We start from the raw sequence: 57,194 nt of genomic DNA, 5'->3' as shown, positions 1-57,194 counted from the left end.
ATGGACGGCGCCAACATGATCCGGACCTTCTGGCATGTGGCGCTGCCCGCGGCCAGGCCGGCCATGGCCATCCTGAGCCTGTTCACCTTTATGTCCGCCTGGACGGACTTTCTATGGCCGATGCTGGTCCTCGACGCCGGTAATCCGACCCTCCAAACGGCACTCAGCCAGCTTCAGTCGTCCCGCTACGTGGACTACGCCGTTGTCCTGGCCGGTGCCGTGCTGGCCACCATTCCCCTGCTCATCCTCTTTGTGCTGGCAGGAAAACAACTTATATCCGGAATCATGCAGGGAGCAGTGAAGGGCTAATGACGAACAACACCCCCGAGTGGAACAACTTCCCGGCCGGATTCATCTGGGGATCGGCCACCGCGGCTGCCCAGGTGGAAGGTGCAGCGCACCAGGACGGGAAGGAAGACTCCGTCTGGGACGCATTTGCCGCAACGCCCGGCAACGTCAGGAACGGCGATACACCCGCCGTCGCCGTGGACCATTACCACCGGATGCCGCAGGACGTGGCCCTGATGAAGGATCTCGGGCTGGACTCCTACCGGTTCTCCACCAGCTGGGCACGGGTGCGTCCCGGCGGACGCAGCGTCAACCGGCAGGGGCTGGATTTCTATTCGCGCCTGGTGGATGAACTGCTCGAGGCCGGAATCCTGCCGTGGCTCACCCTCTACCACTGGGACCTCCCGCAGGCGCTGGAAGAAAGCGGCGGATGGACCAACCGGGACACCGCCTACCGTTTTGTTGAATATGCCCGGGACGTCTACGCGGAGTTGGGTGACAGGGTGGCGCACTGGACCACGTTCAACGAGCCCTTCTGCTCCTCGCTGCTGGGCTACGGATCCGGAGCACATGCACCCGGCAGGCAGGATCCGCGCGCCGCGGTGGCCGCGGTGCACCACCAACACCTTGCCCACGGCATGGCGGCTGCCGAGCTGCGCAGCCTGGGCGCCGAGCAGGTGGGCATCACCCTGAACCTCAGCAATTCGATACCCCGCGACCCGGCGGATCCGGTTGACCGGGAAGCAGCCCGGTTGTTCGACTCGCTGCAGAACCGGATCTTCCTGGACCCGATTCTCCGCGGCGCCTATCCCGAGGATTCACTCCGGGATCTGGAGCCCTTCGGGCTGCATGAGCTCATCCTTCCCGGCGACATGCAGATCATCGGGGCGCCCATCGATTTCCTGGGCGTCAACCACTACCACGACGACCAGATCAGCGGGCATCCCGACACCAGCGGGTCGGACGGACACGGCGGGGGTGCCGGCCGCCCCACGGCCTCACCCTGGATCGGTGCGGAGCACATCACGTTCCCCAGCCGGGGCCTGCCACGGACGGGAATGGACTGGGAGGTTAACCCGGACGGGCTGCGCCACCTGCTGGTGCGGCTGGGCGAGGAGTATCCGCAGCTGCCGCCGCTCTACATCACGGAGAACGGTGCGGCCTACGACGACGAGGTCAGCGGCGACGGCAGTGTCCACGACCCCGAACGGACGCAGTTCATCCTGGACCATATCCGGGCCGTGGGCGAAGCCATGGCAGCGGGAGCCGATGTCCGGGGCTACTTCGTGTGGTCGCTGCTGGATAACTTCGAATGGTCCTGGGGTTACAGCAAGCGCTTTGGCATTGTCTACGTGGACTACGAAACGCAGGTACGGACGGTAAAGGACAGCGGCCAGGCGTACAGCCGCCTGATCGCTTCCGGCCGAAGCGCCACAGCGGCAGCTTCAACGGTGTGATCTCCCGTAAGCTGGGCAGCAGCCGGCCGGTCCGGTTGCACACAACGGGGAAAGAAACACGGAGAGCACAGTGAACACCGATTCCGGCCAGGTCCGCCCGGCCCCGACCCTGGAAATGGTCGCGGCCCTGGCCGGGGTTTCCCGCGCCACTGTCTCGCGGGTGGTGAACGGATCACCGTCCGTCGACCCGCGCCTGGTGAGTGCGGTCCAGCGGGCCGTGAGCTCCCTCAACTACGTACCCAACCGTGCCGCCCGCACTCTGGCGAGCAGGCGCACGTACACAGTGACACTGCTGGTCCCGGAATCCACGTCGAAGGTATTCGCGGACCCGTTCTTCGCCGCCGTCGTCGAAGGCGTGGCCCGGTACCTGAACACCACCGAGTACATGCTGAACATGGTGACGTCCTCGGAATCGAACCCGGACAAAACCCGCCGGTACCTGCTGGGCGGTAACGTGGACGGCGTTCTGGTGGTCTCCCACCACACCGGCGACCACTCCTGGACGCACCTGAACGGGTCCCTGCCGCTTGTTTTTGCCGGGCGTCCCCTGACGGACTCCGCCGAAGCCTACTTCGTGGAAGTGGACAACGAGGAAGGCGCCGTTGCCGCCACCAACCGCCTGGTTGCCGGCGGCAGGCACCACATTGCCACCATCGCTGGACCGCAGGACATGCACCCCGGCGTGGACCGGCTCGCCGGTTGGCGCAAAGCGGTGCGCCAGGCGGGCCTCAGCGACGCACTGGTCGAGACCGGCGACTTCACTGTTGCCTCCGGCGCCGTCGCCATGCGGCGGCTGCTGGAGCGCGGGCGGCCGTTGGACGGAGTGTTCGCGGCCAATGACCAAATGGCTGCCGGGGCCTACTCGGTACTCAAGGAGCGCGGACTGCGGATTCCCGACGACGTCGCCGTCGTCGGCTTCGACGACGACTACTACGCCACGAGCGTCACCCCGGCCCTGACGACTATCCACCACCCGATCCCGCTGCTGGGCGAGAAGATGGCCGAGGTGCTGGTGGACCTGATCGAAGGCCGTCCTGCGGAGCGGATCACCCGCCTGCCCACCTCCCTTGTGGTCCGCGGATCGGCCTAGCCGGCACACGCAAAAGCGGGTCCCCACCAAGGTGGGGACCCGCTTTTGTCAGTTACGCGGTCCGGTTACCGAACCGTGGAACCGGAGGGAATTAGTTTCCCGTGAGCTTCTCGCGCAGTGCAGCCAGTGCTTCGTCGGAAGCCAGCGTGCCGGCACCCGTCTCGGCAACGGCCGGCTCGGAGGAGTAGCTGGTGGTGCCGGAATCGTGGGATTCCGATGCAGCAGCGATGTCCTCGGAGTTGTGCTGGGCGACCTGCTTCTTGTGGGCTTCCCAACGGGCCTGGGCGTCAGCGTACTGCTGCTCCCAAGCGGCACGCTGGGTCTCGTAGCCTTCGAGCCATTCGTTGGACTCGGGGTCGAAGCCCTCCGGGTACTTGTAGTTGCCGGCTTCGTCGTACTCTGCGGCCATGCCGTACAGAGCCGGATCGAACTCGGTGCCCTCGGGATCGACGCCCTCGTTGGCCTGCTTGAGGGACAGCGAGATACGGCGACGCTCGAGGTCGATGTCGATGACCTTGACGAACAGTTCATCTCCAACGGAGACAACCTGCTCTGCCAGCTCCACGTGGCGCACGGCCAGTTCGGAGATGTGGACCAGGCCTTCGATGCCGTCTTCGACGCGGACGAACGCACCGAACGGAACCAGCTTGGTGACCTTACCCGGAACAACCTGGCCGAGGGCGTGGGTGCGGGCGAAGGTCTGCCACGGATCTTCCTGCGTAGCCTTCAGCGACAGGGAGACACGCTCGCGGTCGAGGTCAACTTCCAGAACCTCAACGGTGACTTCCTGGCCAACTTCAACAACCTCGGAGGGGTGGTCGATGTGCTTCCAGGACAGCTCGGAGACGTGAACCAGACCATCGACGCCGCCCAGGTCCACGAAGGCACCGAAGTTGACGATGGAGGAAACAACGCCCGGACGAACCTGGCCCTTTTCCAGCTTGTTGAGGAACGTGGAGCGAACCTCGGACTGGGTCTGCTCGAGCCATGCACGGCGGGACAGGACCACGTTGTTGCGGTTCTTGTCCAGCTCGATGATCTTGGCTTCGATCTGCTGGCCGATGTACGGAGCCAGGTCGCGGACACGACGCATCTCCACGAGGGATGCAGGCAGGAAGCCGCGCAGCCCGATGTCGAGGATAAGACCACCCTTGACAACCTCGATGACGGTACCGGTAACGACGCCGTCTTCTTCCTTGACCTTCTCGATGTCGCCCCAGGCGCGCTCGTACTGTGCGCGCTTCTTGGACAGGATCAGACGGCCTTCTTTGTCTTCCTTGGTGAGCACCAGGGCTTCGACCTGATCGCCAACGGAGACAACGTCTCCGGGATCAACGTCATGCTTGATGGAAAGCTCGCGGGAAGGAATGACACCCTCGGTCTTGTAACCGATGTCGAGCAGGACCTCGTCGCGGTCGACCTTGACAACGGTACCTTCGACGAGATCGCCGTCGTTGAAGTACTTGATCGTTGCGTCAATCGCGGCGAGGAAGTCCTCGGCAGTACCGATGTCGTTGATGGCGACCTGCGGGGTACCGGACTTCTCGTTGGTGGTGATGGTCATGTAGTTGGGACTCCGATGTGGAAGTTGTTATGTATTCCGGACTGGCTTCCGCTTAACCCGCAACAGGCCCAGGGGCCCGCCGCAAGCAAGATACTTGCCCAAGTGCAGGCCCTAGGCACCAAAATGCCTCTGACACACAGCTTGTTTGTCCGGAGATGGACAGGATGGGTAATAACTTGCGCTATTACGCGCCCGATCAGTCTAGCCGGACCCGTCAACGCAGGTCAAAGGGGGCCGGCCCGGCCGGACCGCGAAACCACTCGGTTTTGGTCCGGACCGCGGTAAACCGACGGCGGGTGGCTAGAAATGCGTGCTGCAATAGGGCGCCGGTCCTGCCGTGAACAGTGAGTCCAGCAGGGACAGGGCCTCATCCGAAGCCCTCACTCCCCCGGCGGCTGCCAGGGTCCGCCCGCTGACGGCGCCCAGGTACAGGGAACCCAGGGCCGCTGCGTCGAGCTCCGCCCGGGGGACGTCCGCGTGTCCGGGTTCCGCCGCGCGGACTTGTCCGACCCCGCCGCGCACCTCCAGCAGCCAGGTTCCGGCGGCCAGCCCCAGGGGATCCGCCACTTCCAGCAGGACGCTCCCGTCCCCGAAATACCCGCGTGCCTCCAGGGCTGCCCGGGGATCCAGGATGCGGAGCCAGAGGACGTCCTCAACGTCCTTAACCTTGTACCGCCGCCGGTCTGCCAGCATCCAGGGCAGCGGATCCTCTACAGGGGCTTCGTTGAAGGTCAGCCGCTCCACCAGATCAATCGAGCCGAGGTAGCGCCACAATTCGCGGTAGGCTTCGTCGCTCGCCGCTACCAGGTCCGTGACGCGCACCGTGTGCGGTTCCGTCCGCCAGCCCAAGGACTTGTAGGCCGCATATCCGTCCGGCATGCCCTGGTCGTTGTAGCGGATGACACCGCGCAGAGCTTTGTCCGGCCGGCTGCTTTCCTCACCCCAGGCTCCGGAGGCACGCAGGGCATACGAATGCTGCCGTCCCAGTGCACCGAAGGTCCGGTCCAGGTGGCCCGAGAAGATCTCGGGTGCCAGGGACTGCAGTTTGCCGCTGTCGGCCACGGCAACCGTTCCCTCCGGCGGTGCGCTGAACTCCAGGCCGCCCCGGATATCCAGTTCGACACCGGCCGTGGAGCTGGCGGCACCGAAACCGAACCTCCCGTAGATGGTCGCTTCGGAGGCGGTGAGTGCCGCCAAGGCCATCCCGCCCTGTTTGGCGGCGGCCAGGTCCGAGGTAATCATCCGCCGCAGGATCCCCCTGCGCCGGTGGGTGGGCCGCACGGTGACCATGGTGATCAGATGCGCGGGCAGCAGCTCGGTGCCGCCGACGTTGAGCCGGTTGACCATGGATGCGTACGTAGCCACCGGCACGGCCGGATCCGACGCGTACTCCGGTGCTTCGTCGTCGTAGATCGCGGTGAGGGTACGCCCGTCCCGAAGGTACGCGTCCACCATTGCCGGCAGGTGCAGCGGATCGGCCCGTTCCTCATGGAAGCCCAGCTTAACGGCCTCGAACCAGTTCAGGGTCCGGGAATCCACGGCGTCGGGCCGGGCCGGGTCCAATCCGGGCGGAAACGACACCATCCGCAGTCCGTCCGCCGTTCCGACCGTCCCCATGCTTCCCCTTTGGTTGTGCCCTTTTTGGTTGCGCCCAGCCCTGCCCTGCTGCCCTGCCCGAGCGCCCGACGGCCCGATACTCCGCCTAGTGGCCGGCTTCGTGCCAGCTGACGCCCTGGCCCACCGAGACATCCAGCGGCACGGACAGATCCGCGGCCGAGCCCATCTGCGCCCGCACCAGCTTCTCCACCGCGTCCCGCTCGCCCGGGGCCACTTCGAGCACCAGTTCATCATGGACCTGCAGCAGCATCCGGGATTTCAGGCCCTGCGCCTTCAGTTCGGCGTCCACGCCCAGCATCGCCTTTTTGATGATGTCTGCAGCGGACCCCTGGATGGGCGCGTTCAGGGCGGCCCGCTCAGCCATTTCGCGCAGCTGCCGGTTGTCGCTGGACAGGTCCGGCAGGTACCGTCGGCGGCCCTCGATGGTGGAGGTGAAGCCGTCCTTGCGGGCCTGCTCGACGACGCCGCGCAGATAGTCGCGGACGGCGCCGAAGCGTTCGAAGTAGTCCCGGATCAGGGTCCGTGCTTCGTCCACCGGAATGGCCAGCTGCTTGGACAGGCCGAAGGAGCTCAACCCGTAGACCAGCCCGTAGGACATGGCCTTGACCTTGGAGCGCATGGCACTGGTGACTTCTTCGGGAGCCACGTTGAACACATGGGAGCCGACGAACCGGTGCAGGTCCTCGCCTGCCTGGAAAGCGGAAATCAGCCCTTCGTCGCCCGAGAGGTGCGCCATGATGCGCATTTCGATCTGCGAATAGTCTGCGGTGAGCAGCTCGTCGTAGCCCTCACCCACCACGAAGACTTCCCGGATGCGGCGTCCCTCCTCGGAACGGATCGGAATGTTCTGCAGGTTCGGGTTGACCGAGGAGAGCCGTCCCGTGGCCGCGACCGTCTGGGCGTACGTGGTGTGGATGCGGCCGTCGTCGGCCACCGCCTTGCGCAGCCCTTCCACGGTGGAGCGCAGCTTGGACGCGTCGCGGAAGGCCAGCAGCTGCTCCAGGAAGGGATGGCCGGTCTTGACGATCAGGTCGGTCAGCGCGTCCGCGTCGGTGGAGTAGCCCGTCTTGATCTTCTTGGTTTTCGGCAGTCCGAGTTCATCAAAGAGCACCGCCTGCAGCTGCTTCGGGGACCCGAGGTTGATTTCCTTGCCGATGATCCGGAAGGCTTCCTCGCTGGCGTGGGTGATCGTGGCGCTGAAGTCATCCAGCAGCCGGTCCAGCTTTTCGGAGCTGACGGCGATGCCGGCCAGTTCCATTTCGGCCAGCACCTCGGACAGGGGCAGTTCCAGGCCGCCCAGCAGCTGGTGCGCGCCGCGTTCGACCAGCTGGCCGGCAAAGTGCTCGCTCAGACGCAGTGCGGCGAATGCCTTGGACACGGCCGGAGTAGCGGCGTCTTCATCGCCCAGGGAGAGTTCCAACTGGTTGCTGGCTGCTGCAGCGGGAACAATGTTCATCCGCAGGTGGTACTGGGCGAGGTCCGCCAGCTCATAGCTGCGGCGGTCGGGCTGGATCAGGTAACCGGAGATGGCGGTGTCATCCACCTCCCCGGCCAGGTGCAGTCCGCGGGCGGCCAGGGCCTTGTAGGCCTCCTTGAAGTCGTGGACCACCTTAGGGGCGTCCAGGTCCGCCAGCCAGCCGGCCAGGACCTGCTCGGCCTCGGCGTCGAGTTCCGTGAGCGGAACGTAGGCAGCCGAGGCATCCGTGACCAGGGCGACGCCGGTGACGTCACGCGAGGCTGCGGCCCCTTCAGTCACCAGCTGGACCGCGGTCCGGGCCTGGTTCGTGGCGCGCAGCCAATCCCGGAGTGCGGCGGCGTCGGTGATGATGCTGTGTGCCGGGGCGGCCACTTCTGCGTGCGCGGTTCCGGCACCCTCTTCCTCGCCATAGACGTCAAAGAGCCGTTTGCGCAGGGCGTTGAACTGCAGGGCGTCGAAGAGTTCCTCCACGGCTTCCCGGTCCGGGCGCTGCGCTGCCATGGCGTCCAGGTCCACCGGCAGGTCCAGGTCCGTCAGCAGCCGGTTCAGCCGCCGGTTGCGCTTGACGTCCTCGATGTTCGCGCGCAGGGAGTCCCCCACCTTGCCCTTGATGGCGTCCAGGTTTTCCAGGATTCCCTCGAGGCCGCCGTACAGTCCGATCCACTTGGCGGCGGTCTTGGGTCCGACGCCCGGAACGCCGGGCAGGTTGTCGGCACTCTCGCCCACCAGGGCGGCGAGGTCGGAGTACTTGTCCGGCGGCACCAGGTATTTGGCTTCCACTGCGGCAGCATCCATGCGCGGCAGGTCGGAGACACCCTTCTTGGGGTAGAACACGGTGACGCGGTCGTTCACCAGCTGGAACGCGTCGCGGTCCCCGGAGACCACCATGACGTCCCAGTTCAGCGCGGAGGCCTTGGCGGCCAGCGTGGCCAAAATGTCGTCTGCTTCGTAGCCGTCCATCGAAAGCGTGGGAATGCGCATGGCTTCCATGACCTTGATGATCAGGTCCACCTGGCCGTGGAATTCCTCGGGGGTCTTGTTCCGCCCGCCCTTGTACTCCGAATACTCCTCGGAACGGAACGTGGGGGTGTCCAGGTCGAAGGCCACTGCCACATGGGTGGGCTTCTCCTCCTTGATCAGATTGATCAGCATGGAGGTGAAACCGTATACGGCATTGGTGTGCTGGCCGGTGTCGGTGGAGAAGTTTTCCGCCGGCAGGGCGTAAAAGGCCCGGAACGCCATTGAGTGACCGTCGATCACCAGGAGCCGGTTGTGTCCCCCGGCATTTACGGTGCCGAGCGAAACGGCTGCGGCGGCCGGAGCCCCGGTGCCGGTTATGCCGTTGTTGGCGCTGCCCTCTTCCGCAGTGCTGCTTTTTCCGCTGTCTTGAAGGGGGGTGCCGGCCAGTTTGGTAGTTTCACTCACAGATGCAAGCCTAGTTGCCATGAGCGAGATTTTCACGCCGGGCCCAGGCGGCCCCGAGGCCGACACCAACCCATACACGCAGGAACTCCTGGACGCCGGCGTCCCGGTCCAGATGCACAGTTGGCTGGCCTCGCACGGCGTCGGCCGGCTGGTTGTCAAGATGGGCATCAGGTTCCTCGAGATGACCCCGGAACGCCTGGTCGCCACCATGCCCGTGGAGGGCAACGAACAGGTGGCCGGGATCCTGCACGGCGGTGCGCACCTGGTCCTGGCCGAGACGCTTGGCTCCTTTGGGGCGGGCATGCATGCCGGACCGGGCCGGCACGCCGTCGGCATTGAGATCGGTGCCACGCACCACCGTTCGGTGTCCTCGGGATTGGTCACCGGCACCGCCACCGCCCTGCACCTGGGCAATACCCTGACCACCCACGAAGTGGTGATGACGGATGACCAGGGACGGCGGCTGTCCACCGCCCGGATCACCAACATGATCCGCGAGTCCCGCTAGGCATCCGTCCGGAAGGAGTAGTGCAGGCGGAGGCTGCCGTCCGCGGCGGGCTCGGAGCTAACCAGCTGCGCCTGCCGTAACTCCGCGCCCGGCAGCAGGGACTGTCCCCGGCCCAGCAGCATCGGATGCAGGGTCAGATGCAGGTCATCCAGCAGGCCCTCCTGCAGGTACTGGCCGGCAAGGCCGGTGCCGCGAAGCCACACGTCGGACCCGTTGGCGGAGTCGGCGATGTCGGGCGCGAACTCCGTGACGGGACCGCGGACGAACATCACATCCGCCCCCTCCATGCCCGGAAACTCGTGGTGGGTGTACACCCAGACGGGCGCCTGCGGGCAGTCCCAGGCCGACGGTCCGTGTTCCTCGACCTGCCGGGTCAACCGGGCATAGGTGCCTGCGCCCATCACCACCGCACCCACCGCCGACGGCACCTCCGTCCCGGCGGGCCGGCGGGTGGAAAAGGGATCCAGTCCCGCGGCAAGGATCTCTGCGGAGCTGAATCCTGCCGGGTTGAAGCCGGCGGCATCGAAGCCGTCCAGGGAGGCCGACGCATAGTAGACAGTCCGGACCATTCGGCAATGCTAGCCAGCGCAGGCAGCCCTTGGAAGACGGGGCCGGTGGAATAGGGCGGGCCGGATCCCGGTTGCCGCTTATGAACCAAACCTGCCGCTGCCGCCGTCCCCGGACGCTGCACCGGCGCCCTAGAGGAAGAGTCACCCTTGAACCTGTTCTCCCCCATGACTGCCGGCAGCCTTGAGCTGTCCAACCGACTCGTGATGGCCCCGCTGACCCGCCAGCGTGCCGGCCGGGACGGGGTCCCCGGCCCCATGATGGCCGAGCACTACAGCCAGCGCGCGTCGCTGGGCCTGATTGTCAGCGAAGGCACCTATCCCAGCCGTGAAGGCCAGGGATTTCCCGGGCAGCCCGGCCTGGTTGACCCCGAGCAGCTGGACGGCTGGCGCACGGTCACGGACGCGGTGCACGACGCGGGCGGCCGCATTGTCGCGCAGGTGATGCACGCCGGGCGCGTGAGCCACACGAATACCACCGGCGGGCTGGAACTGGTCGCCCCCAGCGCCATTGCGGTGGACGGGCTCTCCCACACCTACGACGGCAAGCAGGCCTACCCGGTTCCGCGCGCACTGGAAACGGAGGAGCTGGCCGGCGTCATTGCCGACTTCGTACGCGGCTCCCGTGCCGCCGTGGACGCAGGGTTTGACGGCGTCGAGCTGCACGGGGCCAACGGCTACCTGCTGCATGAATTCCTCTCCCCGGAATCCAACCGGCGCACGGACGGCTACGGCGGAAGCCCGGAGAACCGTGCCCGCTTCGTCATTGAAAGCGTGCGTGCCGTAGCGGCCGAAATCGGAGCCGACCGCGTTGGCCTGCGGCTCTCCCCGGAGCACAACGTGCAGGGAGCACTGGAGACTGATCCGGCCGATGTCCTGGCCACCTATGGAGCCCTCACGGATGCCATTGCGCCGCTGGGACTTGCCTACCTCAGCCTCCTGCACCGGGATCCTGCCGGGGACCTGGTCCAGGCCCTGCGCAGCCGTTTCGGCGGTCCGGTGTTCCTCAACTCCGGTTTCGGCGTCATCACCACCCGTGAGGAGGCCCTGGCCATGGTGCAAGACGGACTGGCGGACGCCGTCGTGGTCGGCCGGCCGGCCATCGCCAACCCGGACCTGGTGCGCCGCTGGCAGGAGGGGCTGCCCCTGAACACCCCGGACGTCACCACGTTCTACTCCTTCGGTCCCGAGGGATACACGGATTACCCGTTCTACGCCGGGGAGCCCGCCGCCCGGAACTAGTCCGGATCCGCCTGCCGGCGGCACGCGGAAACCGAAGAAGGCCCGCAGGATCAGTGATCCTGCGGGCCTTCTTCGCCGGTCTGCGCCCTGGCTAACCGTGCAGTGCCGGGACAATCAGGTAGATGCCGTACAGCACTGCCACGGCACTGAGGCCGAAGCAGGTGAACGCGCCGGCTTTCGCCAGCGCCGCGCGGTTGCCCGGAACGGACGCGGTTTCCTCATCCTGGGACACGGCGTACAGCCGCACCCCGAAGGAATAGATGCCGACCACGGTCAGCGCGGCTACCAGGGTGACGCCGAAGACCACGAGGTAGTCCAGCCAGTGGATGTTCATTTGGAGCCTGCCTTGACCTTGCCGGTGTTCTTACCGGAGTTCTTGCCGTTCTTGTTCTTGCCGCCCTTGGAGCTGTTCCTGCCCTTGGCGGCGGGCTTGGCGGATTTTCCGCCCTTGTTCTTGTTCTTGCCCTTGCCGCGGCGCTTCTTGATCTGCACCACTTCGCCGGCGTTTTCGATGCCGCTCACGGCGTTGTCGTGGGTGACCTTGTCCCGGCGGGACCAGAGGAAGATACCGAGGATGATCAGTGTGCCGGCGACGGCGTCAATCACCACGCCCGCCATCCCCAGGGTGGCGATAGCTGCGGTAATGGCACCCATGGCGGCTGCAGCCGGCAAGGTGAGGAGCCAGCCGCTGGCGACGCGGCCGGCCGTTCCCCAGCGGACCACGGCGCCCTTGCGGCCCAGGCCCGAACCGATAACCGAACCGGAGGCGACCTGCGTGGTGGACAGGGCGAAGCCCAGATGGGAGGACGCCAGGATGGCGGCAGCGGTGCTGGTTTCCGCGGCGAATCCCTGGGCGGGCTTGACCTCAGTCAGGCCCGATCCCATGGTGCGGATGATGCGCCAGCCGCCGGCGTAGGTGCCGGCGGCAATGGCCACGGCACACGCTGCGACTACCCAGAACTGCGGGCCGGTGCCGTGCGTCTGCAGGCCGCCTGCCACCAGCACCAGGGTGATGACGCCCATGGTCTTCTGCGCATCATTGGTACCGTGGGCCAGGGCCACCAGGGACGAGGAGAAGATCTGGGCGTAGCGGAAGCCGCCGCGCTTGCGGGGCAGCTTCTCCCCCGAGTCCGGGTCGTGCCGGCGGGTGATCCGGTAGGCGAGCTTGGTGGCCAGGTAGGCCACCAGCCCGGCGATGGCCGGAGCGATCAGGGCCGGCAGCACCACCTTGGATACCAGCACCGAGAAGTCCACGGAGCCAAAACCGGCACCGACCACCGCGGCGCCGATGAGGCCGCCGAACAGGGCGTGGGAGGAGCTGCTGGGAAGGCCCTTGAGCCAGGTGATCAGGTTCCAGACCACGGCGCCCATCAGGCCGGCAAAGATCATCACGGGGGTGATCTGGATTCCGCCGTCACCCTCGCGGATGAGGCCGTGGGAGATGGTTTTGGCTACTTCGGTGGAGAGGAAAGCGCCCACGAGGTTGAGCACGGCCGCCAGTGCCACGGCGGTTTTCGGTTTGATGGCGCCGGTGGCGATGGGCGTTGCCATCGCATTGGCGGTGTCGTGAAAACCGTTGGTGAAGTCGAAAAATAAGGCCAGCGCGATCACCAGCGCGACCATGAGGGTGAGATCCACCGCATACCCTAACTAAGACGAGTGAAAAAAAGTCCGCGCTGCGGGTTCCGTTTCGGCTCGTGCTGCCGAAACCCCGCTTTACGCCAGATCGATCGTATGCGCTTGGGCAGGTGGGGACCAAAGCGGCGGATGTGCGCTTGCTCTCCTCCGGAGTACCGGCGGCCGCGTTCCGGGGTGCTCAGATGCGCAGCACCGTCCTGGGCCGGACCCGCCCCAGTTCGACGTCGATATCCGTGTCCATCGCCGGCAGCACCACTCGCCTGGTGTGCGTGTTGGTGCCGTCCGGTTCCACAACGCTCAGGACGTAGGATCCGGCACCGGGCAAGGGCACGTCGAAGTTGCCGTCGGCATCGGACCGGACGGACAGGGAGGGCTGGCCGCCGGGGCGGACCAGAACCACCAGGGCGCCCGGCAGCGGACGGCCCTCATGCAGTATCCGGCCGGTGAGGGCCAGCCGCTGGCGGAGGTGGATGTCCCTGGTCTCCGGTGCCCCGGGAAAGGAAAGGATTTCCGATACGGGCCGCCATTGGGCCTGGCTGGCCACCAGCACATACCTGCCGTCCCCCGGCAGCACGACGGCGTAGCGGCCGTCGTCGTCGGCCCGGTCCCAGTCGGTGGGACGTCCGTCGATGTCCAGGGCCGTCACGGTACCCCGCGGCACCGGTTTGCCGTCCAAGGCCGACAGCATTCGTCCGCGAACCATGATTTCCCGTTTGGCGTCCGCCCTCTCCGGTTGCTGCCGGTCCCCAGCAGCATGCAGGTCCGGATGGGTGGCCTCGTGCCGGCGGGAACGCGGAATGAGGCAGGAAACCCCGGTGGCGGCCAATGCTGCGAGGCCGGCCAGGACGAAAATCGAGCGGAAGGCATCAAGGCTGGGGAAGGTACTCCCGCCGATACTGATCGTCAGCGAGGCCAGGACCGTGGCCACCACCGCGCTGCAGGTGGATGTACCCACCGAACGCAGCAGGGTGTTTACGCCGTTGGCTGCAGCCGTATCGGTCAGCGGGACGTTGCTCATGATGAGGGTGGGCATGGCAGCCATCGACATGGCCGTGCCCACGGAGACGATCACTGCCCCGGTAATGATTTCGGTGACGGTACCGACAAACAGGATCCGCCAGAGGTAGCCGAGCGCCATGACAGCACAGCCGCTGACCATGGTGGCCCGGGCGCCGAAGCGGTTGGTGATCCGGGCCGAAACCGGGGCGGCAGCCACCATTGCCAGACCCGAGGGGATCATGGTCAGTCCTGCCACCACCACGCTCAGCCCGAACCCAAAGCCGGTTTCCCGGGAAAGCTGCAGTTGCTGCGTGGTTACCAGCATGTTGGCATACATGGAGAACCCGACAAGCACCGCACCTATGTTCGTGAGCAGGACCGGTCTGCGGGCGGAGGTGCGCAGGTCCACCAGCGGCTGCCCGTTGCGCAGCTCGGCGGGGAACCAGAGGGCAAAAAAGACGGCGGCTGCCGAAAAGAGGCCAATGACGGTGTAACTGGTCCAACCCCAAACGCCGCCCTTGGTGATGGCCAGCAGCAGTGCGGTCATTCCGCCTGACAGCAGAAGGGCTCCGGTGTAGTCGAAGCGGGCGGGGGTGCGGACCTTCGATTCCGGCACAAAGGCGATGACGGCGGCGATCAGGACCGCACCGATCACCCCCACCACCCAGAACGTGGCCCGCCAGCCCAGCCGGTCATAGATAAAACCCGACATCGGCAGGCCCAGGGCACTGCCGATACCGAAACTGGCGCTCATCAGGGAGACAGCGCCGGCGATCCGGCGCTGCGGGAGGGCGTCCCGGAGGATGCTGATCCCCACCGGTATCACTGCCCCGGCGAATCCCTGGAGACCGCGGCCTATGAGGGCCCAGATGAACGTCCCGCCGATCGAGGCGGTGAACGCTCCCACAACCATCAAGGCCATGGCCACCAGGAGCATCCGCCGCTTGCCGTACATATCAGCGAGGCGCGAGACGATAGGCGTGGCCACGGCAGCGGCCAGCAGCGTAATGGTGACCATCCAGGACACATCGTCGCTGGTGACCCCGAAGATCCGCGGATATTCCGGGAGCAGCGGGACCACCGCGGTCTTTTCCAGGGAAACGACTATCCCGCCGCCGGCCAGGGTGGCAATGACCAGCCAGTCAGGGTAGGTTCGCCGCTGCTGCGCCGCCTGCGTGCTCATGCCGGTCCTTCCGGTTCAGGGACGCCGTCCGCGGCGGAGCCTAGCCTCGCGAAATGGGTACCTTCTTCGAGGAGGGCCCCACCTCGGGAACCGGGACGCGTACCTCCAGGACGCCGTCGTTGTAGGTGGCCGTGACGTCGTCCTGGCCGGCACCGCTGGGCAGTGCGATTTCCCGGGTAAAGGAGCCGTAGCGGAACTCGGAGCGGTAGCCGTGCCGTCCCTTGTGCTCGGATTGTTCGCGCCGCTGCCCCTTGATGTGCAGCATGCCGTCGCTGACCGTGACGTCCAGGTCCTGTTCCGGGTTGATGTTGGGCAGTTCCGCCCGGATCACCATGGACGAGCCGTCCTGGTACTCCTCGATCGGAAATGCGGGAACTTCCCAGTCCCCGTCGAAGAACTTGCGGACCTGCTCTGGAAGTTCGAAGCGTTCGCGCCTTGCAAGTGAAGCCATGGATATCTCCTGGTTCTGGTCCGGGGGTCCGCGCCGGGGTGCAGGACCGGGCCGGGCTGCGGAGGAACATCGGTGGCGTCAGGTTACGTCCGCAGGGTCGCCACCCTCAATGGAATCCGGGCCAAAACCCGGATCCGCGGCCGCTTTTGCACGGTTTCGGCCGCGCGGCGCGTGGGGTCGGCCGGGGTCTGGTATTGGGTTTTCGGCCTGCGTATAGTCTTTGGTGCGCACAGCCTTGTGGGGTTTCCCTGCCGTTCACTGCGGCCCGATGCCGGTTGGCATTCCGTCAAGGAGAGGCTTCGAAAATGGCGCAGAACAAACCGGATTCATTTTCCGTAAATCCACTTTTTGCCCGTCCAGGGGAAGAGACATCCGCCCCCAAGTTCAGACTGCCCGACGGGCAGATGCAGCCGGAGACGGCCTACCAGATTGTGCACGATGAAACCATGCTGGACGGCAACGCCCGGCTGAACCTGGCCACGTTCGTGACCACGTGGATGGACGACTACGCTAACCGGCTCTACAGCGAGACGTTCGACAAGAACATGATCGACAAGGATGAGTATCCGCAGACGGCGCAGATAGAGCAGAACTGCTGGCGGATCCTTGCAGATCTCTGGAACTCGCCGGACCCGCACGGAACCATCGGCACCTCCACGGTCGGCTCTTCCGAAGCCTGCATGCTGGGCGGCCTGGCCATGAAGCGGCTGTGGCAGCATAAGCGCCGCAGCGAGGGAAAATCTGTGGACCGCCCCAATATGGTGATGAGTTCCGCGGTGCAGGTGTGCTGGGAGAAGTTCTGCAACTACTTCGATATTGAGGCCCGGCTGGTGCCGATTTCCGAAGAGCACAAGTGCCTGGACGGGTTTGAGCTGGAGAAATACGTTGATGAGAACACCATCGGCGTCGTTGCCATCATGGGCGTGACCTACACCGGCATGTACGAACCCGTAAAGGAGATCGCGGGCAAGCTGGACGAGATCCAGGCCTCCACCGGGCTGGATATTCCGATCCATGTGGACGCCGCATCCGGCGGGATGATTGCCCCGTTCATCCAGCAGGATCTGGAGTGGGACTTCCGGGTGGAACGCGTCCACTCCATCAGCACCTCCGGCCACAAGTACGGCCTGGTCTACCCGGGCCTGGGCTGGGTGGTCTGGCGGGAGCGCCAGTGGCTGCCGGAAGACCTGATCTTCTACGTCAGCTACCTGGGCGGGGACATGCCCACCTTCGCGCTGAATTTCTCCCGTCCCGGTGCCCAGGTGGTCCTGCAGTTCTATCTGTTCCTCCGCCTCGGCCGGGAGGGCTATGCCAAGGTGCAGCAGGCCTCGCAGGACGTGGCACTGCATCTTTCCAGCGGGATAGCGGAGATGGGTCCCTTCGAGTTGTGGAACGACGGCTCGGACATTCCAGTGTTCGCCTGGCGGCTGAAGGAAGGGCACACCGACAAATGGAACCTGTATGACCTGGCCGAGCGGCTGCGGACCAAGGGCTGGCTGGTGCCGGCCTATCCCATGCCGGACAACCTCGCCAACCTGACCGTTGAGCGCATTGTGGTCCGCAACGGCCTGAGCATGGACCTGGCGGAGGACCTGCTGACGGACATCCGCCGGGAGACCTCCTACCTGGACCAGCTGAACGCGCCCATGCCCCGCGAGTCGGAGCACCCCGGCTTCCATCACTAGTCCCAGGAGGTGGGTGGAATGAGTGATTCGAAGGCAGCAAATTCCACTACATCAACGAAAGACCCGCAACAAAAGGCATCCGCGCGGCAAAAGGCCCAGATCACCATCGGCGCACTGGCCGTTATGAACATTGTGGCCGTGGTGAGCCTCCGCGGCCTTCCCTCGGAGGCGGAATACGGGCTGAGTTCGGTTTTCTACTATGTATTCGCCGCGGTGGTTTTCCTGGTCCCTGTCTCCATTGTGGCTGCGGAACTGGCCACCGGATGGCCGGAAACCGGGGGCGTCTTCCGATGGGTCGGTGAGGCTTTCGGCCCCCGCTGGGCCTTCCTCGCCATGTTCATGCTTTTCATTGAAGTCACCATCTGGTTCCCCACCGTCCTCACGTTCGGTGCCGTATCGCTGGCCTACACCGGCGAGAACCAAAACCTGGATGCCCAGCTGGCCGGGAACAAGCTGTTTGTCCTGGCAGTGGTCCTGGTGGTCTACTGGCTGGCCACGTTCATCGCTTTCCGCGGGGCGGCAGCATTCTCCAAAGTGAGCCAGTGGGGCGGCATCATCGGCACGATCATTCCGGCGGTCATCCTTATCGTGCTCGGCTTTTCCTACTTCTTTGCAGGAAACACCCCCCAGATCCAGATGGGTTGGGGCGAACTGCTGCCGGACTTCGGCAACTTCTCCAATGTGGTCCTGGCCGCGTCGATTTTCCTCTTTTATGCCGGCATGGAAATGAACGCCATCCATGTCAAGGAGGTCAAGAACCCGACGCGCGACTATCCCATCGCAGTGCTCATTGCGGCGGCCGGCACGGTGATCATCTTTGTGCTGGGGACGCTGGCGATCGCGTTTGTGGTGCCGCAGGCGGACATCAACCTCACCCAGTCGCTGCTGACCTCCTACAACGACATGTTCGAGTGGGCCGGTATCGGGTGGGCAGGGCCGGTTGTCGCCGCCATGCTGCTGATCGGCGTGCTGGCGGGCGTGGTTACATGGGTGGCCGGTCCGTCCACGGGTATGCTCGCCGTGGCCAAAGCCGGTTACCTTCCGCGCTTCTGGCAGCACACCAACAAGCACGGGATGGGAACGCACATCCTGTTCTTCCAGGCGTTTGTGGTGACCGGCCTGGGCCTGGTGTATGTGGTCCTGCCGTCGGTGCAGGCTGCCTACCAGATCCTCAGCCAGCTGACCGTGATCCTTTACCTGATCATGTACATGCTGATGTTTGCCTCGGCCATCTACCTCCGGTACAGCCAGCCGAACCGCCCCCGACCCTACCGGGTGCCCGGCGGGGACGTGGGGATGTGGATTGTGGCCGGCGTCGGGTTCCTGGGTGCGCTGATGGCCTTCTCCTTCAGCTTCATCCCTCCCGCGCAGATTGCCGTGGGCTCCCCCGCGGTCTACGTGGGCATCCTGGTGGGCGGCGCAGTGCTGATGGTGCTTCTGCCGTTCGTTATTTACGCATTCCGGAAGCCGCACTGGCGGGATCCGTCCAGTGAGTTTGTGCCGTTTACCTGGCAGATCGAGCATTCCAACCCGGGAACGGTGACGGAGTCGAGCATCTCCACCCAGCAGCTCACGCGGGAAGCGGAGTCCTCGGGCTCGCCTATCAGTTTCTCGCATGGCGAGGGCGGCCACGGTGAACATGCCAAGGCATCGCACCCTGCCGAACACCTGCAGCAGCCGGGGCACGAGGGCGAACACGCTGCCACCACTGCGGCGGGTACTGCATCCACAGACACCAGGCGTCCGGGCGCGGGCGGCACAGGCGGGAGCACAGCGGTATGAAACTCGATACAACAGCCATAGCCGATGCGGTTAAAACCGCCTACGACGACCACAGGAATGATGCAGGAGGTCAAAACGCCAGCTACATCCCGTATCTCGCCTCAGTGGACCCCGCCCTCTTCGGTGTCTGCGTGATGACGGCAGACGGGCAGCTGTTCGAAGCCGGTGACACCGGTTTCGAATTCGCCCTCGAATCCATTTCCAAGGTGTTCTCCATGGCCTGGGCGATGGAGAAGGTGGGATTGGAGACCTTTCAGGAGAAAGTGGGGGCGGACCCGACCGGAGAGCCCTTCAACTCGGTGATTTCCGTGGCACTGCACGGAAACACACCGGTCTCACCGCTGGTCAACGCCGGCGCCATGTCCACGGTATCGCTGATCCCCGGGGACACTGCAGAAGACCGGTGGGAAGCCATCCTGCAGGTCCAGAGCGCGTTCGCCGGACGCAGGATCACACTGAGCGACGAGGTGAACGAATCCGAGCAGTCCACGAACTTCCACAACCGGGCGATCGCGTGGCTGCTCTATTCCGGCGGGACAATGTACTCCGACCCTATGCAGGCGTGCGATGTCTACACCCGGCAATGCTCGACCCTGGTGACGGCGAGGGACCTGGCCGCCATGGGCGCCACGATCGCCAACAAGGGCGTAAACCCGCTGACCGGAGACCGCGTGGTGCAGCAGGCACACGTGCCGGCCATGCTCGCCGAGATGACCATGGAGGGCATGTACACCGCGTCCGGGGACTGGGCCTACCGGGTGGGGCTGCCGGGCAAAAGCGGCGTGGGAGGTGGAATCCTGGCCGTGATGCCGGGCAAGCTGGCTATCGCCGGATTTGCCCCTCCGCTTGACCCTGCCGGCAACAGCGTCAAGGCGCAGGCAGCCGTGGCGCAGGTTGCCAAGGCGCTGGGCCTGAGCATCTACAAGGCCAGCGAGTACAGCGACTGAGTATTTCCGCCTAAGCGCGGCCGCCGAGGTCACCGGTAATCCGGTCCGCGGCGGCCCGCAGGTGCGGAACCACGGTATCCTCGATCCGCTCGTTCGGTGAGCTGTGCAGCTGGAGCGAGACGTTGGCTGCTGCCACCACCTCGCCGCCGGCACCGCGGACCGGCACCGCCACACCCCGCAGACCGTTTTCCAGCTCGTCCGCCACCCGGGAGAAACCATCGGTGCCCGCCTGGCGCACCACCCGTCGCAGCTGGTCCACATCCGCCACGGTACTGGGCGTATGCCGGCGGATCTGCACGCCGGCGAAATAGGCTTCCTGTTCCGGTTCCGGCAGCGCGGCCAGCAGCACCCTGCCCATGGAGGTAGCCCAGGCCGGGAACCGGGTCCCCACGTTGACCGCCACCCGCACCAGCCGCGGGGAGGTGATCCGGGAAACGTACACGACGTCGGGGCCGTCAAGAATGCACAATGACGTTGTCTCCCCCAGCAGTGCGGACAGCTGCTTCAAGTGCGGATCGGCAACGTGCGGCAGGGACAGGTGAGCAAGGAAGGAGGCACCGATATCCAGGGTCCGGGGCGCCAAGCGGAACACGGTGCCGTCGAAGCGGACGTAGCCCAGGTCCCGCAGGGTCAGCAGGAACCGGCGGGCTGCGGCCCGGCTGGTGCCGGCGGCCGCGGCAGCAGAGCTGACCGTGTGTTCAGGCATGTCCTCGCTGAACGCGCCCAGCACGGCAAAGGCCTTCTCCACGGATTTGACGAAGTAACCCTCCGCCGCGTCCTCTTTCTCCGTTTCCATGCCGTCCCCCACGCTGTCTCCTTACAACCCGCCCTGGGCGGCAAGATACTGGGATGCCAGCCGGACCGGTGCGTTGGGGGCACCGTAGCCGTCGTATTTCCCTCGCCGCTCCACCACTTCGAAGAACACGTTCCCCACGGTGGCGGTATAGAAGTGCAGGAACTCGCCGTCGTCATCGCGGTCGTACAGCAGGTTCAGCTCCTTCAGCATCCCCAGGAAACCGGGGTCCAGCCGGAACCGGGCGGCAAGGTCCTCGTAGTAGTTCGCGGGCACCGGCAGGAAGCGCAGGCCGCGGGCTGCAGCCCGCCGGGCAACGCCTGGCAGGTCCGTTGCGGCGAAAGCGACATGCTGGGGATACTCCGCGTCTCCGGGTGCTGACTCAATGCTGAGCGGAGCGATATTCAGCGCCAGCCGCACGGCGCCGTCGGCACTGCGCATGACCTGGCTGCGGACCAGGCCCATGGGGCTGGGCACTTCCTGCGAGGCCACCGGGGCCAGGGACAGCGTGGATTCGTAGAAGAGCACCGCCTCATCGAAGTGCTGCCAGGGCTGGGACAGATTGATGTGGTCGATGGCGGTGATCAGCGGTTCCCCGGTGCTGCCGCCGGATGCGGGGCCGAATTCCCCGGCCCAGGCAGCCGTGCCGTCGCCGGTGGCCTCGCAGAGGAAGACTTCAGTGGAATCGGGGGCGAACACCGCCTGCAGCACCTGCTCATCGGCCTGGCTGCGCCGCGGTACCGGGCGCGCCCGCAACTGCAGGGCGCGGGAGGCCGCCGCCTGCGGATCCTGGACATCCAGCCCCAAAGCGGAAATACCCGGTTCCAGGCCGTTGGCCTGCTGTCCGTTAATGATGACCCGCGCCCCGCCGGAGGTCCACAACTGCACTGGTTTGGTCCGGTGCCGTCCCTGGCAGCTGAAGCCCAGCTGGTGCAGGAGGGCGGACACGGAAGCCGGGTCTTCCGCCTTCACCTCGGCAAAGTTGAAGCCGCTGGGTTCGGCGACCCGCGGCAGGGTGGCCAGCGACATGGGGTGGCGGGCACCGCCGTCGCGCTCCGACAGGTAGGCGGCCGTGCGCTCCTCCAGCCAGATCAAGGACCGCATGGCATCCACAGCCGTACGTTCCTCCGCAGTCTGGCGGAACACGTCGTTGAAGATTTCCAGGGACACGGGACCGTCGTAGCCGCTGCGGACCAGGTGCGCCATAAAGGCCACCAGGTCAAAGGCCCCCTGGCCGGGAAAGACCCGGTAGTGCCGGCTCCAGGACAACACGTCCAGGGACAGTTCCGGGGCGTCGGCAAGCTGGACGAAGAAGATCTTCTCCGCCGGAATCTTTTCGATCGCGGCCGGGTCCCAGCCGCGCGAAAGGATGTGGAAGCTGTCCAGGCAGGTGCCGATGTTGGGGTGGTCGGCCAGATCCACCAGGCGCTGGGCGTGTTCGAAGTCGTTCACATAGCGGCCCCACGCCAGGGCCTCATAGGCCACCCTCACCCCGTAACCGGCGGCCAGCCCGCCAAGGCGCCGCAGCTGGGCGGCAACGGCGGCGTCGTCATCCACCGTGGCGGTGCCGACGTTGCTGCAGAGCAGCATGGTGTCGATGCCGAGCCGGTTCATCAGTGCAAACTTGGCCTCCGCCCGCAGCAGGTTGGCTTCCAGCCGGGCCTCGTCCACGCCTTCGAAATCACGGAACGGCTGGTAGAGATCCAGCGTCAGCCCAAGGGTTTGGGCCAGCCCGCGGATCTGCTCCGGGCTGGAGGGCGAGGCCACCAGGTCCGGTTCGAAGATCTCGATGCCGTCAAACCCGGCGTCGGCGCACGCGCGCATTTTCTCTTCGAGGGTTCCGCTGAGGCAGACAGTGGCTATTGAGGTACGCATGGTGCTCCCGTTCCGGCCTCAGCGGCCCTGTGCGATCAGTTCCAGGAAATGCGCATACATCCGTGCGGGGTCGGGCCGGATGCCGGTGATCAGCGCAAACGCATCCACCGCCTGGCCCACTGCCATCCTGCCTCCGTCCAGGACGCGGCACCCCCTGGCCCGGGCCCCGCGGATCAGTTCGGTGTCCACCGGACGGTACACGACGTCGGCCACCCACTGGGCGGGATCAAGCAGCGCCGGGTCGACGGCGGCGCCGGGGTGGGAGTGCATGCCCACCGGCGTGGCATGTACCAGTCCGTCGGCAGCTGCCAGGGCCGGGGAGAGATCAGCCGGGGTGCCGGCGGTGACGTGCCGGTCCGGGAACAGTCCGGCCAGGGCGGCGGCCCGTTCGGCGGCGCGTTCCGGATTGAGGTCCAGGAGGGTGAGGTTCCGCGTGCCGGCAGCGAGCAGGGCGTAAGCCACCGCCGCGCCGGCACCGCCGGCGCCAAGCTGCACCACCGAGTCCAGTGCGGCCCCCGGAAGGCCCTCCGCCAGTGCGCCGCGGAAGCCGGAGAAATCGGTGTTGTGACCGATGAACCGGCCGTCCCTGATCAGGACGGTGTTGACGGCACCCAGCCGGGCGGCGTCGTCTGACACTTCATCCAGCTCCGCCAGGACCAGCTGTTTGCACGGGTGGGTGACGTTGAAGGCGTTGAACCCGAGGTCCCGCCCCCAACGCAGCAGCTGCCCCGCATCGGATCCCGGACGGCCCAGCCGGGTGAGATCAATGGGGCGGTAGATATAGGGCAGGCCATGGTGTGCGGCTTCCCGCTCGTGCATGGGCGGGGTGAGCGAGGCGTCGATCCCCTCGCCGATCAGGCCGACAATAAATGATTCTCCGGTGCCGCTCATGGCCCTGTTCCTCCCGGTGCTGCTCTGGTCTTCCGGTGCTGCTCTGGTCTTCCGGGTTCGTGACGTTCCACCGCGGGCGTATTGCGCCACGGGTTGCCGGTCCCCCTGCTGTGAGCTACATTACTTCAAGCGTACGGATGATGCACACGCGTGCGCTTTCCGCACACTTCCCTTTACACAGCAACTGCGCACCACCTCCCCCGCGCACCTACCCCACCGCCCACGTCAGGAGAGATGCAATGGACGCATCCGCCCCCGCTGGATCAGCACCGGGCAAAACCCCGCGCAAAGCCGCCACTGCCAGCTTCATGGGCAGCGCCGTCGAGTATTACGACTTCTTTATCTTCGGCTCCGCGGCCGCCCTCATCTTCCCCCGCGTGTTTTTTCCGGACGCGGACACGCAGGCCAGCGTGATGTCCCTGGCCACCTTCGGATTCGCCTACGTGGCCCGGCCCGTGGGCGCCGTGATCCTCGGCCACTTCGGTGACCGGGTGGGCCGCCAACGGGTCCTGATGTTCACGCTGCTGCTGATGGGCGGTTCCACCTTCCTGATCGGCTGCCTCCCGGACTTCAACACCATCGGCTGGTGGGCGCCCGCCCTGCTCGTCTTCTGCCGCCTGATGCAGGGGCTGTCCGCCGCCGGCGAGCAGGCCGGAGCCAGTTCCATGACCCTGGAACACGCCCCGGACAACCGCCGCTCCTTCTTTACGTCCTGGACCCTCACCGGCACCCAGGGCGGGCAGATCCTGGCCGCCCTGGTCTTCATTCCCGTTGTGGCCCTGCCCGATGACCTGAAGTACGGCATCGGCTGGCGCATCCCGTTCTGGCTGAGCGCCGTAGTGGTGGTGGTGACGTACTTCATCCGCCGTTCGCTGCATGAAACCCCCACCTTTACCGAAGCAAAGGAACGCAACGAGATTGCGAAGCTGCCGGTGGGCGTCCTCCTGAAAAACCACTGGCGGGACGTCCTGAGGGTCATCTGCTGTGCCTTCATTGCCGCCGTCTCCACCGTGTACGGCACCCTCGCCATCAAGTACGGCACGGAAGTGGGCGACGTCGACGCAAACATCACGCTGTGGCTGGTGGTCGCCGGCAACGTGGTGGCACTGCTGACGCAGCCGCTCTTCGGCCGGTTGGCCGACCGGATCGGCCGGCGGCCGGTGTTCATTTACGGCGCCGTGTCCAGTGCGGTGATCATGCCCTTCTACCTGCTGTCCATGGAAACCGGGAACACCCTGCTGCAGTTCGCGTTGTCCATTGCGGTGTTCTCCTGCGGCTATGCCGCGGCCAACGCCGTCTGGCCGTCGTTCTACGGCGAGATGTTCAGTGCCAAGGTCCGCTTCTCCGGACTGGCCATCGGCACCCAGCTGGGCTTCCTGATGGCCGGTTTCGCACCGTCCATCGTGGCGGCCATCGGCGGACTGGAGGAAGGCGGCTGGGCCGTCACCAGCGTCTTTACCGCGGTAATCTGCGCCATTGCCGCCGTCTCCGCCTTCACTGCCCGGGAGACGGCACATGTCCCGACGGCGGAACTCGGCCTGGACGTGCCCAAGCCCGCTGCGCCGGTACGCCCGGCAACTGCGTAGGCAGCTGCGGAGACGGCTTCGGTGGCGTACTGCCGCCGAAGCCGTCTCCGTGTCACAGCCGTCTCCGTGTCACAGCCCGCGCAGGCGTGCCCGGCGGGAGGTCCAGGCAATATACCCCCCGAGTGCTCCCGTGGAGGCAAGCCCGGCACTCATCAGCGGCGCCTGCCAGGACTTCCACCGGGAGGAATCGCCCAGGGTCAGCTCCCCTACGCCGCGGATGAATGCGGACGCGAAAATCGCCGCCACCAACCGGTTGCCCACGCGCTCCAGCCGGATCACCAGCGGCAGCAGCTCCTCGGCACGCAGGTGCACCTCCATCCCCTCGAAGTCCAGGGTGTTGATCAGCCGGCGCACCTGGTCCGGCAGCTCGGTGCCCAGTTCCAGGACTTCCGTCCCGGCGCGCCCCAGCCGGCGGGCATAGTTCACCGGATTCAACTGCTGGCGGGCCATCCGCCGGGCATACGGCGCCAGCACGGGTCCCAGCCGGAAATCGGGATCCAGGACTTCGCCCATGCCTTCTGTCATGATCAGCATCCGCAGCATCAGCGCCATTTCGCGCGGCAGCTGGATGCGGTGAGTGCGCAGGATCCCCAGTCCGGTGGTAACTATGCTGCCGACCGGCGCCGTCCGCAGGTCCTTGCCCGAGTACATCCGGATCAACGGCCCGAGGTCCATCCGCAGTTTGACGCGGTCCACCCGCTCACCGGACGCATTGATCCGCAGGAGTGAGTTGGCCATCCGTTCCGGGTCCTTGCGCACAATCGCCACAAACAACCCGGACAGCTGGTTCCTGAGCCTTTCATCCACTTCCCCCACCATGCCGAAGTCGATGAGGCCCACCCGGCCGCCGGGTTCCACAAACAGGTTGCCCGGGTGGGGGTCGGCGTGGAAGAACCCGTCGTCGAACACCATCTTCATTTCGGCGGCTGTGGCGGCCCGGGCGAGCTCCGGGCGGTCTATTCCGGCTGCATCCAGCGCCGCGGTGTCGGTGACTTTCATGCCGTGCATGCGTTCCATGGTCAGCACCCGCGACGTGGTCTGTTCCCAGTAGACCTTCGGGATGCTGATGGCCGCACTGTCTTCGAAGTTCAGCTGGAAGCGGTCGGCGTTGCGGCCTTCCTGGAGGTAGTCCAGTTCGGAACGCAGGGTTTGCGCAAATTCCTCCATCAGGCCCGTGAGGTCATAGGCCCGGGCAGCTTCCCAGTGCTTGCTCGCGGTGTTGGCGAGGTTCTGCAGTATCTCCAGGTCCTGGGCAACTTCCTCGGCGATTCCCGGCCTCCGTACCTTGACCACCACGTCGGTCCCGTCCTTCAGCGTGGCCGCATAGACCTGGCCGATGGAGGCGCTGGCCATAACGGCCGTATTGAAGGAGCCGAACGTGTCCAGCGGGTCCGCCCCCAGCTCCTGCCGGAGTTCCTCGTGGATACGGGGCCACGGGACGGGAGCGGCGTCGTCCTGCAGCCGGGCCAGTTCCCGCTGGTACTCGGGCGGCAGCAGGTCCGGCCGGGTGGACAGCAGCTGGCCTATCTTGACGTAGGTCGGGCCCAGTTCCTCGAGGGCAATGCGCAGGTACTCGGGGGTGGTGCGGCGGGATTCCTGTTCCGGTTGCGGCTGGCGGCGAAAGGGAATCCTGCGGTCCAGCCCCAGCGCAGAGACCAGGAATCCCAACCCGTTGCGGGAGAGGATCTCGGCGATCTGCCGGTAACGGTCCAGATGGCTGATCATTGATCTGCTCCCGTCATAAGACTTGGTTTGCCGCCCGGCTGATTACCGAAACACTAACCGCAGGTGCCAGGCTCCTGCGGCATTGGGCGGCCTGCGCGGCGCCAACCGGTTGGGCGCTCTTCCGCATGCAGTGTTCCGGTCCTAGACTCCGTCCCATGCCGCCTGCCAACCCGCACGGATCCGACAGCTCCCCCAACACCCCCGCGGAGGCGGCCTTGCCGGCCCCCGCGGCGGCGCTCCCCGCGGCAGAGAAAATCGCGCTGCTCTCCGGGGCATCCTTCTGGACAACGGCACCTGCTCCTGATGCGGAGCTGCGGCCGCTGGTCCTTGCCGACGGCCCGCACGGACTCCGCAGGGCCCGCACCAATGCCGACGCCGGCCTCGGCGATGCCCTCCCGGCCACCTGTTTTCCCGCCGAGTGCCTCACCGCATGTTCGTGGGACCCCGATCTGCTGCTCCGGCTGGGTACCGCCGCAGCCCGCGAAGCGGCTGCTGCCCACGTGGACGTCATCCTCGGTCCCGGGCTGAACATCAAGCGGACACCGTTGTGCGGGCGCAACTTCGAGTACTTTTCCGAAGACCCGCTCCTGGCCGGACTGCTGGGCGCAGCCTGGGTCCGCGGCGTACAGGCTGAAGGCGTGGCCGCATGCCCGAAGCATTTCGCCGCCAACAACCAGGAGGCCGATCGCATGCGGATCGACGCCGTCGTGGATGACCGGACCCTGCGGGAAATCTACCTGCGGGCCTTCGAGACAGTTGTGCGCAGCTCCCGGCCGTGGACCCTGATGGCTGCCTACAACAAGGTCAACGGCGTCCATGCTGCCGAGAACGCGTGGTTGCTCACTACGGTGCTGCGGGAGGAGTGGGGTTTTGACGGGCTCGTGATGTCGGACTGGGGTGCGGTTACGGACCGCGCTGCCGCCCTGGACGCCGGGTTGGACCTGGAAATGCCGGCCAGCAACGGCCTGGGGGCAGTGGAACTGCAGGCGGGCCTGGACGCCGGCACGGTGAACGGGGACATGGTTGACACAGCCGTGGCGCGGCTGCTGCAGCTGGCCCAACGGACGGCCAATCCCGTACACACAGGCGTTGATGGCGACGCCCACCACCAACTGGCCCGCGAGGCAGCTGCCAACTCCATGGTGCTGCTGAAGAACGAGGGCGGCATCCTGCCGTTCTCTCCGGAGCTCCGGCTGGCCGTGGTGGGTGAACTTGCCCGCACGCCCCGCTATCAGGGGGCAGGTTCCTCCCAGGTCACCCCGACCCGGATCAGCGTTCCCCTGGAAGCCCTGGCTGCGCGGACCACAGCCGCTGTTTTTGCTCCCGGGTACCGGCTGGGCGGGGAGTCCGACGCCGGGCTAACGGCCGAGGCGGAGTCTGCAGCCGCTGCAGCCGACGCCGTGGTGTTTTTCCTGGGGTTGCCGGCGGACCGCGAATCTGAAGGTTTTGACCGCCCGGATCTGCGGTTGCCGGACAACCAGCTGGAGATCCTGCGCGCCGTCGTGGCGGCCAATCCCTGGACAGTGGTGGTCTTGAACAACGGCGGGGCAGTGGAGACGGAGTGGGCCGCGCAGGTGCCGGCGGTGCTGGAAGCCTGGCTCCCGGGGCAGGCCGGCGGCGAGGCGCTTGCGGACGTATTGCTCGGCGAGGTTAATCCTTCCGGCAAGCTGGCCGAGACCTTTCCGCACCGGATCGAGGACACCCCTGCCTTCGGCAACTATCCCGGGGAGGCCGGCACCGTCCGCTACGGTGAGGGCCTGCTGGTGGGCTACCGCTGGTACGACGCACGGGACATAGCCCCGGCCTTCCCGTTCGGGCACGGCCTGTCCTACACCAGCTTTGCCTACAGCGGCCTTGCGGTTACCGCCGGTTCCGGAGACGATCCGGTGCGGGTGGAGGTCACCGTCACCAACACCGGTTCCCGGGCCGGGGCCGAAGTGGTGCAGGTGTATTCGGGCTCCCCTGCCGGCGCACCCGATTCCGCGCCGCGTCAGCTGCGGGCCTTCAGCAAGGTCTTCCTCGCCCCGAACGCCTCCGACACCCTCGTGTTTACGCTTCCGCCCTCCGCGCTGGCTCGCTTTGATCCTCTGCTGCACCGGTGGATTACCGACGGCGGGACCCACCGGATCGACGTCGGATCCTCATCCCGCGACATCCGGCTCAGCGGCACGGTTGAGCTGCCCGCCGAGGGCGCCGCGGAGCAGGCCCTGACCCTGGACTCAACAGTTGCGCAGTGGCTGGCACACCCTCGCGGACAGCAGCTGCTGGGCGGCCTGGGCGGATCAGACGCGGATATGGCCGGTGCGCTGGCCATGATGGGCAGCCTGCCGCTGCGCCGGCTGGCCCGGTTCCCGGGCAGTCAGCTGACACCTGAGCTGCTCGCCGGGCTGGAACAGGCACTGCGGGCAGGCTGACGGCTGCTTACCCGGCGGCTGCCAGCGCGGACCGGTAGACCGCTTCATGGGCGGCGGCCACCCGGCGTCGTTCTGAGGTCCGCTCTGCCCTGCTCAGGGCGGGCCAGGGCCGCTCCGCGTGCAGCTGCTTCAGCGCGTTGGCGAGGGACTGTGCATCCAGGCCGTCCTCGTTGTGGACGAATTCCGTCACGGACGGCCGCTGCTGGGCATAGAAACCGCAGGACGGTGCCAGCACGCTGGTGCCAAGGTCCGTGCAGGCCTCCAGCCAGCCGGAGTGCGTGCCGAACCGATAGGGCAGCACGGAGACGTCCAGGCTGGAGAGGTAGTCCCACAGCTGCGGCTCATCAAAGTAATCCCGCACCTGCAGGTCCAGCCGGCCGGCGTCTGCCGCCTCGGTGAGCCACTTGTGCAGTTCGGGACGGAACTTGTCTCCGCCCGGTGCCAGGATGTCCGGATGTCCGTTCACCTGCAGCACCGCGCCGGGCAGTGCTTCCACGGCCTCCAACAGGGCGGGCAGGATGGCGCCCTCCATCATGTTGGGGCGCAGGCTCTTCAGGTGCACGCCCACCCGGAATTCCTGCCGCGCCGGCCCGGCCTGGCGTTCTGCCTGCCGGCGTTCCAATTCGGCCAGGTCCACCACATGCGGGTGCGGCAACACGTGCGGCGTGCGCCCCCACCGGCGTTCGACGGCGGCGGCGGCGCCGGGGGTCAGCGTAATCAGGTCATCGGCAGCGTTAATCAGGACATCCAGCTGCGCGTCGTGCGCTTCCGGGGTGAGGTGGTGTGGATTGCGCAGGTCATGCACCGTGTAGATGAGCGGCTTGCCCTGGGACTTAAGCTCCTCGGTGACGGCGCGCAGGTCGGCGGGAGAAATGGCATCGAAGCCGAAATGGATGTGCATCAGGTCGAAGGTGTCGGCGTTCTCCCGGATCCACTCGGCGTCGAGCATCACCGGCGGCCACCACTTCGCCTCCGTCGACTGGCCGGGGTTGCGGGGATCCGGGTCCGGCAGGCGCACCACGCAGCCAGGCTCCCCCGGAACGGCGTCCGTGTGGCGGATATACACCTGGCTGTGCGGCACAGATGCCACCCTGATCATCGAATCCGCTGTGCCCATGCTTCCTCCCCTGCGTTCCGCCTGCCCAAAACGTCTTCAGTATACTTACTAATTCCGGGCGCCTGATGACGGGCGCTCCCGGCGGAAGGAAGGCATGCAGGGGCAATACGCGGGCAGTGACCGGCAGTTTTCGGTGCTCATCATCAGTTCCGGCAGGGACGCGCATCTGGCCAATGCCGTGCTGGGCATCAACCGTTCCACCCGGCTGCCGGCGGAAATAATCGTCTGTTACATGAACCAGGCCGAGGCGGTTCCGCCGCCCAGCCGGCTTCCCCTGCGGAGAGTTCATGTGGAATCCGGCACCGGACTGCCGCTCCCGCTCGGCGCGGCACGCAACGCCGCTGCGGCCGCTGCCCGGTTCCCGGCCCTGGTGTTCCTGGACGTGGACTGCATCCCGGCCCCGGACATGTTCGACGTGCTGCTGGCGGACCTGGACCGGTCCGGCGGTTTGGTAATGGCCGCCCCGCGCTACCTGCGCGCCGACGCCGAGGTACAGCGTTGGGCAGACGACGGCGAGGTGACGGTGCTGCATCAGGGCTCGGTTCCGCACCATGCCAGGGCGGCGTTGGCACCGGAGCTAGGCCAACCCGCCGCGGTCTCGCAGGAATATGCCCTGTTCTGGTCCCTGGGCTTCGCCGTCGACCAGGCGGTCTTCGACCGGATCGGAGGCTTCGATGAGGCCTTTGCCGGATACGGCGGGGAGGACACCGATTTCGCTTTTGCCGCGAGGGAACAGGGCGTCCCGCTGGCTTTCTCGTCCGCCGCCATGTTCCACCAGCACCACGGAGTGCACCGTCCCCCACTGCAGCATGTGCAATCCATTGTGGTCAACGCCCGGGTGTTCCGGCGCAAATGGGGGGCCTGGCCCATGACCGGCTGGTTGGAGGCCTTCGACCGCCAGGGCTATGTGTCCTGGGACCGGAACGGCAGCGAACTCAGGCTGCTGAGGTCCCCGGGTGCTGCAGAACTCGCGGCCGCGCGGGTGGATGCACCGTATTGAGCAGCCGGAACGGACTCACACGCTGCTGAATTCGTGCCCCGCGTCCGCGTCGGTTCCTGACACGGCGCTTTCCACGGCGGCGAGGAAACGGTCCCGGAAACGGTCTGCCGATACCAGCAGCGTGCGGCCCAACTGCTCCGGATCGGTACCGCGCAGCCGTTCAAGCAGGGCTGCCCAGTCCCCCGCTTCGGCGAACGTCGGGACGGAGGAGGCGCCGGCCGTCGTCAGGGAGCGGGCGAAAAGTTCCTGTTCCCGGAACGGGCGGGGTTCGGGGATCACCAGCACGGGGCGCCGGGCTGCTGCGGCGGCAGCAACGGCGTTGTGCCCGCCCGAGGTCAGCACCACATCTGCGGCTGCCAGCCGGGGGCCGGGATCGGCCACCACGCCCAGCAGGTCGATGTTGCCGGGCAGGTCCTGCGGCGTTCCGGCCGTGCGGCCCATGATTTCCCACCGCCAATCGGGGGTCTGCCGTGCGGCGGCAAGCACGTCCGAGAGCTGTACCCCGCTGCCGCCCAGCGAGGTCTGCACCGCCACCGTTCGCGGACGGACCTCCACGGTGCCCGGTGCGGGAGCCGCGGCCGGTGCGAGCATGCCCAAATAGGTGCTTTTGCCGCCGTAAACGGAGAGGTGCCCGGGATCTTCAATGGCGTCGGGGAAATAGGCGATGAGCCCGTTGACCGATTCGTAGGCCAGGCGGTGCGGGGTGTCCGTCCGGTCCCCGTGCATCCGGCGATGGATAACCGGATATCCGCAGAGGCGGGCGAACACGGCGACCTCCACGGACACATCCACCACCACTGCGTCCGGGGCAAAGTCCTGCCACAGCCGGTGCAGCTCGGCGAACCGTTCCCGGACCAAGGACGCGGCCGGGGCATAGTGGAGGAAATCCCCGGGGCCGGGCGCAAACGGTCCGTCAGGGCCGACGTCGGGCGGCAGCGCGGCGAACCGTGCGGTGCCGGGCAACCGTGGAGTGCCGCCGGGCGGCAGCGTGCCGGTGACCAGCAGGTCCACGGCACCCAGGCGGGCGATGTTGGCCGCGTGCCGCAGGTGGCCGGTGCCGTGGTGGTGGGCGTAGTAGGCGATGCGGGGAAGGCGTGGGGCAGGCAAATGCAGCTCCGGTCAGTGTGCCAGGGCGGCGGAGGTAGGCGAAGACGACGGCAGGCCCTCAGGCTGCAGCAGTGACTCCACCTGTGCCTCATACGAGTCCACCATGGTGGCGGCGCTGAAGCGTGCGGCCGATTCGCGCACGCCTGTGCGGTCCAGGACTCGGGCTGACCTGACGGCCTCGGCCAGCGCGTCGGCACCAAGGCCCGAGGCGAGCCGGCCGGCGCCGGCATCAATGATTTCGGGCATGGCACCCAACGGCAGGGCAGCCACCGGAGTGCCGCAGGCCATGGCTTCGAGGGCGGTGAGCCCGAACGGTTCGGACCAGACCGGAGAGGCGATGAACACCTCACCCGAAGCCAGGAAGGCCGCGAGGCTGCGGTGGTCCAGGTGGCCGACGTGCTTCACGCCTTGTCCCAGATGGGGTGCAACAACCCGGTCGAAGTACTTCCGGTCACTGATCGGACCGGCGAAGTGCAGTTCCATGCCGGCCGTACGTGCGGCGTCGATGGCGATGTGCAGCCCCTTTTCCGGCGTGACGCGTCCGGCCCAGACCGCGACGCCGGCGCGCGTGGGTGCGCCGGCCGGCCAGTCGGCCAGTCGGATGCCGTTGTGCACCACCTGCAGGTCCGGCAGATGCGCCGACCAGCCGGTGGCGTTGCGGGCGGACACGCTGAGAAACCGGTGCAGCGGCGAGAGCGGCGCCCGGCCGTCGTCCACCGCGTCCACAATCCACGGCAGCGGCGGGGTGTGCAGGATGGTCAGCATCGGCATGTCGGCCAGCTCGATGTACGGCAGCAGACTGAGCGAGTTGTTCACGACGACGTCGAACCCGCCGTGCCGAACGGCATCCATGGCCCGCCGCAGGGCGTTGTCCAGGGTGGTCTGCTGGAGGCGCATGTCGGCCGCGGCCAGTCCGCGGCGGAATTCAAAGGAGGAGTCCAGTACCGGGACCATGCGGCCGGTGGTGGCGGAGCCTTCCTTGGCGAAGAGGGTCACCTCGTGGCCGCGGCAAGCGAACTCATCCGCCATGAGGGACGTGTGCATCTCGAGTCCGCCAAGGAAGGGGCTGGCGATGGGGTGGTGCAGGTGGGACAGGATGGCTATGCGCAGCGGATCCCTTCCTGCCGCGCGCCCCTTCGGCAGGGGGAACTCGAGACTCATATTAGTAAGTATGCCTTGTATTTATGCAGGACCCCGGCAGGCGGGGTTGGGACTGCTGGGTGGGGGGGTGGGGCGGTCAAGGCCAGACCCGTCCAGATCAGACCCGGGTCGATCACCGGACCAGGCCGCCAGGGCCGCCGCTTATAGGGTGGCGTCCGCCCGGGCCGTTTGCTCCCCAGGTTGGCAGAGAGGCGTGTTCACTGGTCACATCCGGCAACGGTAGGTTCGCAGGCCATGAGCCCAGTGGTCGTACGCTCACCGGCCGTAATCGGGGTGCCGGGTAGAGGCGGGGCTGTGGCCCGGTAGCGATGACCGGTGGGTGACATGGTTTCCACGGTGTGCCGCATGTGTCCGCTCTCCCCCGGCGGTCCCGCAGCTACCGGCTTCGCCGTCCACCCTGGCGATTCCTTCGCGTGGTTGCAGGCCTCGCACAGCCCTTGGAGGTTTCGGGCATCGGTGGCCCCGCCGTCCTTGTGCGGTCGGATGTGGTCCATGTGCCGGATGGGTGCATCACACCACAGCGTTCGGCAGGTCTGGTCTCTAGCCGTGATCAGCCGGGTCAGGTTCGCAGGCACAAAACGGGCCTTCGAATCCATGCTGATCAACTCGCCTGTGGTCGGCGCGGTGTAGAGGCGGCGCAGCCAGACACCTGCCTGCTCTGCCTGCTCTGCCTGCTCTGCCTGCTCTGCCTGCTGCCAGTGAAAGCCACCGGAAGTAAGGGACAATCCTGTCGGATCCGGATCCGGATCCGGATCCGGTGCCGTGCCCGGGCCGGATGGTGAAGAGGCAGACGGTCGGGAGGCAGGCGGCGGAGAGGCAGCGCTCCCGTTTTTCTTCTCCCGGGTCCCCCGTGCCGTCGCCTTGCGGACCAGGTCCCTCGCCCACAACGCCGGCACGATCCCGTACCCGGCCAGGAACGCAGGCTCACGGTCCCCGGCCAGCAGCGAACGGTCCGTCATTACCAGCTGCACCTCGACCGGCACCTGCTCCGCCTGGGCCTGCCCGGTGATCCGTTCCACCATCGTGTCCGCCATGATCTGGCCCCGGCCCCTCACATCACCGCGGGCACGCAACGAATCCGCTTCCCGGCTCAACGCCGCGAACACCGCCACGCCCTGTGCCACCGGCAACAGACCGGTCAGGTACGTCATGGTGTCCGGGGCCGGACGGCAGGAGACATACCGGTCCTCCACCGCCTTCGCCGCCCGCCGCACCAACGCCGCCTGATCAATCCGGTACGTGATCTTCCGGATCAGGGCGATCAGCCGCCCATCCCCGAGCCCCTCCAACACGGACGGGTCCCCTGCAATCTCGCGGTCCACCAACCTGCGGTCCTCAACGCTCAGGCATGCCGTCTCCCGCACCAGCAGGGTTGCGCGCCACTCACTGATCCGACCCTCAGACAACGCCGAAAGAGTGCACGGCATCTCCGTAGTCAGGGCTTTCGCGAAACCCAGGATCCGGCCACCCCTGGCTGGGGACTCACGCCGGGCCAGAGCAACCTGTGCGGCCACCCCGACCCCCTGCTTCTCCGCCGGCAAGCCCGCCCGGGCATGGCCGGCACGCACCGATGCATCCAAGGCCGACGCGACCCGCGCCTGTGCCGCGCTGGCGGCAGCCTTCAATTCCTCCAGGGCCCTCAACCGGTCCACCAGCCCCGCCTGGGAATCAGCAGCAATACCGGCGAGCGCCTCAGCCGAGGACAATTCCCGGATCACCGACGCCAGCGCAGCAACGGACCCTGCTCTACATACGCCTTCCGGCGCCGTTGACCCGGCAGGCGGCATTGCTCCTGCAGGCGGCATTGCTCCTGCAGGCGATAACGGGTGCGATACAGCGGGTGTCTGTGTCGCGGGCCGCGCCATGCGGGTCGGCGCTTTTGTAGTCCGCACTCTTATAGGGGACGTCGCCGGGCTTACCGCGACCACAGGCATCATTGGATGCATTTCCATCACTGCCGCGCCCGAAACTCGGCCCGTGCGCGGGTCAGGGGTTCCACTCATGGGACGATCCCCAACTGCATTCGATTCGAACATGTGTTCGATAGTATCTGCGCCAGAGGAGAACACAACAGGTGGTTTTGGCCCTGTGGAAAGATACTCCCGGCAACCGGACGGCAGCTGCGTACGAGCGCCTGTCCTCGGACCCCAGCAACGGCGCGGCTTGTCCTGGCTGGTCCCAGAGCGTCAGTCCCCGAGTACCGGGCCGGTGCGCGTCAGTCTCCAAATGCGTTGGCTGGCTACCAAGAGGTCCGGGCCAGCGGCTGGGGCGCTTTGGTCGCCGACTCCGAGCGTCGCTTAGCGGGTCTCATCAGGCAAGTTTCATCAGGCGAAGCGCCACTGGTGAGGCACAACCCAGCCGGTCAGGATTCCGGATCGAACTGGAACGCACGGACTTCCTGGGCGCAACGGCACGACTGCGCTATTTTGGCCGCCCAACGGATCGCGTCTTCGTACGCCGGTAATTCGAGCACGGTATACCCGCCCTCCAGCTGGCTTGTCTGCGGATACGTTGACTGCTCAACTGTTCCATCCGCAGAGACCATCACGGGCGGAATCCCTTCGTCAATGCCGCCGCCGAAGACCCACACGCCCGCCTCTTTGGCCTCGCGGACCACAGCGTGCGAGGCATCCGCTACTGCCTGGAGCTCACCCGCTGGAATCTGCATGGCACCGCTGGGGAATGAAATCAGGTACTTCGTCATAACGTTCACCGTCCCTCGCGGCACCGAATCAGGTCCGCGCCGTCGCCGCGCTACGGGGAACAGAACGCTCCCACCGCAGAACTGTAGACGGGTCCCCCGTGAACGGGACCAGTGTGTTGCCGCCTGCCGGGGTGCAGAAGCAGGCGAACAGGCTCGTGCGGACAAATCCGCGCCCCACTTAACATGCCGCCCCGACAAGGCAGGCAAACCGAGCTGCAGGAATTATCCGGACACGCCCAGACAACCCACAAGGGACAACGGCGTTATCCGGAGAAAGGCAGAGGCGGGAAGTGGTGGGTCGGCAGCCGGTCACGGTCGTAGCTGATGCTGGTGTAACCGTGCGGTGCGGGCTTGCCGTGCTCGTCCAGATTGACGAAGACGATCTTCTCGATGGTCAGGATGCTGTCGCGGGTGATCATGTTCCGCACTTCCGCCTGCATGGTGAGCGAGGTACGGCCGAATTTGGTTGCGGTGAGCCCCATTTCGATCAGGTCCCCCTGAACGGCAGAACTAACGAAGTTGATCTCCGACATGAACTTGGTGACCACCCGGCCATTGCCCATCTGCAGGATGGCGTAAACGGTGGCCTCTTCGTCGATCCAGCGCAGCAGGCTCCCGCCGAAAAGGGTGCCGTTTGCGTTCAGGTCCTCGGGCCGGACCCACTTGCGGGTGTGGAAATTGTTGTTCTCAAGGGGCATATATTCAGCTTATCCACAGCCTCAGGGCCGACCCGACCGTTCTGCGGATGCCTTGCTCACAAACCCCTGTTAGCTGCCCGACGTCGGTGTGACGGCGGTCCTGCCTGCGCCCGCTTTCAGCAAGCCTCAGCAGCCCTCAGCGGCCCGACGGCGTGTGAGCACGGACGACGCCGGACACCGGCCTTGCGGTATCCAACAGGCTAGTCGGGACGCTCGTTGAGCAGGTCCCCCAAATGGGTCAGGTCGCCGTCCGGGGGAACCGGCAGGCATTCGAGGACCTCTGACTGCACCAGGGCGTCAATGAGCGCCGCCGAGCCACCCACCAAGGTGGAATCGAAATCGATTTCCGTTGCAAGGAACCACTGACGGTCTGCAGGCCACAGCAGGTTGGGGCTCTGCAGCCCGTCCCAGCCGCTGACCTCCTGCCATCGCGGATCCGAGAAAAGGGACAGGGCGGTATTAAAGAGCAGATACCTGCGGCCGGGAAGTTCAAGCCGGCCCGCACCGGAAAGCCCGTCCCCGCCAAACGCCTGAGGCAGGGGTTCCTCACGGGTGTGTCCGTCGCCGTCCAGGACCACACGCACACCTGCACCGGTGACCCACCCCCAGCCCTCCCACAAGCCGGCAACGCACTGGCCCGGGTTCTGCGTGTGCCCGGCAAGGATGCGGGCCACTTCGGCCAGGCTGTCCGCGGCGAGTGAACCGATCAAAGGATCTTCATACTGCCAGCCCGGCTCATTCCACACCGGATTCCGGTAGCCGGCCAGAACGGACTCCCACTGCATGAGGGGGTGGGCCACTGTGCCGCGGGCATCAGCCAGTTCGCGCCACTGCATCCGGCGGGATTCCACCGTCACGGGATAGTCGCGCTCCCACGCCATCAACTGGGCCCGGACGGGATGGAAGATCCGTGCGTACGCTTCGAATCCGCCCGGGACGGTCCCGGTGACTGTCCCCGCCTGTGCCAGCCGGGCTCCAATCCACAGTCCGGAGTCGGCATCGGCAAGGGGGCCCTCCAGCGGCGTCGTCATGCGGCCAGTATGCCCCAACGCATCGTCCGATCCGACCCCTCTGCGGCAACCGCGTGTCCCCGGGCAGCTCCGCCGTGCCTCCGCGGTAGGTTGGCGGCAGCCCCGCCGCGCTTGGACGGGCGGGCCACAGACAGGGCCACGGACAGGGCCACGGACAGAGCTACGGACACGATCGCACGGACGGGTATCCACCCACAGGAGGGCACGCATGACCAGCAGGATTTCCACTGTACACATGGACGCCAACGACGCCGCCGCCGTCGCCGCCTTCTGGCAACAGGCGCTGAACTGGGACCTCACCTACGAGGACGGCCTCTACAGCCTTACGGGACGGGACGGACAGGGCCTGGACCTCGACATCATGGCCGTGCCGGAGGGTAAGACGGTGAAGAACCGCCTGCACCTGGATCTGGTGGCCGACGGCTGTACGCAGGCCGAAGAAGTGGAACGCCTGATCGGACTCGGTGCCCGCCGGGTGGACGTGGGCCAGGACAGCACCGTCACCTGGGTGGTCATGGCAGACCCGGAAGGCAATGAGTTCTGCGTACTCGGCTGACGCTGACGGCCGTGCCTCAGCCGCCGGAGGATCCGCCGCTGCGCGGTCCGGACGCGGGCGGCCCGGACGCGGGCGGCCCGGACGCGGGCGGCCCGGATTCCGGAGGGCCCGACGGCGGCGGGCCCGCCCGCAGGTCCCGGGCGTCCGCGGGCCCCTGGTCCAGCCGGAACGGCGGATACTCGTCACGCATCAGCGACGTATAGGCGAGCACCCGGTAGGACCAGCGCTGCAGCCCCATGATGAAGTCGAACAACTGCCGGGGGTAGCGGCGCGTAAAGAGCAAGGCTACGGCGGCAATGAACACCAGCAGGCCCAGCAGGGAAAAACCCGCCGTCCACCACTGGTCGCCGAACCCGCCTCCCTGCCCCCTGCCCCACACCGGCCCGCCGTCACCATACCCGTAACCCCGCGGACCGAACATCCCGGGAGTCCTGGCCAGCACCAGTGCAGTACCGCTGAACACCGACACCACCAAGGCCTGCGGGATAACCAGCAGCCACCACTTCACCAGCACCAGTCCCCGGGACAGCCGTTCGGGATAGTCCACGGAGAAATCCGCGGGATAGTTCTCCCGGTCCAGGCTGAACGGCGGATACCGGTCCGTGCCGAGCACGCCGGTGGCATAGAAGGCCACCCGCCAGCTCCAGCGGATAACACCCACATTGAAATCGAACAGCGCCCGGGGGTACCTGGCGGTAAACAGAATGGCGAAGAAGGCAATGACCGTGGCCACCCAGAACGCGATCCAGAGAAAGGCCAGCAGGAAGAAGTGCGGAATGGCGAGGAACCACTTGACCAGCCACAACCAGCGGGACAGCGGCCCGTCCAGTTCGCCGTAGAGCCGGGCGGGATACGGATCCCCGGATCCCGGGCCGTGCCGCCCCGGGGGGACCGTCGCCCGGGTATCTGCGGGGTGCGCAGCAGCGGGGGCGTGGGAACCCGCGGGCGAAGGCGCAGCGGCAGGCACGGCGCCGGCGTCGGGCCGGGATGTACCCTCCGGCACTGACGGGCCCACGGCACCGGGAGCAGCTCCCCCGAATCCGGGCGGTTCCGGTCCGGACAGTGGGCCGGAGGCGCTCGCAGGCTGGCCGGCGGTCATGGCGTGGCCGGTATCCGGGACCGGGCCGTACCCGTAGGCCCGCGCCCCCGGATACCCGCCGGTACCTGGATCATCCCCGGCGCCCGGATGTCCGGGCCGGCGGTTCCGGCCCGTCAGGATGCCGGCCAGGATCAGGGCAATACCGCCGAGGAAGAGGACCACAGCCCCGAGCAGGAGCCACCACGCGGCGGTCCCGAACAGGCCGGAACGAACGCCGGCCTGCAGGTCCGCGGTCACTTGGGGTGAGCCGTCGGCGTTCATCACGACGACGGTCCAGTCGCCGCTCGACGGGGCCCAGGTGATTTCCCGGGTTCCGCTCCCCTCGGAGGCAGCCGCCCAGAACGTCTGTTGCGCGGGCGGCCCCGGAACACCGGTTCCCGGTGTTTCCTCGTACTCCACCGAGAACGGATCAAACCGTACTTCCTCGATCTGGGACGTGGCCACACCGGCCAGGTAACGGTCCACGTCGGCTTCGGGGCCGATGCCGATGAAAAGGTCCCCTCCGGGATTCGTTGCGCGCACGAGGACCTGCGCGATGTCCGCATCTCCCCCGGCGTCGGGACCGATTTCGGCGGGGGCGCTGGTGATCGCATAAGTACCGACGGAGTAGGTCTCCTTCGGAACCGAGAGGTAGCCGCCGTCGCGCTGTGCTCCAGCCAGGAGCCCCAGGACCGCGGCGCCGGCTCCCAGACCCAGACCGGCCAGCACCAGCAAGGCGCCAATAACAATCATGACGATCCTGGCCGGCTTCATGGCAGTGCCCTTCGCTCGCAGATCGGCGGTGGGAAACGGCTGTGGAAACGCTAAAGCTGCGCGGTGCGTCCTTCAAGCGTTCGCTCCCCCGCTGGGGGTGTCAAGGAAAGCGCCGTCCCGGACTTCTGGAATGAGCTTTACTGCTCCTGCCCCACCGTGGCGGCTGCTGAACCGTTACCCGCGCCTCAGAAGTTGATCATGTGTCCGGTCAGCCCGTGGAAGGCCTCCTGCAGTGCCTCGCTCAGGGTCGGATGGGTGTGCACGTTGCGGGCCAGCTCGGAGGCGGTGAGGTCCCACTTCTGCGCCAGGGTGAGTTCCGGAAGCAGCTCGGAAACGTCGGGGCCGATCATGTGCCCGCCCAGCAGCTCCCCGTACTTGGCATCAGCCACCAGCTTCACGAAGCCCACCGGTTCCCCCAGCCCGTGGGCCTTGCCGTTGGCCGTAAACGGGAAGGTACTGACGAGGACCTCGTGGCCTTCGTCCCGGGCCTGCTGCTCGGTGAGCCCGAAGCTGGCCACCTGCGGCTGGCAGAAAGTGGCCCGCGGCATCATGCGGTAGTCGCCCAGCGGCATGGTTTCGGCCTTGCCGATGGTTTCGGCCGCCACCACACCCATGGCCTCTGCCACATGTGCCAGCTGGAGCTTGCCGGTAACGTCACCGATGGCGTAGATGTGCGGAACATTGGTGCGCATGTAGTCGTCGATGCCGATGGCGCCGCGGTCGGTGAGCTCCACGCCGGTTTTGTCCAACCCGTAGCCCTCGGTCCGCGGGGCAAAGCCGATGGAGAGCATCACCCGGTCCGCTTCGATGCTTCCCTGCTGGCCATTTTTGTCCGTGTAGGTCACAGTGACAGAGGAACCGTTGTCCTCCACGGTCTCCACCTTCGTGGAGGTGAGGATGGGCACGCCCAGCTTCTTGTACTGCTTGGTGATCTCCTTGGAGACGTCTGCGTCCTCGTTGGGCAGCGCACGGTCCAGGAACTCGATGATGGTGACGTCCACCCCGTAGCTGCGCAGGACGTAGGCGAACTCCATGCCGATGGCACCGGCGCCGACAATAACCATCTTCTTGGGCAGGTTCCGGTCCATGATCTGGGCTTCGTAGGTGACCACATTGTCGCTGAGCTCAACGCCGGGCAGCAGGCGGACATAGGTTCCCGTGGCCAGGATGGCGTTGTCGAAGGTTATGGTCTCGCTGCCGCCCTTGGAGAGGCTGACCTCAAGGGTGTGGTCGTCGGAGAACACCCCGTGCCCGTCATATTCGGTGATCTTGTTCTTCTTCATCAGGAAGTGCACACCCTTGACGCGGCCGTCGGCCACCTGCCGGCTGCGGTCAAAGGCAGCACCGAAATCGAAGCTCACATCGCCGCTGATTCCGAACGTCTTGGACTGGTTGGTGAAGATCTGCGCCAGCTCGGCATTGCGCAGAAGAGCCTTCGAGGGGATGCAGCCGACGTTCAGGCACACCCCGCCCCAGTACTTTTCCTCCACGATGGCTGTCTTCAAACCCAGCTGGGCGGCCCGGATTGCGGCCACATATCCGCCCGGTCCGGCTCCCAGGACTACGACGTCGTAATGTTCGCTCATGCTGACAAACTCTCCTTAGCTGGGGTGCGGGAAAATCATAAGCCAGCTTAAGACTCTCACGCGGGCACCGCGAGGGGCACCGACCGGCAATCAGATGTAGCCCCGGTACCCGGCCCAGGCCCGACGACGCTCCGGAAAGGGATCCGACTCAATCCGGTCTGCTTTGTCGAAGACGCGCGTGTGCCGGTGGAATTCGTCGTAGCCCGGCCAGTCCCCGCCCGGATGGGCGTGCCGGGCCAGGCTGATCAGGGAACCCTGGAACCTGCGCGAAAGAGCCTTCAGTTCCTCCGCTCCGCCCAGCAGCGTCAGCGCCTTCACCATCCCGCTTCCGGTGTCCCCGAACATCACCGGAACGTCGAAGGAATGCGTGGCGCCGAAGCCCAGCAGGTTCATCATCGGCGTGGCGTAGTCATAGCGGTAGGTCCAGGTGGGCGCGACCCGGGAGTGGCCCTCGGCGACCATCTGGCTGGGATACCAGAACACCAGGTCGCCGCTGATGTCCACTGACCGCTGCCGGGACGGATAGCCCGGATACGCAGCTACGACCCGGTCCCGGGCCAGCGGGTCCGTGCCGGCGAACATTTTCTCGATCCGCTCCGGCGTGGAGGGCAGGATGTTTGAAACCTTTGCGAAGAGGGCACCTTCCCGGGCCATGGTTCCCAGCACCAGGGGCACCGGCGCCGCCTCTCCGTCCAGGAAGGTGTCAATGGGATGCCGGGGCAGGAAATCGCCGTCGATCACGGGAGAGACACTCAGCGTGCCGGGCTGTTTGACCGGACCGATCTTGGTGGTCATTTTCCGGGTGGCCTCCACCAGCTTCGCCACGCTGATGGTGCTCAAGGCCTCGGCGGCGCGGGCAGGGCTGATCCCGAGAATCTCCAGCAGATCCTCCGCCCAGGCGGCATGCATCTTCGGGTAATAGGCGCCCGACGGTGCAGGGCTCTGCGCATAGGCTTTGTGGAACAGCCGGCCGGCGCTGGGAATGCACATCAACGACGTGACCGCTATGGCCCCGGCGGATTCACCGAACAGGGTGACGTTATCCGGATCCCCGCCGAACGCCTCGATGTTCTGCTGGACCCATTCCAGGGCGGCTACCTGGTCCCGCAGGCCCATGTTCGCGTCGAAGGGCCTCTCCGGCGTCGAATAGGCGCGGAAGTCCATGAACCCCAGGGCGCCGATGCGGTAGTTCAGGGATACGTAGAGAACATCACCGTCCCGCACGATGTTGGTGCCGCGGTAGGTGGGTTCGGCGGAGGAACCCGAGCTGAAAGCGCCACCGTAGAGGTAAACGAGCACGGGACGCAGCGATTCCGAGGGCTCCAGCGGGGCGGTCACGTTGAGCGTGAGGCAGTCCTCGTCCATGGCCACCCGGCGGCGGGTTCCGGTCAGGTTGGGTGCCTTGGACTGTGGCGGGACCGCACCGAAGGCCCCGCCGTTACGGATGCCGCTCCAGCTCTTGGCCGGCTGCGGTGCACGCAGCCTCAATTCCCCTACCGGCGGGGCGGCATACGGGATGCCCCGCCAGGTCCGCACGCCGTGCTCGACAATTCCCTGCACCAGCCCGTTGCCGGTCTCAACCACCAATGAGGAAACGTCAATAGCCACGATCGCCTCTTTTCGCCCGGCGGAGACTTGCGACTATTCACGATAGACCCGCCCGCGGGGCGCCGCCAGACGCACGACAGCCTGCCGGGCGGCAGGGCAGCTATTTAGCCGGCGCGCGTTAGGCTGCCCCGCGTTTGCCGGCGCCATGCGGGCACACCGGATGCATCTGGCATGCCGGTACACCACGGGGGAAGCGTAAGACTAGGCCACAGCAGCGAGCTGGCGCCCGGCAGGGCGGACTCCCGCGGCCCCTGCAGCCCGGGACTGGTACCGGTGAACGGCCAGTTCCTTGAGGCAGAGCAACGCGACGGCAATAACGTTGAGCGCGATCTTCGTTCCGGTAGACCAGTCGGTGCCCACACACAGGAGCCAGACGGTAATCAGGACCGGCAGATCCGCCAGCCTCAGCGCCTTCACTGAGCGCTTCCGGGGCCGCGACGCCGGGCACAGGCAAAGTCCGCCGTGCCGTGGTGCATTGTTCCAGCGCTGCGCCTACCCCTGACGCCCTGCGCAAAGGCTGCAGAGCAGCCGGCATTTCCAATCCATGGAGCCATGTGGACACTTCTTCCGTGAAATCGCCCGAGACCTGAGTTCTGCATCCCTGCAGGGATGCAACATAGCATAATTTGTATCACATGAGGGCATGATCCACGGCGCAGGACGTACGACGGCGGAACCTTACCGGATGCCGACCCTGCCGCCGTCCACTGTCCACCGCGTGTCGAGGCGGACATTTTCCAGCAACCGGCGGTCGTGGGAGACCAGCAGCAGTGCCCCCTCGTAGCTCTCCAGTGCTTCCTCCAGCTGCTCGATGGCCGGCAGGTCCAAGTGGTTGGTCGGTTCATCCAAAACCAGAAGGTTCACGCCGCGTGCCTGCAGCAGGGCCAGCGATGCCCTGGTGCGTTCCCCGGGGGAAAGTGCCGCAACCCTCGCGCCCACCTGGTCTGCCTTGAGGCCGAATTTGGCCAGCAGGGTGCGCGTCTCGGCGGACGACAGGTCCGGGACTGCGGCTTCGAATGCCGCGCCCAGAGTGGCGTCCGGATCCAGCTGGCCCCGGCCCTGGTCGATCTCGCCGACGGCTACGGAAGCCCCCATGGAGGCAGTACCGGCGTCGGGAGTCTCCCGGCCCAGCAATAGGCGCAGCAGCGTGGACTTTCCTGCGCCGTTGGGACCGGTAATGCCGATCCGCTCCCCCGCGTTGACCTGCAGCGAGACGGGACCGAGGGTAAAGCCGCCGCGCTCCACCACAGCCTCGTTCAGGGTGGCCACCACGGAACTTGAGCGCGGGGCCGCGCCGATCCGCAGTTGCAGCTGCCACTCCTTGCGCGGCTCCTCCACCTCGTCCAGCCGGGCGATCCGGGACTCCATTTGGCGCACCTTGCGGGCCTGCTTTTCGGAAGACTCAGTGCTGGCCTTACGGCGGATCTTGTCATTGTCCGGGTTTTTCTTCATCGCGTTGCGCACGCCCTGGGAGCTCCATTCACGCGTGGTGCGTGCACGGGAAACCAGGTCCGCTTTTTTCTCCGCAAACTCGTCGTAGGCTTCCCGGGCATGCCGGCGTGCGACGGCGCGTTCCTCCAGGAAGGCCTCATACCCGCCCTCGTAGACGGCCACGCTGTTTTGCGCCAGGTCCAGCTCCACCACGGTAGTGACGCAGCGGGCCAGGAATTCGCGGTCGTGGGAAACCAGGACCACCCCGCTGCGCAGGCCGCGGACAAACTGTTCCAGCCGCGCCAGGCCGTCCAGGTCCAGGTCATTGGTGGGTTCATCGAGCAGCACTATGTCGAAGCGGCTCAGCAGCAGGGCTGCAAGGGCGGCCCGGGCTGCCTGTCCGCCGGACAGACCCGCCATTTCCGCGTCCAGTCCCACCTCCAGGCCGAGGTCGGCCAGCACTGCCGGTGCCCGGTCCTCCAGATCCGCAGCACCGGAGGCCAGCCACCGGTCCAGAGCCGCGGCGTACGCGTCATCCGCCCCCGGGGTTTCCGAACCCAGGGCCGCTGCCGCTGATTCCATGGCTTCCGTAGCTGCCGCCGCACCGGTACGCCGGGCAAGATAGCCGCCCACCGTTTCCCCCGCGAGCCGTTCGTGCTCCTGCGGGAGCCAGCCCACAAAGGCGTCCGACGGAGAGGTGCTGACCGATCCGGCCTGCGGCGCATCAGCACCGGCCAGGAGCCGCAGGAGGGTCGACTTGCCGGCACCGTTGGCACCGACCACACCCACAACGTCCCCCGGGGCAACGGTCAGGGACAGATGTTCAAACAGGGTGCGGTGGGCATGGCCGCCGGAAAGGTCCCGGGCGACAAGGGTTGCAGTCATACCTCCATCCTATTTTGTGCCCGCCCTGTTTCCGGCCGGGCCGGCAGCGGTAAGGTTGCCCAGTCGCCGCCGCACCCAGCCGCCGCACCCAAAGGACTGCCATGACCGTCATGCATCCCTCCGGCCCCGGGGCCCTCCGGCTCATTTTCCCGCAGTGGCAGGGCGCCGCCGGGGCCGGCGCCGTCGGCTCGCTCCCGGCGGGCCAGCCGCAGCAGATTCTGCTCTCCTATCATCTCGGCCCCTCCCTGCTTGAGCTGGTCTCCCCGGATCATGACGGACCTACCGCCTTTGTTCCGGTGAGCACCGACACGTCGGAGGCGGGCGTCGAGACGGTGGACGGCATCTATGCCCGGCAAGCGGTGTTCCGGCAACTGCAGGAGGCGGTGCGGGTGATGCAGGAGACCGGACCGCAGTCGGTAGTGACCTTCGGCGGGGAGTGCTCGGTGAGCGTGGCCCCTTTCAGTTACCTTGCGGACCGCTACGGCGCGGACCTGGCAGTGCTGTGGGTGGATGCGCACCCGGACACCGGTCTGCCCGGCGACGGCTATACCGGGTTCCGGTCCATGTCACTGGCCACCCTCGCCGGCGAGGGCGATGCCGGCTTCCTCGCCGCGATGCCGGCCGTGGTGCCGCCGTCGAACATCCTCCAAGTGGGGCTGCGGGACTGGCAGGACCCGGGCATCGGGACCAAGCAGCGCCTGGGCATCCGCAGCGTGGGCATCACCGACACCCCTGAAGACACGCGGCGGATCCTCGACTGGCTGGCGCTGACCGGAGCCACAAAGCTGGCCATCCACGTGGACCTGGATGTCCTGGACCGCCGGGACTTCGGGGACAGCAGCGGCAAACGCGGAGTCCGGGTTCCGGATTTACTGCGCATCATTGACGCCTTGGGGGAAGCCGGCGAAATTGTCGGCCTTTCCCTCGCCCAGCACGCCCCGCTGGAGTTGCTCCGGCTGGGCGGGCTGCTGCGCGGACTCCCTATCTGAGGTTTGGCACCGGCTCAGCGGTATCCGTGGTAGCCCTCCCAGGCCAGCCGTTTGCCGCGGTGCGGATCCCGGCTGATCCGGTCACTGGCGTCGAAGACCTTGGTGGACCGGCCGCCTGGTTCATACCCCGGCCACATGGGGCCGGGAGTGCCGTTCCGGGCAAAGCGCAGCAGCGCCCCACGGAACCGGTTGCTCACCGAGACGGCAGTGCGCTTGCCGCCCAGGAGGGTGAGATACCTCCCCAGGCCGGAATCGTAGTTGCCGAACACAGCCGGGATATCCAGCCCGTGGGTGGCACCCACGCCGAGCAGGTACGCCATCCGGGGAGCGTAGTCGAACCGATAGGACCAGACCGGGGCGTGCACGCTGTGCGCTTCCGCCACCTGGACGCTGGGCCACCAGAAAACGGCATCGCCGCCAACATCCACCGCCGCATGCCGGTCCGGATAGCCGGGATAGGCGGCCAGCACCTTCTCCTTTAGTTCCGGTTGGGTGCGGGCAAACATGGTGTCGATGCGCCGGGGCTTCGTAGGAAGGACATCTTCGAAACGGTCAAACAGTGCGCCTTCGGACAGCATGTTGCCGATCACCAGGGGTACCGGATGAGCCCTGCCGGCACGGAACGCGTCCACCGGGTGAAGGGGCAGGAAGACGCCGTCCACCACCGGGGCAACGGCCCGGGTGCCGGGATCGGCCTCCGGCGCCAGGCCGCGGGTCAGCCGTGTAGTGGCCTCCACCAGGCGTTCTGCAGGCACGTGGGCCAGTGCCTGAGCGGCTTCCCCTTCAGGGACGCCCAGGAGATCCACCAGGTTGCCGGCCCATTTCTCCGGCAGACCCGGACCGTAGGCGGTGGCTGGCGCCGAGCTCTGTACAAAGGCACGGTGGAACAGGCCCTCCGCGGACGGAACGCACATCAGCGCCGTGATGGACATGCCCCCGGCAGACTCCCCGAAAACGGTGACATTGTCCGGATCTCCGCCGAACCGGGCTATGTTCCGCTGTACCCAGCGCAGAGCTGCCACTTGGTCCGCCAGCCCTACATTCACATCGAACGGACGCTCCGGCGTCGAATAGCGGCGGAAATCCATGAACCCCAACGCCCCGAGGCGGTAGTTCATCGCGACGTAGACCACGTCGCCGCGCAGCACCAGGTTGGTGCCGTCGTAGGCGGGATCGGACGCCGAACCGGAGGTGAAGGCACCGCCGTGGAAATAGACCAGGACCGGGCGCGGAGCGCCGGGGCCGGCGGGAGCAGTCACGTTGATGGTCAGGCAGTCTTCGTCCATGCGGGTTTTCCGGCCGGCAGCCATCAGGCCACGGCCGCGCCGCTGCGGGGCAACCGGCCCGTACCGCGTCGCGTCCAGCACGCCGTCCCACGGCGTCACCGGCTGCGGCAGCCGCAGGCGCAGGTCCCCCGTGGGCGGCGCGGCATACGGGATGCCGCGCCAGCAGCGCACCCCGGAATCGAGTTTGCCGCGCACGACTCCCTCCGTTGTGGCAACGGTAAGGCCGGGTTCAGCGGTGGTTAGTGCCACGTCGATCCTTCCCGCGGAGTTCAAGGCACGGTGATCATATCCACCCCGTGGAAGCGGTGACCATGCCTGTGGACGGATTTGGGTACCAAAGCACTAAGCCGTGGGCGGACGGATACGTCCCGACTCCGCAAAATATCGACAGCATGCTTATGGTGGAGGAACCGTAATCAACGAAAGGAATGTCGAATGTCCAGCATCGCCATCATCGGAGGACACGGAAAAGTAGCGCTTCACCTGGCCCGGTTGCTGACCGGACAGGGCCATACCGTCAGTTCGATCTTCCGTAATCCGGACCACGCCGCCGACGTCGAAGCCACCGGCGCGCAGCCCGTGGCGGCCGACGTCGAGAAGCTGTCGACGGAGCAGATTGCAGACCTCCTGAAGGGGCACGACGCCGTGGTGTGGAGTGCCGGCGCCGGCGGCGGCAGCGCCGAGCGCACCTACGCGGTGGACCGCGATGCAGCAATCCGCTCCATGGATGCAGCTGATGCAGCCGGAGCCCGGCGGTACGTGATGGTGTCCTACTTCGGCGCGGGCAAGGACCACGGGGTGCCTGCGGATGACGGTTTCTACACCTACGCGGAAGCCAAGGCGGACGCCGATGAGCACCTGAAAGCCAGCGGCCTGGACTGGACCATCCTCGGCCCCAGCGCCCTCACCATGGACCCCGGGACCGGCCGCATTGAGACCGGCCCCGGCGTCAGCGGCTCCCAGGTTTCACGCGAGGACGTTGCCCTTGTGGCCGCCGAAGTCCTGCAGCGGCCCCAAACGGCCGGCCGGACCATCGAGTTCAACAACGGCCCGACGCCGGTGGCAGAGGCACTGGATTCCCTCGCCTAAGTCGGTATCCCGCTGGCGCTTTGCCGGCGGGCACGCCTAGAGTTCCCCCACCGCTCCCACCCGAAAGGAAGACAATGAGCCAGCCGGAGCAGCAGCAGGACGTACCAGGAACCCAGAAGGACATGACCCCCGTTCCCGACTGCGGGGAGGAAAGCTACCGCGGCAGCGGGAAGCTCACGGGCAAGGCAGCCGTAATCACCGGCGGCGACAGCGGGATTGGCCGTGCAGTGGCCATTGCCTATGCGCGTGAAGGTGCCGATGTCCTGATTTCGTATCTCAGCGAGGATGAGGACGCCCGGGATACCGCGCGGCTGGTGGAGGAGGCCGGGCGGAAGGCCGTGCTGGTCCGGGGCGACCTGGATACGGCCGAACAGTGCCGGAAAGTCATCAACACCGCGGTGGAAGAGTTCGGCAAGGTGGACATCCTGGTCAACAATGCCGCCTTCCAGATGGACCGGGAAAACATCGAGGACATCCCGGACGAGGAATGGGAGTACACCTTCAAGGTGAACATCAACGCGATGTTCTTCCTGGTCAAGGCGGCGCTTCCGCACATGGGGCCGGGCTCGTCCATTATCGGTACCTCCTCGGTGAATTCGGACATGCCGGTTCCCACGCTGGCTCCGTACTCGGCCACCAAGGCCGCCATTGCCAACTTCTCCGCAAGCCTCGCCCAGCTCCTCGGAGACCGCGGCATCCGAGTGAACAGCGTGGCGCCCGGCCCCATCTGGACCCCGCTGATCCCGGCCACCATGCCGCCGGACAAGGTGGGCTCCTTCGGCGGGGACACGCCCTTGGGCCGTCCCGGCCAGCCGGCCGAGCTGGCGCCTACGTACGTGCTGCTGGCCTCCGATGACGGCAGCTACATTTCCGGCGCCAGGATTGCCGTCACCGGAGGCAATCCCATTCTCTAGTACCGCAACTGCAGCCGAACTGCCCTGCAACTGCGCCGCACCTGCGGAAGGACCAGCCATGTCCGTCAACACTCAAGTAGTGGTCATAACCGGTGCCGGCAGCGGGGTCGGCCGGGAAACCGCCGGGCTCCTTGCCCGCACCGGGGCGCGGCTGGTCCTGGCCGGCAGACGGATGGAAACACTCCAGGATGCAGCGGAGCTCTGCCGCCTTGCCGGCACCTCCGCTGTCCCGGTGGTCGCGGATACCGCGGATCCGGCGGCCGTCCAGGCAGTCGCTGACGTGGCGGTGGCGGAGTTCGGGCGGATTGATGTGTGGGTGAACAACGCGTCCCTGGCGTCCTACTCGCGCTTCTCGGACCTTCCGCTGGAGGACTTCCGCCGGGTCATGGACGTCAACGTGATGGGGTACGTCTACGGTTGCCGGGCCGCGCTGGCGCAGATGGAGAAGCAGGGCACCGGGCTGATCATCAACGTCGCCTCGATTGTCGGGGAGGTTCCGCAGCCCTACACGGCGCCGTATTCCATGTCGAAGGCGGCGGTCCGGGTCCTGGGCGTCAGCCTCCGCTCGGAACTTGCGCTGAACGGGCCGCACGGTATCCGCATCTCCACGGTGCTGCCGCCGACCATCGACACCCCGTTCTTCGACCACGCGGCCAACTACACAGGGCGCCGGGTACGCGCCCTGCCGCCGGTATATCCGGCACGGATCGTCGCCAGGCACATCCTGCGGCTGGTCCGCCGCCCGCGTCCGGAAACGGTCCCCGGGATCCCGGGCCGGCTGATGGTGCTGCAGCACCGGCTGACCCCCCGCCCGGTGGAAGCCTTCATGGCCCGGCAGGTCGAATACACCAACCTGTCCCGGAAGCAGGACGCGCCGGATGGCCCGGGCAATCTCTACCGTCCGGCCCCTGCGGCGGAGACCGGCGCGGTCAGCGGCGGCTGGCATGGAAAAGCCAAGCACGCGGCACGGACCGTCCTCGCCGGTACGGCGGCCGCCGGCGTCGTCCTGCTGCGCCGGCGCGCTAACCGGTGATCTTGTACTTCTCGCGGTCGGCAGCATCGAGCACCCGCTGCTCCTCAAGTGCCATGGCACTTCCGCCGCGGCTGCGCGGCATCCACCAGGCGCCGGGTTCGGCCGGCACCGGGTAGGAGTCGATGCAGCGGTCAATTCCCGCCTGGAGTTCCTCCTGCAGCCGCGTTGTCTCACGGGCAACGTCGACTTCACCCTCGAGGCAGATCATCTCCCCCACGTGCATCCGGACGGGATTCTTCCAGACCGATTTGAAGGACAGGCCGTGCCCGCGGGTCATCATCCGGTGCCCGCCCCACACCGAGACGGGAATGATCGGCACCCCCGCTTCGGCAGCCATGCGGACGGCGCCGGTCTTCAGTTCCCGGACGGTAAAGCTGCGGCTGACGCCGGCCTCGGGCAGGACGGCGAGATAGTCGCCGCCGCGCAGCTTCTCCACCGACTCCGCATAGGCCGCAGCGCCGTCGGCACGGTCCACCACCACGTGCTCGCACCAGTCGCAGACGGCTTTCACGAAGGATTTTTTAGCCGCTTTCTTGGTGACCAGGAACCGCATGTGCACCTTGAGCTTGCGCCACATCAGGAGTTCGGCGAAGGCAAAGTCCAGGTACCCGAAGTGGGTGATGGCCACAACGGCGCCCCTGCCGGGCACCACCTTGCGGTCCAGTCCGCGGATCTCTTCGTCCGTGGGCAGGTTCTCCAACCCCGACGGGATCACCGGCACCCGGAAGATGCTGCGGGCCGCGAGGCCGGTGAAGACGATGCTTCGGTACACGTATTTGTTGGGGGAACGCTTGGCGGGCAACGTCAGCTCCTGAGTTTGGGGAAATTTCGGGGCGGGCAAAAAAATTCTACCGTGGCCGCCCGGCCCTGCCGCTACAGCGGGGCAGGAGGTTATCTTTTAGCCATGGCCATTCGCGGGATTTTTCCCGGCAGGGCATTTCCCGGCAGGTTCCGGGCAGAACAACCCGGGGCTCCCCCCGCTTCCGGCCCGGCTGTCTCCGGGCCCGGCGCCTCCGATCCATCCGATCCTGCTGCCTGCAGGGATGCCCGGCTGGGCGACGTCGACTGGACCGCCGTCCCCACAGGGTCCGTCCGTACCGGCTTCCCCGCCCCCAGCGGTTCCCTGGCCGCGCTGGTGATGGGTGATCCGGCACACCCGCCGGTCATCCTGGTTCCCGGTGCCATGGGTTCCAAGGAGGATTTTTCGCTGATGCTTCCGATCCTGGCGGAGGCCGGCTATTTCGCCGCCAGCTTTGACCTCGCCGGCCAGTATGAGTCCGCCGGCGCCGGACCGGAGAACCTGGACCCGCCGCGCAGCCGGTACGACTACGGCCTGTTCATAGACGATCTGCTTGCGGTACTCGAAGCCCACGGACCGGCGCACGTGGTGGGGTACTCATTTGCCGGCGTCGTGGTCCAGCTTGCGGTTCTGCGACGGCCCGAACTCTTCCGCAGCATCGCCCTGCTCGGCTGCCCGCCGCGCGGCGGGCAGAGTTTCCGCAGCGTCAGCCGCATCGGCTGGCTGGCCCCCCTGGTCAGCGACCGGATCAGCGCCGACCTGATTGTCTGGGGCGTGCGGCGCAATTTCATCCGCGCCAGCGCCGGGCGGATGAAGCTGGTCAACCACCGGTTCACCCTCACCCGAAGGGACTCCGTCCGGGACATGGTGGGCCTGATGCGGCATGCCCCCGATCTGCGCGCCGCCCTCGGGGCTGCCACCCTGCCGAAGTTCGTTGCCGCGGGTGAACACGATGTCTGGCCGCTGCGGCTGCACCGCGAGTTCGCCGCCAGCATCGGCGCCTCCTTTGCTTCCTACGGCAGCGGGCACAGCCCGTCCGAGGAAGCGCCCCACCAGCTCACGCGCGATCTGCTGCGCATGTACGGGCCGCCGGACTAGGCATCCGCCGGCACTGCCCCGGCCACGCGGGGCGTGGCGGTGCCCCGCCCGGGAACGCGCCGCCCGCTTCCGACGACGGCGCAGCGGCGGCTCCTGGGCAAAGTCCACCGAGAAGGTCACATAGGCCATCGCAACCCGGCGTCCGAGGTCTCCCCACGTGCGCAGCGGGCGGGAGGAGACGCCCACCCGCAAGGTCCTGTCCCAGCGGACGTTCATTCCCGGCTTCAGCTGGTAAGCCAGGTCCAAATCGTCATGGACGGGCGGCGCGGAGCGGTGCACCCGGTCCCGCACCCGCTCCCACATGCTGCGGTGGAAGCCGAAATTGGAGCCGAAAAGCGGCGGATGCCCCATCAGCAGCCGCATGGACCACCTGTACCCGCCTATGTAGAGGTTTTCCGCGATCCACCGGATCAGCGGCACCGACCCGTAGAAATCGCCCGGCCCGGTGACCGCGGTGTCCTCGCCGGCATCCAGCAGGGCTGCCTCCAGCCGGGCCAGCCAATCCGGCGGCGGCACCGAGTCGGCGTCGAGCCGGGCGAACCACTCCCCCTGTGCTTCGTCGAACCCCCGGAAGGTTGCCGCGGCCACCCCCACGTCCGGCTCGACGATCCGCCGGACGCCGGCAGCCCGGCACACCTCCGCGGTTTGATCCGTACTGGCGTTGTCCACCACCAGGACCTCATCCGGCATCCGTGTCTGCCGCGAGAGCGCATGGAGGCAGACCGCCAGCATCGCGGCGTCGTTCCGGGAGGGGATCACCACCGAGATGGTTGGCATTGCACCACTCTGACATCGCAGGACCGACGGCGGAACCGGGCTGATCCTGCGCGGCCCGGGTTTGGTCGATTCTTCCGCCGCCTTGCGTCCAGCCGCACGTCATCGGGCTTAACCCGCGGTCATCGCGGGCCACATTCCTTGGCCCGGCGTCAGGCAGAACCTAGCGTGGATGGACTGCGGCGGGTAAGCGCCGCAGGACACCCTTTGCTAGGAGCAGTTGCAATGCTTATTTCAGGCCTGTTCGTCGGGCTGGCCCTCGGTTTTGTTATGCAACGGGGGCGGTTCTGCGTCACCGGGGCGTTCCGGGATGTCTGGGTCACCCGCAACACCCGATGGCTGACCGCCTTTCTGGTGGTGGTGGCGGTGCAGAGCGTGGGCGTTTTTGCCCTCGACGCCGCCGGGGTCATCACCCTCGCTGCCTCCCCGTTCCCCTGGCTGGCCACCGTCGTCGGCGGCTTCGTTTTCGGCTTCGCCATTGTGCTGGCCGGCGGCTGCGCCACCGGTACGTACTACCGGGCCGGAGAGGGACTGGTGGGCAGCTGGCTGGCGCTTATTGCGTACGCACTTTTCGCAGCTGTCATGAAGACCGGACCGTTGGCGGGCTTCAACACGGCCATGCGCTCCGTAACGGTGGAGCAGAGCAATTTCCATTCCGTCCTGGGCGTCTCCCCGTGGCTGTTTGTCGCCTTGCTGGTGGCCGGCGTCGGGCTGGCCGTCCGGCACCACCTGAACAAGCCCCGGCTTCCCCTCGCCGCGCTGCCGGCAGCAAAGACCGGGCTGGCGCACCTGCTGTTCGAAAAACCCTGGAACGCCTTTGCCACTGCCGTAGTCATCGGCCTGATCGCCATTGCGGCCTGGCCCTTGAGCTGGGCCACCGGAAGGGAGGACGGACTGGGCATCACCACCCCCTCGTCCAAGCTGGTGGGCTATCTGGTCACCGGTGATCCGGAGCTGGTGGACTGGGGCGTGTTCCTGATGATCGGGATCCTGCTGGGGTCCTACATCGCTGCCAAGGGCAGCGGCGAGTTCCGCGTCCGCATGCCCGACGCCGCCACCGCCGTCAAGAGCCTGGGCGGCGGTGCCCTGATGGGGATCGGCGCGGCACTGGCCGGCGGCTGCACCATCGGCAACGCCATGGTCCAGACGGCACAGTTCAGCTTCCAGGGCTGGACCGCCCTGGCCTTTATGGTGCTGGGTACCGGACTGGCCGCCAGACTGACCATCACCAACCGCCGGAAGTCCCCCCAGCCCGCCCGCGTCCCTGCCGGCGTGTAGTACCGCCCCCCCACATCGACCCTCATACCGCGAAAAGGAGCCTCCCAATGGCCCGCATCACTCTTGAAACCAACGGATCAGTCTGCCCCTTCCCCCTCGTCGAGGCCAAGGAGGCCATGACGACCATGACGGCCGGAGATGAACTCGTCATCCACTTCGACTGCACGCAGGCGACGGACGCCATCCCCCGCTGGGCTGCGGAAAGCGGTTATCCGGTGACGGACTTCGCCAAGACCGGCCCGGCCGAATGGTCCATCACGGTGCAGAAGGCCTAGGTCCGCAGGATCCTCCGCCGCTGCGCCTCGGCAATGGCCGCCGTCCGGTTGTCCACACCAAGCTTTTCGTAGATGTGCACCAGATGGGTTTTGACCGTGGCCTCTGAAATGAACAGTTTCCGGGCAATCGCCCGGTTCCCGAGGCCGGTAGCCAGCAGTTCGAGCAGTTCGAGCTCCCGGCCGCTGAGCACCGGGGCCGGGCTCCGCAGCCGCCCCATCAGCCGGGCGGCCACCTGCGGGGCCAGGGCGGTCCGCCCGTCAGCGGCGGCTGCCACAGCCTGCCGGATCTCCTCCGGGTGGGCGTCCTTGAGCATATAGCCGGCCGCGCCGGCGTCGATAGCCGCCAGGATGTCCGCATCCGTATCGTACGTGGTCAGGATCAGCACCGGTGGGCCGTGGCCGTCCGCGATACTGCGGGTCGCCGCGACCCCGTCCATTCCCGGGCCCATCTGCAGATCCATCAGGACCAGGTCCAGCGGCGTTCCCAGGGCAGCCTGTTTGCGGACTTCAGCCACGGCGGTTCCCCCGTCCTGCGCCTCCGCAACCACTTCGACGCCCTTAAAGCCCTCGAGCATGGCCCGCAGCCCGGCACGTACCACCGGGTGGTCATCAACGAGCAGCACGCGGACAGTCCCGCCGTTCACGCGCCGGCCTCCTGCTCCGCAGGAGCATCCGGTGTGCCCGTCCCGGAAAGCGGCAGCCGGAGGGCAACAGCAGTCCCTTCTCCCGGTAACGACTCAACCGTCAGGGTTCCGCCCAGCTCCGCGGCCCGCCGGCGCAGGGACAACAGGCCGAAGCCGCTTCCGTCCGGACGCGGTGCTTCCGGCAGGGCCGAAGGGTCAAACCCCGCTCCGTCATCAAAGACATCCAACGTCACCGCGTCCGGGGAAAAGTTCAACGTCAGGACCGCGTGCCGGGCACCCGAATGCGAGAGTACGTTGGCCAGGGAAGCCTGCGCCGCGCGAAGGAGTGCCGTCTCCCGGACGGCGTCCAGTCCGGCGGGCTCCCCGTCCACCCGGAGGGTGCATTCCAACCGGTCCCCGCCGGAACCTCCCTGCCGGGAGACATCGGCACAAAGACGTTCCAGCCCGGCCACCAGCGACCCCGCCGAGCCTTCACGCACCGCCAGTCCGCGGACAAACCGCCGTGCCTCGGCCAGCCCGCCGGATGCCGTCTCCCTGACCGCCTCGATCCGCTCCCGCGCCAGGGAATCCTGCCCTGTATCCAGCGCGGCAGCGGCTGCACGGGACATAAGCACAATGCTGGAGAATCCCTGCGCCAGGGTGTCGTGGATTTCGCGGGCCAGCCGTTCCCGTTCTGCCAGGACACCTGCATTGTGCTGGGCCGCAGCGAGCTCGCCGCGTGTGCGGCGCAGTTCCGCGAGGGCGCGCCGCTGGTTGACACTCTCCTCGTGCAGCGCCGCATAGGCGAACCCCATCACCACGGCAAAAAGCGCCCCCAGTACCGGGCCAAGCAAACCGGCCAGGCTGAAGCGGCCGCTGTGTGCCCATTGCGCCAGGACCACGGCAGCGGTCATGGCGGCAACCGCCGCCAGCGCCGGCCGTGTCCGCAGCAAATGAAGGTCAAGGAAGAACAGCGGAAATGCCAGCCAGGAAAAGTCCGCGCTCAGGAACATCAGCCCCAGCCACAACAGCGTGACGGCCGCCAGCCAGTACGGGCCGTAGCGTTCCAGCTCTGCACCGGTCCCGATCCGGGCGGA

The 57,194-nt window shown here is 66.7% G+C and carries 47 protein-coding genes and 1 pseudogene (2 of these 48 running past the window's edge); 19 read left to right on the top strand and 29 right to left on the bottom strand.

All coding sequences use genetic code 11. The annotated features are described in order from the left end of the window. The 3 genes from AC5RUF_RS07965 to AC5RUF_RS07955 form a co-directional block, all read left to right on the top strand. On the top strand, positions 1-309 hold the 3' portion of the coding sequence (locus AC5RUF_RS07965) for a carbohydrate ABC transporter permease (protein WP_493997050.1). 531 nt of this gene lie to the left of the window's left edge; 309 of the gene's 840 nt are visible here — the last part of the coding sequence; the start codon falls outside the window, past its left edge; the stop codon is at positions 307-309. After that, positions 309-1,745: a GH1 family beta-glucosidase gene (locus tag AC5RUF_RS07960; RefSeq protein WP_493997045.1), complete on the top strand. Its 1,437-nt coding sequence runs from the start codon at positions 309-311 to the stop codon at positions 1,743-1,745. The genes AC5RUF_RS07965 and AC5RUF_RS07960 overlap by 1 nt, the downstream gene beginning before the upstream one ends. A 115-nt stretch (positions 1,746-1,860) precedes the next feature. Continuing rightward, entirely contained in the window at positions 1,861-2,835 is a 975-nt protein-coding gene (locus AC5RUF_RS07955) for a LacI family DNA-binding transcriptional regulator (protein WP_494130227.1), read from the top strand. A 91-nt stretch (positions 2,836-2,926) separates the two neighbouring features. Here AC5RUF_RS07955 and rpsA read toward each other — a convergent pair whose 3' ends face one another. From rpsA to polA, 3 genes are all read right to left on the bottom strand, one after another. Continuing rightward, entirely contained in the window at positions 2,927-4,399 is a 1,473-nt protein-coding gene (gene rpsA, locus AC5RUF_RS07950) for a 30S ribosomal protein S1 (RefSeq protein WP_227911299.1), read from the bottom strand. 300 nt (positions 4,400-4,699) lie between these two features. Continuing rightward, complete coding sequence (locus AC5RUF_RS07945; RefSeq protein WP_494130212.1) at positions 4,700-6,016, bottom strand: GNAT family N-acetyltransferase; 1,317 nt, start codon at positions 6,014-6,016, stop codon at positions 4,700-4,702. Positions 6,017-6,101: 85 nt separating this feature from the next. After that, complete coding sequence (gene polA, locus AC5RUF_RS07940) at positions 6,102-8,918, bottom strand: DNA polymerase I (RefSeq protein WP_494130211.1); 2,817 nt, start codon at positions 8,916-8,918, stop codon at positions 6,102-6,104. 19 nt (positions 8,919-8,937) lie between these two features. On the opposite strand from polA, the gene AC5RUF_RS07935 reads away from it, so the two are divergent. Then, the gene (locus AC5RUF_RS07935; RefSeq protein WP_493997361.1) at positions 8,938-9,426 is read left to right on the top strand and encodes a PaaI family thioesterase; all 489 of its coding nucleotides are present in this window, start codon (positions 8,938-8,940) and stop codon (positions 9,424-9,426) included. On the opposite strand, the gene AC5RUF_RS07930 is transcribed toward AC5RUF_RS07935, so the two are convergent. Then, positions 9,423-9,995 (bottom strand): dihydrofolate reductase family protein, encoded by a 573-nt coding sequence (locus AC5RUF_RS07930; protein ID WP_493997362.1) that lies wholly within the window; start codon positions 9,993-9,995, stop codon positions 9,423-9,425. The genes AC5RUF_RS07935 and AC5RUF_RS07930 overlap by 4 nt on opposite strands. A gap of 165 nt (positions 9,996-10,160) precedes the next feature. Here AC5RUF_RS07930 and AC5RUF_RS07925 point away from each other — a divergent pair, with 165 nt between their 5' ends. Continuing rightward, on the top strand, positions 10,161-11,234 hold the full coding sequence (locus tag AC5RUF_RS07925) for an alkene reductase (protein ID WP_494130226.1): 1,074 nt from the start codon (positions 10,161-10,163) through the stop codon (positions 11,232-11,234). A gap of 91 nt (positions 11,235-11,325) precedes the next feature. Here the strand turns inward: AC5RUF_RS07925 and AC5RUF_RS07920 are convergent, their stop codons facing one another. The 4 genes from AC5RUF_RS07920 to AC5RUF_RS07905 all read right to left on the bottom strand — a co-directional run bounded on the left by AC5RUF_RS07920 (position 11,326) and on the right by AC5RUF_RS07905 (position 15,505). After that, positions 11,326-11,568, bottom strand: coding sequence for a hypothetical protein (locus AC5RUF_RS07920; protein ID WP_493996357.1), 243 nt, complete (start codon positions 11,566-11,568; stop codon positions 11,326-11,328). Then, on the bottom strand, positions 11,565-12,872 hold the full coding sequence (locus AC5RUF_RS07915; RefSeq protein WP_493996356.1) for an inorganic phosphate transporter: 1,308 nt from the start codon (positions 12,870-12,872) through the stop codon (positions 11,565-11,567). The genes AC5RUF_RS07920 and AC5RUF_RS07915 overlap by 4 nt, the downstream gene beginning before the upstream one ends. Before the next feature lie 178 nt (positions 12,873-13,050). Then, positions 13,051-15,054 (bottom strand): MFS transporter, encoded by a 2,004-nt coding sequence (locus AC5RUF_RS07910; RefSeq protein ID WP_494130210.1) that lies wholly within the window; start codon positions 15,052-15,054, stop codon positions 13,051-13,053. A gap of 40 nt (positions 15,055-15,094) precedes the next feature. Further along, complete coding sequence (locus AC5RUF_RS07905; RefSeq protein WP_493996354.1) at positions 15,095-15,505, bottom strand: Hsp20/alpha crystallin family protein; 411 nt, start codon at positions 15,503-15,505, stop codon at positions 15,095-15,097. 305 nt (positions 15,506-15,810) lie between these two features. Between AC5RUF_RS07905 and gad the strand changes: the two genes are divergently transcribed. From gad to glsA, 3 genes are read left to right on the top strand one after another with little or no spacing between them, the layout of a single operon-like run. After that, positions 15,811-17,190 (top strand): glutamate decarboxylase, encoded by a 1,380-nt coding sequence (gene gad / locus AC5RUF_RS07900; protein WP_493996353.1) that lies wholly within the window; start codon positions 15,811-15,813, stop codon positions 17,188-17,190. An 18-nt stretch (positions 17,191-17,208) separates the two neighbouring features. After that, a complete protein-coding gene (gene gadC / locus AC5RUF_RS07895) occupies positions 17,209-18,972 on the top strand; it encodes a glutamine/gamma-aminobutyrate antiporter GadC (protein WP_493996352.1) in 1,764 nt (587 codons plus the stop codon). Continuing rightward, the gene (gene glsA, locus AC5RUF_RS07890) at positions 18,969-19,919 is read left to right on the top strand and encodes a glutaminase A (protein ID WP_493996351.1); all 951 of its coding nucleotides are present in this window, start codon (positions 18,969-18,971) and stop codon (positions 19,917-19,919) included. Before gadC ends, glsA begins: the two co-directional genes overlap by 4 nt. Positions 19,920-19,929: 10 nt before the next feature. Here glsA and AC5RUF_RS07885 read toward each other — a convergent pair whose 3' ends face one another. The 3 genes from AC5RUF_RS07885 to AC5RUF_RS07875 are packed head-to-tail and all read right to left on the bottom strand — an operon-like array spanning position 19,930 to position 23,478. After that, positions 19,930-20,727: an IclR family transcriptional regulator domain-containing protein gene (locus AC5RUF_RS07885; protein WP_493996350.1), complete on the bottom strand. Its 798-nt coding sequence runs from the start codon at positions 20,725-20,727 to the stop codon at positions 19,930-19,932. 9 nt (positions 20,728-20,736) lie between these two features. Continuing rightward, entirely contained in the window at positions 20,737-22,587 is a 1,851-nt protein-coding gene (locus AC5RUF_RS07880; protein WP_493996349.1) for a bifunctional sugar phosphate isomerase/epimerase/4-hydroxyphenylpyruvate dioxygenase family protein, read from the bottom strand. 18 nt (positions 22,588-22,605) lie between these two features. Beyond that, the gene (locus AC5RUF_RS07875) at positions 22,606-23,478 is read right to left on the bottom strand and encodes a shikimate dehydrogenase (RefSeq protein WP_494130209.1); all 873 of its coding nucleotides are present in this window, start codon (positions 23,476-23,478) and stop codon (positions 22,606-22,608) included. 239 nt (positions 23,479-23,717) lie between these two features. On the opposite strand from AC5RUF_RS07875, the gene AC5RUF_RS07870 reads away from it, so the two are divergent. Beyond that, on the top strand, positions 23,718-25,064 hold the full coding sequence (locus tag AC5RUF_RS07870) for an MFS transporter (protein ID WP_493997270.1): 1,347 nt from the start codon (positions 23,718-23,720) through the stop codon (positions 25,062-25,064). Between the two features lie 69 nt (positions 25,065-25,133). On the opposite strand, the gene AC5RUF_RS07865 is transcribed toward AC5RUF_RS07870, so the two are convergent. After that, positions 25,134-26,789: an ABC1 kinase family protein gene (locus AC5RUF_RS07865; RefSeq protein ID WP_493997269.1), complete on the bottom strand. Its 1,656-nt coding sequence runs from the start codon at positions 26,787-26,789 to the stop codon at positions 25,134-25,136. Positions 26,790-26,944: 155 nt separating this feature from the next. Between AC5RUF_RS07865 and AC5RUF_RS07860 the strand changes: the two genes are divergently transcribed. After that, positions 26,945-29,203: a glycoside hydrolase family 3 C-terminal domain-containing protein gene (locus AC5RUF_RS07860; RefSeq protein WP_494130208.1), complete on the top strand. Its 2,259-nt coding sequence runs from the start codon at positions 26,945-26,947 to the stop codon at positions 29,201-29,203. Positions 29,204-29,210: 7 nt separating this feature from the next. Here AC5RUF_RS07860 and AC5RUF_RS07855 read toward each other — a convergent pair whose 3' ends face one another. Further along, a complete protein-coding gene (locus AC5RUF_RS07855; protein WP_494130207.1) occupies positions 29,211-30,320 on the bottom strand; it encodes a glycosyltransferase family protein in 1,110 nt (369 codons plus the stop codon). A 94-nt stretch (positions 30,321-30,414) separates the two neighbouring features. Here AC5RUF_RS07855 and AC5RUF_RS07850 point away from each other — a divergent pair, with 94 nt between their 5' ends. Continuing rightward, a complete protein-coding gene (locus AC5RUF_RS07850; protein ID WP_494130206.1) occupies positions 30,415-31,320 on the top strand; it encodes a galactosyltransferase-related protein in 906 nt (301 codons plus the stop codon). 15 nt (positions 31,321-31,335) lie between these two features. On the opposite strand, the gene AC5RUF_RS07845 is transcribed toward AC5RUF_RS07850, so the two are convergent. From AC5RUF_RS07845 to AC5RUF_RS07820, 6 genes are all read right to left on the bottom strand, one after another. Then, a complete protein-coding gene (locus tag AC5RUF_RS07845; protein WP_494130205.1) occupies positions 31,336-32,427 on the bottom strand; it encodes a glycosyl transferase in 1,092 nt (363 codons plus the stop codon). Positions 32,428-32,439: 12 nt separating this feature from the next. Then, entirely contained in the window at positions 32,440-33,588 is a 1,149-nt protein-coding gene (locus tag AC5RUF_RS07840; protein WP_494130204.1) for a glycosyltransferase, read from the bottom strand. A gap of 197 nt (positions 33,589-33,785) precedes the next feature. Then, entirely contained in the window at positions 33,786-35,453 is a 1,668-nt protein-coding gene (locus AC5RUF_RS07835) for an HNH endonuclease (RefSeq protein ID WP_494130203.1), read from the bottom strand. Positions 35,454-35,950: 497 nt separating this feature from the next. Further along, positions 35,951-36,292: a YciI family protein gene (locus AC5RUF_RS07830; RefSeq protein ID WP_494130202.1), complete on the bottom strand. Its 342-nt coding sequence runs from the start codon at positions 36,290-36,292 to the stop codon at positions 35,951-35,953. 263 nt (positions 36,293-36,555) lie between these two features. Beyond that, positions 36,556-36,990 (bottom strand): acyl-CoA thioesterase, encoded by a 435-nt coding sequence (locus AC5RUF_RS07825; protein WP_493997485.1) that lies wholly within the window; start codon positions 36,988-36,990, stop codon positions 36,556-36,558. Between the two features lie 200 nt (positions 36,991-37,190). Continuing rightward, entirely contained in the window at positions 37,191-38,021 is an 831-nt protein-coding gene (locus AC5RUF_RS07820; protein WP_494130201.1) for a hypothetical protein, read from the bottom strand. A 208-nt stretch (positions 38,022-38,229) separates the two neighbouring features. Between AC5RUF_RS07820 and AC5RUF_RS07815 the strand changes: the two genes are divergently transcribed. Next, positions 38,230-38,577 carry a VOC family protein gene (locus tag AC5RUF_RS07815; RefSeq protein WP_493997487.1) on the top strand — a complete coding sequence of 116 codons (348 nt, stop codon included), beginning with the start codon at positions 38,230-38,232 and terminating at the stop codon, positions 38,575-38,577. Between the two features lie 16 nt (positions 38,578-38,593). Here the strand turns inward: AC5RUF_RS07815 and AC5RUF_RS07810 are convergent, their stop codons facing one another. The 5 genes from AC5RUF_RS07810 to abc-f form a co-directional block, all read right to left on the bottom strand. Then, a complete protein-coding gene (locus tag AC5RUF_RS07810; RefSeq protein WP_494130200.1) occupies positions 38,594-40,429 on the bottom strand; it encodes a DUF4389 domain-containing protein in 1,836 nt (611 codons plus the stop codon). A 185-nt stretch (positions 40,430-40,614) separates the two neighbouring features. Beyond that, positions 40,615-42,015 carry a dihydrolipoyl dehydrogenase gene (lpdA, locus tag AC5RUF_RS07805; RefSeq protein ID WP_493997192.1) on the bottom strand — a complete coding sequence of 467 codons (1,401 nt, stop codon included), beginning with the start codon at positions 42,013-42,015 and terminating at the stop codon, positions 40,615-40,617. Positions 42,016-42,105: 90 nt separating this feature from the next. Continuing rightward, the gene (locus AC5RUF_RS07800) at positions 42,106-43,623 is read right to left on the bottom strand and encodes a carboxylesterase/lipase family protein (RefSeq protein WP_493997193.1); all 1,518 of its coding nucleotides are present in this window, start codon (positions 43,621-43,623) and stop codon (positions 42,106-42,108) included. A 201-nt stretch (positions 43,624-43,824) separates the two neighbouring features. Continuing rightward, positions 43,825-44,040 carry a hypothetical protein gene (locus AC5RUF_RS07795; RefSeq protein WP_493997194.1) on the bottom strand — a complete coding sequence of 72 codons (216 nt, stop codon included), beginning with the start codon at positions 44,038-44,040 and terminating at the stop codon, positions 43,825-43,827. Positions 44,041-44,301: 261 nt separating this feature from the next. Then, positions 44,302-45,939, bottom strand: a complete 1,638-nt coding sequence (gene abc-f / locus AC5RUF_RS07790; protein ID WP_494130199.1) for a ribosomal protection-like ABC-F family protein — start codon at positions 45,937-45,939, stop codon at positions 44,302-44,304. Between the two features lie 101 nt (positions 45,940-46,040). Between abc-f and AC5RUF_RS07785 the strand changes: the two genes are divergently transcribed. After that, positions 46,041-46,928, top strand: coding sequence for an arginase family protein (locus tag AC5RUF_RS07785; protein WP_494130198.1), 888 nt, complete (start codon positions 46,041-46,043; stop codon positions 46,926-46,928). Between the two features lie 14 nt (positions 46,929-46,942). On the opposite strand, the gene AC5RUF_RS07780 is transcribed toward AC5RUF_RS07785, so the two are convergent. Further along, positions 46,943-48,463, bottom strand: coding sequence for a carboxylesterase/lipase family protein (locus AC5RUF_RS07780; RefSeq protein ID WP_494130197.1), 1,521 nt, complete (start codon positions 48,461-48,463; stop codon positions 46,943-46,945). 186 nt (positions 48,464-48,649) lie between these two features. Here AC5RUF_RS07780 and AC5RUF_RS07775 point away from each other — a divergent pair, with 186 nt between their 5' ends. The 3 genes from AC5RUF_RS07775 to AC5RUF_RS07765 all read left to right on the top strand — a co-directional run bounded on the left by AC5RUF_RS07775 (position 48,650) and on the right by AC5RUF_RS07765 (position 51,250). Further along, entirely contained in the window at positions 48,650-49,303 is a 654-nt protein-coding gene (locus AC5RUF_RS07775) for an SDR family oxidoreductase (RefSeq protein WP_494130196.1), read from the top strand. A 74-nt stretch (positions 49,304-49,377) separates the two neighbouring features. Beyond that, positions 49,378-50,217, top strand: coding sequence for an SDR family oxidoreductase (locus AC5RUF_RS07770; RefSeq protein WP_493997557.1), 840 nt, complete (start codon positions 49,378-49,380; stop codon positions 50,215-50,217). A gap of 58 nt (positions 50,218-50,275) precedes the next feature. Then, the gene (locus AC5RUF_RS07765; RefSeq protein WP_494130195.1) at positions 50,276-51,250 is read left to right on the top strand and encodes an SDR family oxidoreductase; all 975 of its coding nucleotides are present in this window, start codon (positions 50,276-50,278) and stop codon (positions 51,248-51,250) included. On the opposite strand, the gene AC5RUF_RS07760 is transcribed toward AC5RUF_RS07765, so the two are convergent. Continuing rightward, positions 51,240-52,052: a lysophospholipid acyltransferase family protein gene (locus AC5RUF_RS07760; RefSeq protein WP_494130194.1), complete on the bottom strand. Its 813-nt coding sequence runs from the start codon at positions 52,050-52,052 to the stop codon at positions 51,240-51,242. The genes AC5RUF_RS07765 and AC5RUF_RS07760 overlap by 11 nt on opposite strands. A 102-nt stretch (positions 52,053-52,154) precedes the next feature. On the opposite strand from AC5RUF_RS07760, the gene AC5RUF_RS07755 reads away from it, so the two are divergent. Beyond that, a complete protein-coding gene (locus tag AC5RUF_RS07755) occupies positions 52,155-53,147 on the top strand; it encodes an alpha/beta fold hydrolase (protein WP_494130193.1) in 993 nt (330 codons plus the stop codon). Positions 53,148-53,384: 237 nt separating this feature from the next. On the opposite strand, the pseudogene AC5RUF_RS07750 reads toward AC5RUF_RS07755, so the two are convergent. Next, positions 53,385-53,924: pseudogene (locus AC5RUF_RS07750) on the bottom strand (glycosyltransferase family 2 protein); the annotation flags it as partial. A 222-nt stretch (positions 53,925-54,146) separates the two neighbouring features. On the opposite strand from AC5RUF_RS07750, the gene AC5RUF_RS07745 reads away from it, so the two are divergent. Continuing rightward, complete coding sequence (locus AC5RUF_RS07745) at positions 54,147-55,199, top strand: YeeE/YedE family protein (RefSeq protein ID WP_494130192.1); 1,053 nt, start codon at positions 54,147-54,149, stop codon at positions 55,197-55,199. Between the two features lie 47 nt (positions 55,200-55,246). Beyond that, on the top strand, positions 55,247-55,474 hold the full coding sequence (locus AC5RUF_RS07740) for a sulfurtransferase TusA family protein (protein ID WP_493998387.1): 228 nt from the start codon (positions 55,247-55,249) through the stop codon (positions 55,472-55,474). On the opposite strand, the gene AC5RUF_RS07735 is transcribed toward AC5RUF_RS07740, so the two are convergent. Then, the gene (locus tag AC5RUF_RS07735) at positions 55,471-56,118 is read right to left on the bottom strand and encodes a response regulator (protein ID WP_494130191.1); all 648 of its coding nucleotides are present in this window, start codon (positions 56,116-56,118) and stop codon (positions 55,471-55,473) included. The genes AC5RUF_RS07740 and AC5RUF_RS07735 overlap by 4 nt on opposite strands. Further along, a protein-coding gene (locus AC5RUF_RS07730; RefSeq protein WP_493996683.1) for a sensor histidine kinase crosses the window boundary here: on the bottom strand, positions 56,115-57,194 show its 3' portion. 234 nt of this gene lie beyond the right edge of the window; only the last 1,080 of its 1,314 coding nucleotides appear in the window; the start codon falls outside the window, past its right edge — the gene reads right to left on this strand; its stop codon occupies positions 56,115-56,117. The genes AC5RUF_RS07735 and AC5RUF_RS07730 overlap by 4 nt, the downstream gene beginning before the upstream one ends.

The organism is Arthrobacter sp. Y3224198, assembly GCF_059090025.1.
Note: the sequence above shows the minus strand (reverse complement) of the source record. Positions and strands in the feature narration are given on the sequence as shown.

Excerpts from the sequence above, each read along its gene's own strand:
- AC5RUF_RS07945 (WP_494130212.1), bottom strand. The coding sequence starts at position 6,016 with ATGGGGACGGTCGGAACGGCGGACGGACTGCGGATGGTGTCGTTTCCG.
- AC5RUF_RS07855 (WP_494130207.1), bottom strand. The coding sequence starts at position 30,320 with ATGGGCACAGCGGATTCGATGATCAGGGTGGCATCTGTGCCGCACAGC.
- abc-f (WP_494130199.1), bottom strand. The coding sequence starts at position 45,939 with ATGACTGCAACCCTTGTCGCCCGGGACCTTTCCGGCGGCCATGCCCAC.
- AC5RUF_RS07820 (WP_494130201.1), bottom strand. The coding sequence starts at position 38,021 with ATGACGACGCCGCTGGAGGGCCCCCTTGCCGATGCCGACTCCGGACTG.
- AC5RUF_RS07770 (WP_493997557.1), top strand. The coding sequence starts at position 49,378 with ATGAGCCAGCCGGAGCAGCAGCAGGACGTACCAGGAACCCAGAAGGAC.
- AC5RUF_RS07815 (WP_493997487.1), top strand. The coding sequence starts at position 38,230 with ATGACCAGCAGGATTTCCACTGTACACATGGACGCCAACGACGCCGCC.
- gad (WP_493996353.1), top strand. The coding sequence starts at position 15,811 with ATGGCGCAGAACAAACCGGATTCATTTTCCGTAAATCCACTTTTTGCC.
- AC5RUF_RS07755 (WP_494130193.1), top strand. The coding sequence starts at position 52,155 with ATGGCCATTCGCGGGATTTTTCCCGGCAGGGCATTTCCCGGCAGGTTC.
- AC5RUF_RS07850 (WP_494130206.1), top strand. The coding sequence starts at position 30,415 with ATGCAGGGGCAATACGCGGGCAGTGACCGGCAGTTTTCGGTGCTCATC.
- AC5RUF_RS07960 (WP_493997045.1), top strand. The coding sequence starts at position 309 with ATGACGAACAACACCCCCGAGTGGAACAACTTCCCGGCCGGATTCATC.
- AC5RUF_RS07920 (WP_493996357.1), bottom strand. The coding sequence starts at position 11,568 with ATGAACATCCACTGGCTGGACTACCTCGTGGTCTTCGGCGTCACCCTG.
- AC5RUF_RS07870 (WP_493997270.1), top strand. The coding sequence starts at position 23,718 with ATGGACGCATCCGCCCCCGCTGGATCAGCACCGGGCAAAACCCCGCGC.
- glsA (WP_493996351.1), top strand. The coding sequence starts at position 18,969 with ATGAAACTCGATACAACAGCCATAGCCGATGCGGTTAAAACCGCCTAC.
- AC5RUF_RS07785 (WP_494130198.1), top strand. The coding sequence starts at position 46,041 with ATGACCGTCATGCATCCCTCCGGCCCCGGGGCCCTCCGGCTCATTTTC.
- AC5RUF_RS07910 (WP_494130210.1), bottom strand. The coding sequence starts at position 15,054 with ATGAGCACGCAGGCGGCGCAGCAGCGGCGAACCTACCCTGACTGGCTG.
- AC5RUF_RS07810 (WP_494130200.1), bottom strand. The coding sequence starts at position 40,429 with ATGAAGCCGGCCAGGATCGTCATGATTGTTATTGGCGCCTTGCTGGTG.
- AC5RUF_RS07745 (WP_494130192.1), top strand. The coding sequence starts at position 54,147 with ATGCTTATTTCAGGCCTGTTCGTCGGGCTGGCCCTCGGTTTTGTTATG.
- AC5RUF_RS07860 (WP_494130208.1), top strand. The coding sequence starts at position 26,945 with ATGCCGCCTGCCAACCCGCACGGATCCGACAGCTCCCCCAACACCCCC.
- AC5RUF_RS07935 (WP_493997361.1), top strand. The coding sequence starts at position 8,938 with ATGAGCGAGATTTTCACGCCGGGCCCAGGCGGCCCCGAGGCCGACACC.
- AC5RUF_RS07930 (WP_493997362.1), bottom strand. The coding sequence starts at position 9,995 with ATGGTCCGGACTGTCTACTATGCGTCGGCCTCCCTGGACGGCTTCGAT.
- AC5RUF_RS07775 (WP_494130196.1), top strand. The coding sequence starts at position 48,650 with ATGTCCAGCATCGCCATCATCGGAGGACACGGAAAAGTAGCGCTTCAC.
- AC5RUF_RS07740 (WP_493998387.1), top strand. The coding sequence starts at position 55,247 with ATGGCCCGCATCACTCTTGAAACCAACGGATCAGTCTGCCCCTTCCCC.
- AC5RUF_RS07880 (WP_493996349.1), bottom strand. The coding sequence starts at position 22,587 with ATGCGTACCTCAATAGCCACTGTCTGCCTCAGCGGAACCCTCGAAGAG.
- AC5RUF_RS07835 (WP_494130203.1), bottom strand. The coding sequence starts at position 35,453 with ATGGCGCGGCCCGCGACACAGACACCCGCTGTATCGCACCCGTTATCG.
- AC5RUF_RS07865 (WP_493997269.1), bottom strand. The coding sequence starts at position 26,789 with ATGATCAGCCATCTGGACCGTTACCGGCAGATCGCCGAGATCCTCTCC.
- AC5RUF_RS07830 (WP_494130202.1), bottom strand. The coding sequence starts at position 36,292 with ATGACGAAGTACCTGATTTCATTCCCCAGCGGTGCCATGCAGATTCCA.
- AC5RUF_RS07825 (WP_493997485.1), bottom strand. The coding sequence starts at position 36,990 with ATGCCCCTTGAGAACAACAATTTCCACACCCGCAAGTGGGTCCGGCCC.
- gadC (WP_493996352.1), top strand. The coding sequence starts at position 17,209 with ATGAGTGATTCGAAGGCAGCAAATTCCACTACATCAACGAAAGACCCG.
- AC5RUF_RS07875 (WP_494130209.1), bottom strand. The coding sequence starts at position 23,478 with ATGAGCGGCACCGGAGAATCATTTATTGTCGGCCTGATCGGCGAGGGG.
- lpdA (WP_493997192.1), bottom strand. The coding sequence starts at position 42,015 with ATGAGCGAACATTACGACGTCGTAGTCCTGGGAGCCGGACCGGGCGGA.
- rpsA (WP_227911299.1), bottom strand. The coding sequence starts at position 4,399 with ATGACCATCACCACCAACGAGAAGTCCGGTACCCCGCAGGTCGCCATC.
- AC5RUF_RS07925 (WP_494130226.1), top strand. The coding sequence starts at position 10,161 with ATGACTGCCGGCAGCCTTGAGCTGTCCAACCGACTCGTGATGGCCCCG.
- AC5RUF_RS07840 (WP_494130204.1), bottom strand. The coding sequence starts at position 33,588 with ATGAGTCTCGAGTTCCCCCTGCCGAAGGGGCGCGCGGCAGGAAGGGAT.
- AC5RUF_RS07955 (WP_494130227.1), top strand. The coding sequence starts at position 1,861 with ATGGTCGCGGCCCTGGCCGGGGTTTCCCGCGCCACTGTCTCGCGGGTG.
- AC5RUF_RS07765 (WP_494130195.1), top strand. The coding sequence starts at position 50,276 with ATGTCCGTCAACACTCAAGTAGTGGTCATAACCGGTGCCGGCAGCGGG.
- AC5RUF_RS07905 (WP_493996354.1), bottom strand. The coding sequence starts at position 15,505 with ATGGCTTCACTTGCAAGGCGCGAACGCTTCGAACTTCCAGAGCAGGTC.